47 protein-coding genes and 1 pseudogene (1 of these 48 running past the window's edge) are annotated in these 55998 nt (G+C 73.5%); 26 read left to right on the top strand and 22 right to left on the bottom strand.

Features of this window, described 5'->3' with window-relative positions; all coding sequences use genetic code 11:
• Nucleotides 1-757: FAD-dependent monooxygenase (locus ABZ862_RS29750; protein WP_360964570.1), on the bottom strand; the 757-nt coding region annotated here is incomplete at its 3' end.
• Nucleotides 758-1624: 867 nt separating this feature from the next.
• Between ABZ862_RS29750 and ABZ862_RS29745 the strand changes: the two genes are divergently transcribed.
• The gene (locus ABZ862_RS29745; RefSeq protein WP_360964567.1) at nucleotides 1625-2725 is read left to right on the top strand and encodes an amidase domain-containing protein; all 1101 of its coding nucleotides are present in this window, start codon (nucleotides 1625-1627) and stop codon (nucleotides 2723-2725) included.
• Nucleotides 2726-2824: 99 nt separating this feature from the next.
• Nucleotides 2825-3142: a hypothetical protein gene (locus tag ABZ862_RS29740; RefSeq protein WP_360964564.1), complete on the top strand. Its 318-nt coding sequence runs from the start codon at nucleotides 2825-2827 to the stop codon at nucleotides 3140-3142.
• 45 nt (nucleotides 3143-3187) lie between these two features.
• Here the strand turns inward: ABZ862_RS29740 and ABZ862_RS29735 are convergent, their stop codons facing one another.
• Nucleotides 3188-3712 carry a hypothetical protein gene (locus tag ABZ862_RS29735; RefSeq protein ID WP_360964561.1) on the bottom strand — a complete coding sequence of 175 codons (525 nt, stop codon included), beginning with the start codon at nucleotides 3710-3712 and terminating at the stop codon, nucleotides 3188-3190.
• Nucleotides 3713-3862: 150 nt separating this feature from the next.
• Between ABZ862_RS29735 and ABZ862_RS29730 the strand changes: the two genes are divergently transcribed.
• Both ABZ862_RS29730 and ABZ862_RS29725 read left to right on the top strand, forming a co-directional pair.
• Nucleotides 3863-4090 carry a DUF397 domain-containing protein gene (locus ABZ862_RS29730; RefSeq protein WP_360964558.1) on the top strand — a complete coding sequence of 76 codons (228 nt, stop codon included), beginning with the start codon at nucleotides 3863-3865 and terminating at the stop codon, nucleotides 4088-4090.
• A gap of 211 nt (nucleotides 4091-4301) precedes the next feature.
• Entirely contained in the window at nucleotides 4302-5222 is a 921-nt protein-coding gene (locus tag ABZ862_RS29725; RefSeq protein WP_360964555.1) for a helix-turn-helix transcriptional regulator, read from the top strand.
• Nucleotides 5223-5442: 220 nt separating this feature from the next.
• On the opposite strand, the gene ABZ862_RS29720 is transcribed toward ABZ862_RS29725, so the two are convergent.
• Nucleotides 5443-6261: an SAM-dependent methyltransferase gene (locus ABZ862_RS29720; RefSeq protein ID WP_360964614.1), complete on the bottom strand. Its 819-nt coding sequence runs from the start codon at nucleotides 6259-6261 to the stop codon at nucleotides 5443-5445.
• A 203-nt stretch (nucleotides 6262-6464) separates the two neighbouring features.
• Between ABZ862_RS29720 and ABZ862_RS29715 the strand changes: the two genes are divergently transcribed.
• Nucleotides 6465-7307, top strand: coding sequence for a SigB/SigF/SigG family RNA polymerase sigma factor (locus ABZ862_RS29715; RefSeq protein ID WP_360964552.1), 843 nt, complete (start codon nucleotides 6465-6467; stop codon nucleotides 7305-7307).
• Between the two features lie 166 nt (nucleotides 7308-7473).
• A complete protein-coding gene (locus ABZ862_RS29710; protein WP_360964549.1) occupies nucleotides 7474-8247 on the top strand; it encodes a beta-glucanase in 774 nt (257 codons plus the stop codon).
• A gap of 76 nt (nucleotides 8248-8323) precedes the next feature.
• Here ABZ862_RS29710 and ABZ862_RS29705 read toward each other — a convergent pair whose 3' ends face one another.
• Together ABZ862_RS29705 and ABZ862_RS29700 are read right to left on the bottom strand one after the other, a co-directional pair.
• The gene (locus ABZ862_RS29705; protein WP_360964546.1) at nucleotides 8324-9934 is read right to left on the bottom strand and encodes a cation acetate symporter; all 1611 of its coding nucleotides are present in this window, start codon (nucleotides 9932-9934) and stop codon (nucleotides 8324-8326) included.
• Nucleotides 9931-10452: a DUF485 domain-containing protein gene (locus ABZ862_RS29700; protein WP_360964543.1), complete on the bottom strand. Its 522-nt coding sequence runs from the start codon at nucleotides 10450-10452 to the stop codon at nucleotides 9931-9933. The genes ABZ862_RS29705 and ABZ862_RS29700 overlap by 4 nt, the downstream gene beginning before the upstream one ends.
• Nucleotides 10453-11003: 551 nt before the next feature.
• Between ABZ862_RS29700 and ABZ862_RS29695 the strand changes: the two genes are divergently transcribed.
• Entirely contained in the window at nucleotides 11004-12575 is a 1572-nt protein-coding gene (locus ABZ862_RS29695; protein WP_360964540.1) for a multicopper oxidase family protein, read from the top strand.
• Between the two features lie 23 nt (nucleotides 12576-12598).
• On the opposite strand, the gene ABZ862_RS29690 is transcribed toward ABZ862_RS29695, so the two are convergent.
• The 3 genes from ABZ862_RS29690 to ABZ862_RS29680 form a co-directional block, all read right to left on the bottom strand.
• Complete coding sequence (locus tag ABZ862_RS29690; protein WP_360964537.1) at nucleotides 12599-13708, bottom strand: CapA family protein; 1110 nt, start codon at nucleotides 13706-13708, stop codon at nucleotides 12599-12601.
• 180 nt (nucleotides 13709-13888) lie between these two features.
• Nucleotides 13889-14695 carry an alpha/beta hydrolase gene (locus ABZ862_RS29685; protein WP_360964534.1) on the bottom strand — a complete coding sequence of 269 codons (807 nt, stop codon included), beginning with the start codon at nucleotides 14693-14695 and terminating at the stop codon, nucleotides 13889-13891.
• A 48-nt stretch (nucleotides 14696-14743) separates the two neighbouring features.
• Complete coding sequence (locus tag ABZ862_RS29680; RefSeq protein WP_360964531.1) at nucleotides 14744-15202, bottom strand: cupin domain-containing protein; 459 nt, start codon at nucleotides 15200-15202, stop codon at nucleotides 14744-14746.
• Between the two features lie 127 nt (nucleotides 15203-15329).
• On the opposite strand from ABZ862_RS29680, the gene ABZ862_RS29675 reads away from it, so the two are divergent.
• A complete protein-coding gene (locus tag ABZ862_RS29675; RefSeq protein ID WP_360964528.1) occupies nucleotides 15330-15938 on the top strand; it encodes a TetR/AcrR family transcriptional regulator in 609 nt (202 codons plus the stop codon).
• Nucleotides 15939-15967: 29 nt separating this feature from the next.
• Here the strand turns inward: ABZ862_RS29675 and ABZ862_RS29670 are convergent, their stop codons facing one another.
• The 3 genes from ABZ862_RS29670 to ABZ862_RS29660 all read right to left on the bottom strand — a co-directional run bounded on the left by ABZ862_RS29670 (nucleotide 15968) and on the right by ABZ862_RS29660 (nucleotide 18817).
• Nucleotides 15968-16597, bottom strand: coding sequence for a CoA transferase subunit B (locus tag ABZ862_RS29670; protein WP_360964525.1), 630 nt, complete (start codon nucleotides 16595-16597; stop codon nucleotides 15968-15970).
• Entirely contained in the window at nucleotides 16597-17352 is a 756-nt protein-coding gene (locus tag ABZ862_RS29665; RefSeq protein ID WP_360964522.1) for a CoA transferase subunit A, read from the bottom strand. Before ABZ862_RS29665 ends, ABZ862_RS29670 begins: the two co-directional genes overlap by 1 nt.
• A gap of 97 nt (nucleotides 17353-17449) precedes the next feature.
• The gene (locus tag ABZ862_RS29660; RefSeq protein WP_360964519.1) at nucleotides 17450-18817 is read right to left on the bottom strand and encodes a hypothetical protein; all 1368 of its coding nucleotides are present in this window, start codon (nucleotides 18815-18817) and stop codon (nucleotides 17450-17452) included.
• 251 nt (nucleotides 18818-19068) lie between these two features.
• Between ABZ862_RS29660 and ABZ862_RS29655 the strand changes: the two genes are divergently transcribed.
• From ABZ862_RS29655 to ABZ862_RS29595, 13 genes are all read left to right on the top strand, one after another.
• Nucleotides 19069-19893 carry an SDR family NAD(P)-dependent oxidoreductase gene (locus tag ABZ862_RS29655; RefSeq protein WP_360964516.1) on the top strand — a complete coding sequence of 275 codons (825 nt, stop codon included), beginning with the start codon at nucleotides 19069-19071 and terminating at the stop codon, nucleotides 19891-19893.
• Complete coding sequence (locus ABZ862_RS29650; RefSeq protein WP_360964513.1) at nucleotides 19886-21019, top strand: amidohydrolase family protein; 1134 nt, start codon at nucleotides 19886-19888, stop codon at nucleotides 21017-21019. The genes ABZ862_RS29655 and ABZ862_RS29650 overlap by 8 nt, the downstream gene beginning before the upstream one ends.
• The gene (locus ABZ862_RS29645; RefSeq protein ID WP_360964510.1) at nucleotides 21016-22458 is read left to right on the top strand and encodes an FAD-binding oxidoreductase; all 1443 of its coding nucleotides are present in this window, start codon (nucleotides 21016-21018) and stop codon (nucleotides 22456-22458) included. Before ABZ862_RS29650 ends, ABZ862_RS29645 begins: the two co-directional genes overlap by 4 nt.
• A 99-nt stretch (nucleotides 22459-22557) precedes the next feature.
• Nucleotides 22558-23943, top strand: coding sequence for an FAD-binding oxidoreductase (locus ABZ862_RS29640; RefSeq protein ID WP_360964507.1), 1386 nt, complete (start codon nucleotides 22558-22560; stop codon nucleotides 23941-23943).
• 239 nt (nucleotides 23944-24182) lie between these two features.
• Nucleotides 24183-25223, top strand: coding sequence for an ABC transporter substrate-binding protein (locus ABZ862_RS29635; RefSeq protein WP_360964504.1), 1041 nt, complete (start codon nucleotides 24183-24185; stop codon nucleotides 25221-25223).
• Nucleotides 25224-25252: 29 nt separating this feature from the next.
• Complete coding sequence (locus ABZ862_RS29630; protein ID WP_360964501.1) at nucleotides 25253-26137, top strand: ABC transporter permease; 885 nt, start codon at nucleotides 25253-25255, stop codon at nucleotides 26135-26137.
• A 13-nt stretch (nucleotides 26138-26150) separates the two neighbouring features.
• The gene (locus tag ABZ862_RS29625; protein ID WP_360964498.1) at nucleotides 26151-26978 is read left to right on the top strand and encodes an ABC transporter permease; all 828 of its coding nucleotides are present in this window, start codon (nucleotides 26151-26153) and stop codon (nucleotides 26976-26978) included.
• Nucleotides 26975-27910, top strand: coding sequence for an ABC transporter ATP-binding protein (locus ABZ862_RS29620; RefSeq protein ID WP_360964495.1), 936 nt, complete (start codon nucleotides 26975-26977; stop codon nucleotides 27908-27910). The genes ABZ862_RS29625 and ABZ862_RS29620 overlap by 4 nt, the downstream gene beginning before the upstream one ends.
• A gap of 3 nt (nucleotides 27911-27913) precedes the next feature.
• Entirely contained in the window at nucleotides 27914-28321 is a 408-nt protein-coding gene (locus ABZ862_RS29615; RefSeq protein ID WP_360964492.1) for a VOC family protein, read from the top strand.
• 200 nt (nucleotides 28322-28521) lie between these two features.
• Nucleotides 28522-29793 (top strand): amidohydrolase family protein, encoded by a 1272-nt coding sequence (locus tag ABZ862_RS29610; protein WP_360964490.1) that lies wholly within the window; start codon nucleotides 28522-28524, stop codon nucleotides 29791-29793.
• Nucleotides 29790-31196: a carboxylesterase family protein gene (locus ABZ862_RS29605; protein WP_360964487.1), complete on the top strand. Its 1407-nt coding sequence runs from the start codon at nucleotides 29790-29792 to the stop codon at nucleotides 31194-31196. Before ABZ862_RS29610 ends, ABZ862_RS29605 begins: the two co-directional genes overlap by 4 nt.
• Nucleotides 31197-31213: 17 nt before the next feature.
• Nucleotides 31214-31741 carry a carboxymuconolactone decarboxylase family protein gene (locus ABZ862_RS29600; RefSeq protein ID WP_360964484.1) on the top strand — a complete coding sequence of 176 codons (528 nt, stop codon included), beginning with the start codon at nucleotides 31214-31216 and terminating at the stop codon, nucleotides 31739-31741.
• 46 nt (nucleotides 31742-31787) lie between these two features.
• Complete coding sequence (locus ABZ862_RS29595; RefSeq protein ID WP_360964481.1) at nucleotides 31788-32597, top strand: SDR family oxidoreductase; 810 nt, start codon at nucleotides 31788-31790, stop codon at nucleotides 32595-32597.
• A gap of 41 nt (nucleotides 32598-32638) precedes the next feature.
• Here ABZ862_RS29595 and ABZ862_RS29590 read toward each other — a convergent pair whose 3' ends face one another.
• Entirely contained in the window at nucleotides 32639-33391 is a 753-nt protein-coding gene (locus tag ABZ862_RS29590; RefSeq protein ID WP_360964478.1) for a GntR family transcriptional regulator, read from the bottom strand.
• A 264-nt stretch (nucleotides 33392-33655) separates the two neighbouring features.
• Between ABZ862_RS29590 and ABZ862_RS29585 the strand changes: the two genes are divergently transcribed.
• Complete coding sequence (locus tag ABZ862_RS29585; RefSeq protein ID WP_360964475.1) at nucleotides 33656-35104, top strand: SWIM zinc finger family protein; 1449 nt, start codon at nucleotides 33656-33658, stop codon at nucleotides 35102-35104.
• Nucleotides 35101-37761 carry a DUF6493 family protein gene (locus tag ABZ862_RS29580; RefSeq protein WP_360964472.1) on the top strand — a complete coding sequence of 887 codons (2661 nt, stop codon included), beginning with the start codon at nucleotides 35101-35103 and terminating at the stop codon, nucleotides 37759-37761. Before ABZ862_RS29585 ends, ABZ862_RS29580 begins: the two co-directional genes overlap by 4 nt.
• Nucleotides 37762-37866: 105 nt before the next feature.
• On the opposite strand, the gene ABZ862_RS29575 is transcribed toward ABZ862_RS29580, so the two are convergent.
• Complete coding sequence (locus tag ABZ862_RS29575; RefSeq protein ID WP_360964469.1) at nucleotides 37867-38661, bottom strand: DUF2249 domain-containing protein; 795 nt, start codon at nucleotides 38659-38661, stop codon at nucleotides 37867-37869.
• Between the two features lie 72 nt (nucleotides 38662-38733).
• Here ABZ862_RS29575 and ABZ862_RS29570 point away from each other — a divergent pair, with 72 nt between their 5' ends.
• The 3 genes and pseudogenes from ABZ862_RS29570 to ABZ862_RS29560 form a co-directional block, all read left to right on the top strand.
• Nucleotides 38734-39531 carry a helix-turn-helix domain-containing protein gene (locus tag ABZ862_RS29570; protein WP_360964466.1) on the top strand — a complete coding sequence of 266 codons (798 nt, stop codon included), beginning with the start codon at nucleotides 38734-38736 and terminating at the stop codon, nucleotides 39529-39531.
• Nucleotides 39528-40790 carry a hypothetical protein gene (locus tag ABZ862_RS29565; protein WP_360964463.1) on the top strand — a complete coding sequence of 421 codons (1263 nt, stop codon included), beginning with the start codon at nucleotides 39528-39530 and terminating at the stop codon, nucleotides 40788-40790. Before ABZ862_RS29570 ends, ABZ862_RS29565 begins: the two co-directional genes overlap by 4 nt.
• Before the next feature lie 350 nt (nucleotides 40791-41140).
• Nucleotides 41141-43159, top strand: a pseudogene (locus ABZ862_RS29560) (multicopper oxidase domain-containing protein); the annotation flags it as partial.
• Between the two features lie 318 nt (nucleotides 43160-43477).
• Here ABZ862_RS29560 and ABZ862_RS29555 read toward each other — a convergent pair.
• From ABZ862_RS29555 to ABZ862_RS29515, 9 genes are all read right to left on the bottom strand, one after another.
• Nucleotides 43478-44962, bottom strand: coding sequence for an amidohydrolase (locus tag ABZ862_RS29555; protein ID WP_360964461.1), 1485 nt, complete (start codon nucleotides 44960-44962; stop codon nucleotides 43478-43480).
• Nucleotides 44959-46878 carry a TOMM precursor leader peptide-binding protein gene (locus ABZ862_RS29550; protein WP_360964611.1) on the bottom strand — a complete coding sequence of 640 codons (1920 nt, stop codon included), beginning with the start codon at nucleotides 46876-46878 and terminating at the stop codon, nucleotides 44959-44961. The genes ABZ862_RS29555 and ABZ862_RS29550 overlap by 4 nt, the downstream gene beginning before the upstream one ends.
• A 74-nt stretch (nucleotides 46879-46952) precedes the next feature.
• Complete coding sequence (locus ABZ862_RS29545; RefSeq protein WP_360964458.1) at nucleotides 46953-47708, bottom strand: ABC transporter permease; 756 nt, start codon at nucleotides 47706-47708, stop codon at nucleotides 46953-46955.
• Complete coding sequence (locus ABZ862_RS29540) at nucleotides 47705-48703, bottom strand: ABC transporter ATP-binding protein (RefSeq protein ID WP_360964454.1); 999 nt, start codon at nucleotides 48701-48703, stop codon at nucleotides 47705-47707. The genes ABZ862_RS29545 and ABZ862_RS29540 overlap by 4 nt, the downstream gene beginning before the upstream one ends.
• Before the next feature lie 69 nt (nucleotides 48704-48772).
• The gene (locus tag ABZ862_RS29535; protein ID WP_360964451.1) at nucleotides 48773-50002 is read right to left on the bottom strand and encodes a M50 family metallopeptidase; all 1230 of its coding nucleotides are present in this window, start codon (nucleotides 50000-50002) and stop codon (nucleotides 48773-48775) included.
• Entirely contained in the window at nucleotides 49999-51138 is a 1140-nt protein-coding gene (locus ABZ862_RS29530; RefSeq protein ID WP_360964448.1) for a lantibiotic dehydratase C-terminal domain-containing protein, read from the bottom strand. Before ABZ862_RS29530 ends, ABZ862_RS29535 begins: the two co-directional genes overlap by 4 nt.
• On the bottom strand, nucleotides 51126-54167 hold the full coding sequence (locus ABZ862_RS29525; RefSeq protein ID WP_360964445.1) for a lantibiotic dehydratase: 3042 nt from the start codon (nucleotides 54165-54167) through the stop codon (nucleotides 51126-51128). Before ABZ862_RS29525 ends, ABZ862_RS29530 begins: the two co-directional genes overlap by 13 nt.
• 20 nt (nucleotides 54168-54187) lie before the next feature.
• Nucleotides 54188-55918: a nitroreductase family protein gene (locus ABZ862_RS29520; RefSeq protein WP_360964442.1), complete on the bottom strand. Its 1731-nt coding sequence runs from the start codon at nucleotides 55916-55918 to the stop codon at nucleotides 54188-54190.
• A gap of 63 nt (nucleotides 55919-55981) precedes the next feature.
• Nucleotides 55982-55998 carry the final stretch of a TOMM precursor leader peptide-binding protein gene (locus ABZ862_RS29515; RefSeq protein ID WP_360964439.1) on the bottom strand. It continues 1966 nt past the right edge of the window, so the window shows 17 of its 1983 coding nt (coding positions 1967-1983); its start codon lies off the right edge, out of view — the gene reads right to left on this strand; its stop codon occupies nucleotides 55982-55984.

Raw genomic sequence — 55998 nt, 5'->3', positions numbered from 1 at the left:
GGGCTTCCAACACCATTTTCCCGCGGTTGTCGCCGGCCCGCGGGGCGCCGGCGGGGGCGGGTGTCTTCTGGTACCCCCCGTCCCCCCCCCGCCCCCCCCCCCGGGCGGCCCCCCGGCGGGAGCGGAACGTCATGCTGACGTTGTGGAACAGGTCTCCGGGACCGCTCTGGCCGATGCCGAGCTGTTCCCGCACGGGGCTGCGCGGGCCGTCGGCGGCGACCAGGTAGTCCGCGCGGACGGTGGTGTGCTCGCCGGTCTCCCGGCTCTTGACCACCGCGGTGATCCCGTCCGGGCCGCTCTCGAAGGACATCAGCTCGGTGTTGAAGCGCAGCTCGCCGCCGAGCGACACGGCGTGGTCCAGCAGGACCGGCTCCAGGTCGTTCTGGCTGCACAGGCACCAGGTGGCCGGGCTGAACCGGGCCAGACCGCCGCCCGGGTCGATCTCCCGGAACAGCCATTCGTCGGCGCCGCCGACCAGTGACGGGGTCTGCAGGATGCCGTGGTTGTCGGCCAGGGTGGCCGCGGCCGCGCGGATCCCCGATTCCGCGCCGGCGACCCGGAGCACCTCCATCGTGCGGACGTTGTTGCCGCGGCCCCGGGGGTGGATGGAGGTGGCGGCGTGCCGTTCCACCAGGGTGTGCCGCACCCCCAGCCGTCCCAGGAACAGCGAGGTCGACAGCCCGACCAGGGAGCCGCCGACGATCAGGACCGGGACTCTGTGGACGGTGTCGCCGGTGCGCCCGGCATTTTCTTTCATCTTTCGCCTCCAGCACAGCATGCTGAGCACGCTGAGAACGTCGGTTCCGGCCGGTTCCGGCCGCGGCCCTCATCCATGCCCCGCGGTGCCGGAGGCGGCCCGGGCATTCACCCGGGCGCGGAGCGGGGCCGCGCGGATGTCACCGGGAAGGGTGACGCGTCGGGGTGACCGGGGCCGTGCCGCGGCCCGTGCCAGGCACCGTCACCGTCACCGGCGCCGGGTCCCGGTCCCGGGGCCGGGCCAGGACGGCCCCGGGACCGGGGCGGTGCCGGGCCAGCCGTCGCGGGCCGGGTGGCCGCCGGGATGTACCGTCACGTCGGGCAGAAGTGCCGACAGCTGCTACAACTTCGCTATTCTTTCGGTCAGTTCCCGCTGAAGTCGGCGGATTTCCTTCACATCCGACAGAGCTTGTTCCGGCTATCGCGTTCGGAGTGCTCCCGGCTGAATTGCCGGGAACGGCCGTTCACTCCCCGGACGCGTGCTGGAGCGGTGACCGTGGGGTGAAGTTCGTCCGGTGCGATACGTTGCGCGTGCTATCGTTTTCGGCCACACTCCCCACGCCCGTCCGGACTGCGGATCCGCGCGCGTGCGCAGCGGCAACGTACCGGAAGGCCCCGCCGACCACCGGTTCCCACGCGAAGTGGCGCCTTCGCCACTGTCCGCAACCGCCGCGCGGCGCAAGGGAGATGGCCGGGATGTCCTTTTCCGCATCCCCCTTCACATCAGTCGCACAGAGCGTGCGAAGATGCGGCTTCCCGGTATGCACTACCGGCGTAGAGGGGAACGTCATTGAAATCAAGAAAACTGAGCCATAAGCGGCGACGCACGGCCATAGTCACCGCGGCGGCGGCTTCGGTCGTCGCCGGTGTGGCACTGGTGCCCAACTGGAGCGCGGGCGCGGCGAGTGTCGCCGACGACCCCACGGTGGACTCCGCGACCAAGGCCACCTTCCAGCGCCTGGCGGACGCGGTCTTCACGGACCGTACGGACGCCCTGGTGGACAACGGGACGGCCGCTCGGAAGAAGTCGCTGGCGTCCCGTTTCGGCGGTGACGTCCGGCTGTCGTCCACGGCCACGCGCGCGGAGGACTCCACGCTGTCGCAGCTGCGCAGCCGCAAGTCCCGCCTCGCGTCGCTCGGCGAGCAGTACAGCAAGGCGAACACGGCCGTCACGCTGGACCGTACGAGTGTCAAGGGGCGGCACGCCACGGCCGCCGTCACCGAGACCACGACGCTGACCTACGCGGACGCCCAGGGCGGTGAGCCGAAGACCACCGGTTTCCAGGCCCACCACACCCTGACCTTCAAGGCCGACCGTGACGGCAACTGGCAGCTGACCGGCGTCCGTGACACGGACGACGGCGTCGCCGTCAACCAGGTCAACACGCCGCTGGTCGCCACCCCGTCCACGGCGGACGACAACCCGCCCGAGGCGACTCGCGCGGCCGTCACGTACCCCGCCCCGGCCAAGGCGAAGAACTTCTCCGCCAGTGGCTACGACTACAACGCCATGGCGGCGTACGCGAAGAAGTACTGGAACAACTACAACACCGACTACCCGAACTTCAACGGGCAGGGTGCCGGCGGCGACTGCACCAACTTCGTCAGCCAGACCCTGAAGGCCGGTGGCTGGAAGCACGTACCGGGCTACACGTACGACTTCCACAAGTGGTTCGGCAACTCCGAGATCCAGTCCGACTCCTTCGTCGGCGTCAACGAGTTCTCGTGGTTCGCCCTGTCCTCCCAGCGGGTCACCAGCCTGGCGAACGTCTATCAGGCGGACGTCGGTGACGTCGTCCAGGTGGACTTCAACAAGGACGGGTCCAAGGACCACACCATGATCGTCACGTATCGCAGCCCGCAGGGCGTGCCCTATGTGACGTACCACTCGACCAACACCTACAACAGGTCGCTGGCGAGCATCATCGCGTCGTACCCGAACGCGGCGTACTACGCGTACCGCACCTGAGCGGTGGGTTCCCGGGGCGGGCGGGACGGCATCGTGCCGTCCCGCCCGCCCTTGCGTGTCCGCGCGTTTGGCACCGCGCCGAGCGGCAACGCGGAGTCCATGACTGAACCGGACAGCACGACCGACGGCAGCATCACCAGTGACAGCACCGCGAACGGGGAGCGGCGTGGCGCGGTGCGGATGACCGCCTTCGCACCCCACGGAGCCGAGCGTGCCGTCGCGCTCGGGCCCGCCGGGCCCACGGCCGCGCGCCTGGCGCGTACGGTGCGGGCCGCGGTGGTCCCGCGCAAGGCCGCCGCCGCGGCCGGTGCGGGCGTGGGCCTGGCCGTACTGGGCATGGGCTCGTACGCCCTGGGGCGCCGTGCGGAGCGGCGGGCCCGCGGTCCGCTGACCCGGCTCACCCGCGGCCGGTTCTGAGGCGGCGGCCCGTCTTCCGGGGCGGCGGCCCGTCGCGTCCGTCCGTCAGCGGCCGAGCGCGGCGGCGAGGTCCGCGGCGGCCCGGGCGATGTCGGGGTCACGGTCGGCCAGCAGACCGGGCAGGGCGTCGCGCCCGGCGCGCACCGCCTGACGCGCCGTGCGCTCCCAGCGGACGTGGTGGTCGTGATGACGCAGCAGCTTGGGGTACGCGGCGGCCGTGGTCTGCCACTGGCGGGCGCCGGCGATGTTCTCCAGCAGCCGCAGGATCTGCGGGCGGCAGGTCACCTGCGGCTGCCGGGCGAGCAGCCACAGGAACGGCACGGTGGCGGCGGTCGCCTGGCCCACCACGAAACCGAACTCGCAGACCCGGTCGGCCAGTCGCTCCAGCGCGTGGCGGGCGACGCCCGGGTCGCCGGAGGCGATCGCGGCGATCAGGAAGGGAATCGCGGCGGCCGAGCCGCTGGAGTCGCTGAGCTCGTGCCAGGGGACCTGGGTGACGTCGAGCAGCGGGCTCTCCCCGTCGGCCACGGAGCGCGGGGCCGACGCGGTGCGGTGCGTGGACACGGACACGCGAGCCTCCCTGATGTGACGTCAGAATCGAGCACTCGTCCATGGGTTGACGATGCGGCTAGTATCACCCAGAAGATGGGTTCGTGCAATTGCACGGGAAATTGCGCGAGACGCAGCGGGCGTGCCGCCGGACGCGAGGGGAATGCCGTGATGTCGATACCGAACGGGGTGCGCGCGAGCGCACTGGACGTGAGCTGGACCAAGAGCGCGTACAGCAACGCCGAGGGCAACTGCGTGGAGGTCGCCGCGCTGGCCGGGGGAGGCGTCGCCGTGCGCAACTCCCGCGACCCGGAAGGCCCGGCGCTCGTCTACACGCCGGCCGAGGTGGCCGCCTTCCTGGCCGGGGTGAAGGACGGCGAGTTCGACCATCTGGTGTGAGCGGGTGACCGGTGGCCGGGCCGCCCGCGCGGTCCGGCCACCGGCCGTACCGCGACCGTGCGCCGCCGCGCCCCGTACCGTCCTGTTCCGCCCGTCCTGTTCCGTACCGCTCCGTACGCGTCGTGTGTCACTCCGTCCCCGTCGAGATGTGCCGCGCGGGGGCCTGGTGCGATAATGCGCAATGTCGTCCGCCGGTCCCTGGGGAGCCAGCATGTCCACCGAGTCCGCTCGCGTCTCCCACCTCGAACCGTATCTGCACCGCTCCGAGCCCGCGCCGACTTTGCTGAAGATGCTGATCGGCGTCCAGCTGGCCGGCATCCGCGAGGACAAGGGTCTTTCGCAGGAGCAGGCCGCGCGCAAGGTGGGTTTCAGCGCGGCGAAGCTGTCACGGATCGAGGCGGGCAAGAGCCGCCGTCCGCCGCAGGAGAGCGACGTCCGCGCGCTGCTCGAGCTGTACGGCTGCGACGGTCACGAGGCGTCCGTGCTCGTGCAGTTGCTTCAGCGGGCGGGTGAGCCGGGCTGGTGGCAGCGCTACGACAAACGGCTGATGCCGGAATGGTTCGACCGGCTGGTCGGACTCCAGGAGGCCGCCGCCACCATCCGTACCTTCGAGATCCAGTACGTCCCCGGACTGCTGCAGACCGCTGCCTACACCCGGGCCGTCGTCGAGCGCGGCCTGCCCACCGCGCCGTCCCGCGAGGTGCAGCGCCGGGTCGAACTGCGGATGCGGCGCCGCGATCTGCTGGACCGCTCCGACGCGCCCCAGCTCTGGGCGGTCATGGACGAGTCGGTCCTGCTGCGCGTCCTGGGAAGCCGTGAGGTGATGCGCGAACAGCTGCTTCATCTGGCGGAGATGGCCCGCCGTCCCCATGTGACGCTACAGATCGTGCCGTTGGACGTCACCAGGGCCTCCGCCCCGGCCATACCGGTGACCTATCTGCGCTTCAGCGGCGCCGAACTCCCGGACGTGGTCTACCTGGAGCACATCCGCAGCGCCACCTTCCTGGAGGACCGCGACGAGACCGAGGAGTACCGGCTGACGCTCGACCGGCTCGGCGACGAGGCGCTCAGCCCGCGGGAGTCCCTGGCCCGGCTGCGCGAGACACTCGACCGCCACTACCCGGCCTCCTGACCCGGCGGGACGCCTCCGGCCGCCCCGCCGCCGGAACCGTCGTCCGGGAACCGTCGCGCCGGAACCGTCACCGGGGAGAGCCGTCAGCCGGGAACCGTCGCGCCGGGTCCCGGGACCAGGACCCGGCCGGGAGACCGCAAGGGGACCACCGCGACTCGTCCGGCGCCCGGCCGGAACCCGGCCGGGGAGACCCGGTCAAGGCTGGGCTGGGGCCGCGGCCCTAGGGCTTGCGGGCCACTCCGCCGAACTCGATCCACTCCTGGGTGAGCTGGCGGGGCACCACTTCGTTGTCCGGCCGCCAGGTGGACACCTCCACCAGGCCCGGCTCCAGGATCTCCAGTCCCTCGAACCACTCCGCGACGTCCGCCTCCCGGCGCACCCGCCCCCAGTGGCCCTGGGTCGCCTGGTCCATGAAGTCGGTGACGAACTTCCGCACCTCGGGGTCCTCGCTGACCAGCTGGCACATCACCAGGCAGCTGCCCGGCGCGAGCCGCTCGGTCACCCGGCGCACCACCGCGAGCGGACCGTCGGTGTCACTGTCCGGTATGCAGTGGAACACCGAGTTGAACAGCACGCCGACCGGCTGCGAGAAGTCGATGAGCCGCCGGGTGTCCGGGTGCGCCCAGATGGGATCGGTGTCCCGGAGGTCGGCCTGGATCACCGCGGTGCGGTCGTTCTGGTCGAGGAGCGCCCGGCCGTGCACCAGCACCATGGGGTCGTTGTCGACGTACACCACGCGCGTCGAGGGGTCGATCTTCTGGGCGACCTGGTGGACGTTGTCCTGGGTGGGCAGTCCGGACCCGTGGTCCAGGAACTGCCGGATGCCGTGGTCCCGGGCGAGTACGCCCACGACCCGCTGCAGGAACCGGCGGTTGTTGAGGGCCAGCCGGCGGGTGCTGGGGACGACCTTGTCCAGCTCCTCGCAGGCCACCCGGTCCGCCGCGTAGTTGTCCTTGCCGCCTAAGTAGTGGTCGTACATCCGGGCGGCGGTGGGAACCGAGGCATCGATCGACGTCGTCAGGCCCCTGTCCGGCTGCATCATGGTCCCCCAACTGCGGGTAGCGGTAAGCCGAGTTGTCCGGCCGATCACCCATCCTAGGGATGCCGCCGCCGACGGTGCCACCCTTCGTGACACCGCCGCCACTTTCCGGGTTTCCCGAACAAGGGGGGAATGCCCCCGCCGAAGCGGGGTACCCGCCGCTCCAGGCGTTGGTCAGAAGCAGGCGAACAGGGGAGGATGCCATGGTGACGGCGACGAGGGCGGCCGAGGCGGGTGCGGCAGTGCTGCCGGAGGTGGCCGACCCGGCGAGTGTCGCTCCGAAGGACGCGCGGGAGCTGACCCGCCTGTTCCTGCAGGAGCTGGCCGTTCTGGAGGAAGGGACGCCGGAGCACCAGCACGCACGCAACACGCTCATCGAGATGAACATCTCGCTCGTGCGGTACGCGGCGGCGCGCTTCCGCAGCCGCAGCGCCGAGGAGATGGAGGACATCGTCCAGGTCGGTGTGATCGGACTGATCAAGGCGATCGACCGGTTCGAGATCTCCCGCGAGGTGGAGTTCACCTCCTTCTCCATCCCGTACATCGTGGGCGAGATCAAGCGCTTCTTCCGTGACACCTCGTGGGCCGTGCACGTCCCGCGCCGCCTCCAGGAGGCCCGGGTGCAGCTCGCCCGCGCCACCGAGGAGCTCTCCAGCCGGCTCGGCCGCACGCCGACGGTGAAGGAGCTGGCGCAGCTGATGAGCCTGACGGAGGAGGAGGTCATCGAGGCCCGGCTGGCCTCCAACGGCTACACCTCCGCCTCCCTCGACGTGCCGATCGGCTCCGGCGAGGACGACGTACGCGTCCTGGCCGATGTGATCGGCACCGAGGACGCCGCGCTGGACCTCGTGGAGAACTGCCACGCCCTCGCCCCGCTGATCGCCGAACTGGGCGAGCGCGACCGGCTCCTGCTGCACCTCCGGTTCGTGGAGGAGCGCACCCAGGCCGAGATCGGCGAACGCCTCGGCGTCTCCCAGATGCATGTGTCGCGGCTGCTCAGCAGGCTGCTGGCCCGGCTGCGCGCGGGACTGCTCACCACCGTGTGACCGACGGGCCCCGGTGGTCCCCGGCTCTCTCCCTCTCCTCCCCGGGGGTGCCGTCCGCAGCGGCGGACGACACCCCCACAGGTGTCTCTTTCACCCGGAAGGGTTGTTTGGGCACGGCATGTCCGCCTCTGCGTATGGGCGTCCCGGGCGCGGAGAGATATCGGGCATGGAGAATGCGCTTCCCGACGTGGTGTTCACCGCGGACTTCACCTCCACCCGGCAGTGGGTCGCCGGCCGGTCCTGGGCGTATCCCGACGGCGGCCCCGTCAACCCGGGCGACAACAAGCTCGACTACCTGGTCCCCGACGCCGCCTACAGCCGCAGCGGCGTGTTCCGGGCCGTCCGGCGCCCCGACGGCCTGTGGAACACCGGGCTGCTCACCACCGAGGGCAGCCAGGAGGGCTTTCAGGTCCGCACCGGGGACGTGCTGGAGGCCGCTGTGCGGCTGCCCCGGGAGACCGGGGCGTGGCCGGCGATCTGGACCTGGCGGGACGGCGACCAGGAGATCGACGTCTTCGAGTACCACCCGGACAACCCGGACCTGCTGGAGCTGACCAACCATGTGCGCGTCAGCAACCTCTACTACCGCGACAGCCGCATCGGCCCCGGGGCCTGGGTGGACCTCCGGGTCCAGTTCGGCGCCCGCTCCGTCGTCTGGTGGGTGAACGGCGCCCAGGTCTTCGCCGACCGGCGCGGCGTGGGCAGTTCCTGGCACGCGTATCTCATCGTCAACCTCTCCGTCTGCGCGGGGCGTTACCACCCACCGCCGTCGCCCCGGACCACCGAGATGTCGTACGAGGTGCGCGGACTGCTGGTCCGCCGCCCCCCGGCGGCGCGGAGGACGGCGGACGGCACGGCGGCGCCGGAGGCGGAGGCGGCGGCGGACGTTCCGGCACAGGCCGCCGCACCCGTCGAGGAAGGCGGCACACAGGACGCGTGAGGCGGACGGCAGAGACACCCGGGCGGCCGCGGTCCCCCTCCGTCTCCCTCCGCCCCCTCTCCGGGTACCGGCCGGGTCAGCGCAGTCTGCGCTGCGGACCGGCGAGGATCAGCCGCTCGACTGCCTCGTACCGGTCGCGGGCCTCCCGCTGCGCACGCCGCCCCCGCAGCACCGTGCCGAGCCAGCCGAAGACGAAACCGAGCGGAATGGACACCAGACCGGTGGTGGTGAACGGGAAAAAGTTGAAGTCGGCGTCGGGGAACGCCGAGACGGGAGAGCCGGAGACCAGATTGGTGCCCGGCATCAGCACGAGCACGGACACCGAGCCGCCGATCAGGGTGGCCAGCAGACCGGTACGGGTGAACCGCCGCCAGAACAGGCTGTAGATCAGCGCCGGCGCGATGGCGGACGCGGCGAGACAGAACGACAGGGTCGCCAGCGGCTGCAGACTGCGGTGCTGGATGAGCGCCGCGAGCACGATCACCGGGGCGCCCACCACGATCGCCGACACCCGGGCGACGGTCGACTCCCGCATCGGGGGCATCCCGGAACGCCGGGAGGCGAAGACGTCGTGGGCGAGGGAGTTGGCGCAGGCGAGCGTCATGCTGGCGACCGACGCCAGCAGGGTGAGGAAGATCGCGGTGGTGACCCCGGTGAACAGCAGGGTCTCCGGGCGGGACACATGGTCGCCCAGCACCGCGCGCGAGGCGATCAGATAGGCGGTGTTGCCGTGCGGGTCCGCGGCAGCGACGCCGCCGCGGCCCAGCAGCGCCGTGGCACCGACCCCGATCACCGTGATGACGAGCATGAACAGGGCCACGGACGACACCGCCCACGACATCGACCGGCGCACCTGGCGCGCGCTGTCCGCGGTGTACATGCGCATGGTGACGTGGGGCAGACACGCACCGCCGAGCACGATGGCGAACTGGGTGCTCACCATGTCCAGCCGCGGATGCTCCTCACCGGCGAACTGCAGCCCGCTGTGCAGGAACCGGCTCCCCGCCCCGCTGCGCCGCGCGGCGGTCCCGAACAGTTCCCCGGGGCTCCAGTCGAAGGTCCGCAGCACGAGGGCGGCGACGACGACCCCGGACCCCAGCAGCGCCACGATCTTCAGGATGTGCAGCACCGCGGTGCCCCGCATGCCGCCGATGGCCGCGTAGGCGATCATCAGGGTGCCCGCACCGACGATGCAGCCGGTCTTCAGCGGCGTGCCGGAGAACCCGAGGATGAACGCCAGCAACTGGCCGGTGCTGGCCAGCTGGACGAGCATCATCGGCACCAGCGCGGCGAAGGTGACGAGGCAGGCCGCGATCCGCACCGAACGCCCGGGGGTGCGCCGCGCCAGCGCGTCGCCCATGGTGAACCGCCCGGTGTTCCGCAGCGGTTCGGCCAGCAGGAACATCAGCAGGAGCAGCGACAGCAGGGTGCTGACGGCCAGGACGACGCCGTCGTAGCCGCACAGGGCGATCACCCCGCCGATCGTCAGCACGGTCGCCGCGGAGATGTAGTCCCCGGCGATCGCGAGGCCGTTGCGGAAGGGGGAGAGGGAGCGGTAGCCGGTGTAGTACTCGTCGAGGTCGTCGTGGTCCGGGCCGGTCAGCACGCACAGCAGCAGCGTCACGCTGACGGCGGCGCAGAAGGCGACCAGTGACCAGGTCTGCGCGGTCTTGCCGAAGTCGGTCACCGGCCCTGCTCCTGACCCGTCCCGCCCGCCCACGGCGTGTGCCGGGTGACGCGGAACGCCAGGGGATCGACGAAGCGCCGCGCGGTGCGCTCGTACAGCAGCACGGCGAGCCAGGTGACGGGGATGTGGGCGAGCGCCAGCACGAGTCCGGCCGGCAGCCCGCCGACGAGCGGACGGGTCATGAAGGCGGGGCGCAGCGCGGAGAGGACCAGGAAGGCGGTGAAATAGCCGAGCGCCAGGAAGGTGGTGGTGCGGCGCTGGACACGGTACGTGCGCCGCAGCCGCCGGAGATCGCCGTGATGCCCGGGCCGGGGGCGTGAGCCGGAGCCCCGCCGGCCGGGGACGGTGTCCTCGGCTAACGGCTCGGTGCCGTACAGGACCTGGAAGCCGGGGTGGCCGCCCCGGCCGCTGCCGTCGGTCGCGGTGCCGGTGCCGGTGCCGGTGCCGGTGTCGTCGGTGTCGGTCGTGGGGCCGGGGCTGTCGGGAAGCGACCAGGCAGGGGTGTCTCCGTGCGGCATGTCGGGAACTCCTGGAGCGGCTTGGGCCCGGCGGACGCGGGCCGATGGGCGTGGGGGTGAGGGAGGCGGCTCGGGCTCGGGTCCTCGCACGCTATTCGGCCACGCGTACGACGAGGAGGGTTTTTCCAGAAATGGCGGGCAGACACCGTGTGCGGTGGAAGTCCGGTTGTTTCCTCGGTGTCCGTTGGGGTGACAGAGGTGGACGGGTCGGGTGTCTTACCGGAGGCATATACCCAACGGGGGTATGGTGGACGCCTCTGGCGGACATGTGCGAGGGACGGGCCCATGAGGACGACGCGGACAGCCGGCGACGGCCGTACGGTCGTCGGCCGGGTGCCGGGCGCCTTCCCCGTCCCGGGCGCCGTGCCCGGCGCCGTCCCGCGGCTGCACATATAGCGCGCGTCGGGCGGCGCGCGAACCGCCGCCCGCAGCGATCCCCGGTCACACCGCGGTCACCGCGGCCGCGTTCCGTTCACAGCAGACACAGGAGTCGCACCGTCACGTCACCGGCATGGCGGGACGTGGCGTGACGTCACAGAGGACGACAGCACATGAACAGCATCGACCGCCGTTTTCTCCTGCGCACGGGCCTCGCCGCGGCGGGCGCCGCGGCGCTCGCCGCCTGCACCGGCAGGACCGGCGCCCCCGCCGGCAGCGCACCCCGGGGCCTGGTCGGCCCGTCGGGATCGGCCGTCACCGCCGCCGAGGCGAAACGCAGGAGCACGGGCCGCGAGCACCGGCTCGCCCTCGCCGCGGCGCCCGCCGTGCTCGACCTGGGCGGCGGTGTGACCCCGAAGACCTGGGCCTACACCGGGCTCACCCCGGGCCGGGAGGTCAGGGTCACGGCCGGCGACACCGTGGTCGCGGACCTGTCGAACCAGCTCCCCGGGAAGACGACGACGTCCGCCCACTGGCACGGCATCGCCCTGCGCAACGACATGGACGGCGCGCCCGGGGTGACCCAGAGCGCCGTGGGATCCGGTTCCTCGTTCACCTACCGGTTCGTCACCGACACACCCGGTACGTACTTCTTCCACTCGCACGTCGGCGTCCAGCTCGACCGCGCGCTCCACGTCCCGCTGATCGTCGAGGACCCGGCGGAGCCCCTCGGCTACGACGACGAGTGGGTCGTCGTCCTCGACGACTGGCTCGACGGCATCGACGGCACTCCCGACGACGCCCTCGCCGAACTCCGGCAGCGCATGGGCGGCCCGGGGGACATGCACGGGATGCGGGACATGCAGGGCACGGACGGTCCGGGCCGTGACGGCGGTTCGTCCGCCCAGCGCTTCACGCTGAGCGGTACGGACAGTCCTCTGCTGGGTGGCGAGACCGGCGATGTGAACTATCCGTACCATCTGATCAACGGCCGGATCGCGGCCGACCCGGCCGTCCGCACCGCGAAACCCGGCACGAAGCTGCGGCTGAGGATCATCAACGCGGGCGCCGACACCGCCTACCGGGTCGCGCTCGGCGGTCACCGGATGACGATCACCCACACCGACGGCTATCCGGTCCGCCACCGTGAGGTGGACGCGCTGCTGCTGGGCATGGGGGAGCGCTACGACGTCCTCGTCACCCTCGGCGACGGGGTGTTCCCGCTGGTGGCCGAGGCGGAGGGCAAGAGAGCGAGCGGACTCGCCGTGCTGCGCACGGGCAAGGGCACCGCGCCGGCGCCGGGCGTACGGCCCGCGGAACTGGGCGGCGAGATCGTGACCGCGTCCGAGCTGACCGCGGCCGACGAGGTGAGCCTGAAGCCGGCGGAGCCGGACGTCACGCACCGGATCAGGCTGACCGGCAGCATGGCCACGTACGACTGGGCCGTCAACGGCGTCCCGTACGACATGGACGATCCCCTGGCGAACCCGGTCGTCGTGGAGGAGGGGCAGCGGGTACGGCTCGACTTCGTCAACGCGAGCCGTATGTGGCATCCGATGCATCTGCACGGTCACACCTACCAGCTGGGCACCTCGGGACCGCGCAAGGACACCACGATCGTGCGGCCGGGCCGGACGGTCCCGGTGTACTTCGACGCCCGGAACCCCGGGGAGTGGATGCTGCACTGCCACAACCTGTACCACGGTGCCGTCGGCATGATGGCCGTCCTCGCCTACCGGACCTGACGCCGTCCGGATCCGGCGGGACGTCACCCGGGCCCGAGCACGAGCGAGCCGTCGGGCGCTGCGGAGACACGTGCCCCGTCGCTGATCCGGTCGAGAGCGGCACACAGCCAGTCGCGGTCGGCGGGCCCGGCCGGCTCGAGCCGCAGCCGCCGGGCCCGGTACGGCACCACGCGCAGGCCGGTGAGCCGCCCGGTGGCCGCCTCGACGGTCACGAGGTACGCCGGCCGGAGATCGCCGCGGTACTCCTCGTGGCCGCCGATGCCCTCGTAGTCGTTCACGAAGTCGCCGCAGCCGTAGAGGACCAGCCGGCCGCGGTAGGTCCCGACGGGGCGGGGGTGGTGGGAGGAGTGGCCGTGGACGACGTCGGCGCCGCCGTCGATCAGGGCACGGGCGAAGCGGATCTGCTCCCGGGGCACCCGGTACCCCCAGTTCGAGCCCCAGTGCACGGAGACGACGACGATGTCCCCCGGCCGCCGCGCCTCCCGGATCCGCCGCACCACTTCGGCGGCGGCACCGGCCGACAGCCCGGGAAGGCGGGCCACCCCGGGGGTCCCCGGCCCCGCCGCCCAGCAGTCCGGGATGCCGCTTGAGGGCGCCCCGAGGCCGAACACCAGCACACGGCCCCCGGACGGCAGCGGCACCGCGGCGGGCGCCCACGCCCCGGCGGCGTCGTGTCCGGCACCCGCGGTCCGCAGCCCGGCGCGGGCCAGCGTGCCGAGCGTCTCCGTCAGACCCGCGCGGCCGAAGTCCAGCACATGATTGTTCGCGAGGACGCAGACGTCGGGGCGGACCGCCGTGAGGGCGGGCAGGTTGTCCGGGTGCATCCGGTAGTGGACGCCCTTGCCGGGCGCGAAGTCCGAGCCGCGCGTCACCGCGGTCTCCAGATTCACGATCCGCGCGGCGGGCCGGGCGGTGTCCAGCATCCCGAGCGCCGCGCCCCAGGGCCAGTCCGGCGGTACGGGAGCCGGTACGGGACCGCTGACCGCCTCCGCCATGCGGACGTAGTCCCGCGCGTCGCGGACGTACCCCTCGCGCAGCCCGGGATCGCCCGGATGCGCGAGGACCTGGTCGATGCCGCGTCCGAGCATCACATCGCCGCACAGGAACAGCGTCACCGTGCTTGCGCCGCCCACGTCTCCACCGTAGCCCCCGACCGGCGGTCCGTCAGGACGTGACGCCGGGCATCGGCGTGCCGCGGGTGCGGCCGGCCGCGCCGTACCGCCGCGGGCGCTGCGGACCTGGGCCGAGGAGGACCTGGACGCGACCGACGCCGTCAGCCGGATCACGGTCAGGTCCGCCTGCCGGCTCCGCTGTCACGGCCGTCCGGTGGCGTGGGCGTCGGCGAAGTCCCAGACCACCGGCAGGAATTCCCCGGGCGTCTCCGACTGCGGCATGTGGCCGGTGCCCTCCAGCAGCCGGAACTCCGCACCGGGAACGGCCTTCGCGTACGCCCGCCCGTACTCGGCGTCGACCACCCGGTCGCTCGCTCCCCAGGCGACGAGCGTCGGGTGCGCGACCTTCGCCAGCCGCTCGGCCAGCGTGGGGTCCGCCATGGCGTACGGCCCCGCGTACACCTCCAGCGCCGCCCGGTTGGCGGCCGCCACCGCGCGCTGCTCCTCCGTCAGCGCGCTCGGGTCGAAGCGGAACTTCGACGGGTCGTGGAAGGACAGCCGGGACAGCTCGACGGGCGTCAGCGAGAACGTGTCGGCGACCGGATGACCCGGGACCTCGATGCCGACCGCGTTGACGAGGACGACACCGCTGATCCGGTCGGACCCCAGGGCCGCCAGCTCGGCGGCGATCCAGCCGCCTATGGAGTTGCCGACCACGGTCACGTCGTGCAGGTCCAGGGCGTCGAGCAGGTCCTTGTAGAGCGCGGCCAGCGTGCCGACGTCGGTCAGCCGGGCGGGGCGGGCGGTGCCGCCGAAACCGGGGTGCAGGGGCACGTACACCCGGGCCGGCCGCCGCTCGGCGAGGAGCGCGGCGAACGGGGTGACGGTCTGCGGGCCGCCGCCCCCGTGCAGCAGCAGGAAGGGGTGTCCCTGTTCGCCGTGGACCTCGACGGTCAGGTCGGCGCTCTCCGCGCCGGCGGCCAGGGTACGGGTGATGGTCTTCGTCATACGAGTGGCTCCTGGAGCAAGCTGGTCGCGGAGGGACATGAGGGGATGTCAGGCATGCTCGGTCGCCGGGACCGTGGCGTAGCGGCTCATCACTTCGACGGTCGATTCCGGGGTCATCTCGCGGCCGCCGGCGATCATGTCCCGCAGATCGCGGAAGTAGTTCACATACAGGTCGGGCGTAAAGGTGTTGATCATCACCGCGGGGATGTCGCCGAGGTTGGCGAAGGTGTGCGGGGCGCCGGGCGGGATCATCGCGAGGGTGCCGGCCGGCGCGGCGTGCGTGGTCTCGCCGACCGTGAAGTGCACGGTGCCCGAGACGACGTAGAACCCCTCGTCGTGCTCGGCGTGCCGGTGCTGGGGCGGGCCCTGGGTGTGCGGGGCGATGGTGATCTCGCCGATGCCGAGGCGGTGCCCGGTGGTGCTGCCGTCCTCGAGGATGCGCATCCGGACGGGGCCCAGCCGGATCGACTCGCCGCCGTCCGGGCCGACCAGGGAGACGTCGGTCATGGCTGCCTCCTTCGTGAGAGCTGACTCTCAGGAGACTAGGCGACCCGCGGGCTTCGTGCAAGTGCACTCTCATGAAGAGAGTCGAGTGTTAGGATGTGAGGGCGCAGGCAGGAAGAGAGGGCCGGGAATGACGACGCAGGCGGCGGGCAGCGGCCGTACCCAGCAGAAGCGGCGCACGCGCACGGCGATCGTGGCGGCCGCCCGTGACCTCGTGGACTCCGGCGCCGAGGTCACGATGCCGGCGGTCGCCCGGGCCGCACTGGTCTCCGAGGCCACCGCCTACCGCTACTTCCCCGACCTCCCGTCGCTGATCGGTGAGGCGCTGACGGGTGCCTGGCCGCCGCCCGCCGAGGCGCTCGCGCCGGTCGCGGACTCGGCCGACCCGGTCGAACGGGTCGCCTTCGCCTGCGCGTTCCTGCTGCGTGGCATCCTCGCCCGGGAAGGGGCGGTCCGCGCGATGATCGCGGCCACCGTCACCCGGCCCGGCGGCGAGAACGTGCGCCCCGGTATCCGCTTCGGGCTGATCGACCATGCGCTGCTGCCGCTGGAGGGCACCCTGGGGGCGACGGACCCGGAGGCGTTCGCGCAGCTCAAGCGGGATCTCGCCGTGGTGGTGAGCGCGGAGGCGCTGTTCACGCTCACCGATCTGTGCGGCCTCGCCCCCGACGAGGCCGTCGCCAGCGCCGTACGGACCGCGCGCACCCTGACCGAGGCGGCGGTCCGCGCGGTCCCGTGAGGCGCCGCCGGCGCGTCAGGCGCCGCGGGTCAGCCGCGCAGGGGCGCTCCGGTACGGGCCCGGAGGTCCTCGGGTGTGACGCCCGGCGCCCGCTCGGCCACCGTGAGCCCGTCCTCGTCGACGTCGAAGACGCCGAGGTCGGTGATCACGCGGTGCACGCACGCCCGGCCCGTGAGGGGCAGGGTGCAGAGGTCGACCAGCTTGGGGCTGCCGTCCTTCGCGGTGTGCTCCATCAGCACGATCACCCGGCGGGCACCGTGCACCAGGTCCATGGCCCCGCCCATCCCCTTGATCATCTTGCCGGGGACGCTCCAGTTGGCCAGGTCGCCGCGCGCCGACACCTGCATGGCGCCCAGCACGGCCGTGTCGATGTGGCCGCCCCTGATCATCCCGAAGGACAGCGCCGAGTCGAAGAACGCGGCGCCCGGCAGCACGGTCACCGTCTCCTTGCCCGCGTTGATCAGGTCGGCGTCGACCTCGCTCTCGCCGGGGTAGGGGCCGGTGCCGAGGATGCCGTTCTCGGAGTGCAGGACCACCCGCACCCCGGGCGGCAGATGGCCCGGGACGGTGGTGGGCAGCCCTATGCCCAGGTTGACGTACGAGCCGTCGGTCAGTTCCGCGGCCGCCCTGGCGGCCATCTGCTCCCGTGTCCAGCCCATCAGCCGCGCACCGTCCTCTTCTCGATCCGCTTCGCCGCGGCCTGCTCCCGGGTCAGGGGGACGACCCGCTGGACGAACACCCCGGGCAGATGCACCTCGTCGGGGTCGAGGTCACCCGGTCCGACGAGTTCCTCGACCTCCGCGACGGTGACCCGGCCGGCCATGGCGGCCGGCGGGTTGAAGTTCGCCGCGGCCTTGCGGAACACCAGGTTTCCGTACGGATCGCCCCGCCAGGCGCGCACCAGCGCGAAGTCGGTGGTGATGCCGTGCTCCAGGACGTAGGTCCGGTCCTCGAAGGTGCGGACCTCCTTGCGCGGTGAGGCCGCCGCCACGGTGCCGTCGGCCGCGTACCGCCAGGGCAGCCCGCCGTCCGCGACCTGGGTGCCCACCCCGGCCGGGGTGTAGAAGGCCGGGATGCCGCAGCCGCCGGCCCGCAGCCGCTCGGCGAGCGTGCCCTGCGGCACCAGTTCGACCTCCAGCTCGCCGGACAGGTACTGCCGGGCGAACTCCTTGTTCTCACCCACGTACGAGCCGGTCACCCGGGCGATCCGGCCCGCGGCGAGCAGGACGCCGAGTCCGGCGCCGTCCACCCCGCAGTTGTTGGAGACCACGCAGAGCCGTGCGGCGCCCTGGTCGTACAGCGCCCCGATCAGGGTCTCCGGGACTCCGCTGAGGCCGAACCCGCCGACGGCGAGGGACGACCCGTCGGCGATGTCGTGGACCGCGTCGGCGGCGGACGTGCGGACCTTGTTCACGGGCTGGACTCCTCGTTCACGGGCGGGACTCCTCGGAGGGGTGGGGGCGGCGGAGGGGTGTTCCGGCCGGCGGAGCGGACGCCGGGGAGCGGCACGGTCACCGGCCGTCCACGGAGGCGGGCGTACCGGCCCGCGGTGTGCCGGTGACCTGGTGGGCCAGCGACGCGAGATCGGCGTCGCCGAGCAGCCGGCCTTCGCCCGCCATCACCTCACGTGCCCTGCGCAGCACCTCGTCGACCTGCCCGGGGGTGATGTCCACGCCCAGCTCGGCCAGCTTGTCGGCGAGGGTGTAGGGGCCGCTGTCCGGGGTGAAGGGCACCTTGCGGGCGTTGCCGACGAGGGCGGGCTCCAGGCAGTTGTGGAGCAGCGGATCGACCGCCGTCTCCTGGGTGATGAGGTCCATGCCGCCCCAGGAGAAGGCGCCGGTGCCGGTCACCGGGTGGTTCCAGGCGACGTGATAACCCGTCAGTTCCTCACCGGCGCGGGCGAGTTCCGTCAGCCGCTCGGTCCTGATCCCGGTGCGCACCCCGTACAGCGCCTCGAACGCCATCGCCGTGGCGGCCAGATCGGCGTTGCCGGGGCCCCCGCAGTAGCCGTTGACCGACAGTTCCACGACATCCGCCCCGGCCCGTACCGCCGCCACGGCGCAACCCACCGCGAGCCCGAACGTGTTGTGCGGATGCAGACCGATCCCGACGTCCGGTGCCAGCTCCTTCGTGCGGCCGACCAGGTGGGCGTAGGACTCGGGACTCATGGCGCCGGGGCCGTCGAACAGGGTGAGTTCGGTGGCGCCCGCGCCGGCCAGCACGGCGACCGACTCCTCCAGGGACTCCTCGGTGAGGAAGGAGACCATCAGCATGGGGACGACCGCGTCCAGACCGCGTGAGCGGGCGTGCCGGATCAGCGCCGCCGCGCGGGTCAGTACGTCGGCCCTGTCGCGCGGGGTGTCCGCGCCGCGCCATTCCTCGCCCCGCCAGGCCCGTTGGTAGACCGCGGGGTTGTAGAGGGCGGACGCCTCGCCGAGGCCCTGCACCCAGATCTGCACGGCGTCGTAGCCCGCGTCGGCGGCCCGGTCGATGTCCCGTGTGGTGCGCAGCAGGGGCAGCAGCACCCGGCAGCCGGGGTTCTCGCCCTTGACCAGTGCGACCTCGCGGCGCAGTGCCGTGTCGTCACGGCCGCCGAGCCCCGCGGTGACGACCTCGCGCACCCCGGCGCCGACGAGCCGGCGCAGATACGCCTCCTTCGCCCCGGTGGAGGCGACCACACCGGGCAGCGTCTCCACCGACCGCAGGGTCGCGTCGCGCAGCCGGACCGACTCCGGCAGGTCCCCGCGCACCTCGGGGCGGCGGGTGAAGGGGCTCACCGACCAGCGGCCCGGTTCGTAGGCGCCCGGCGCACGTCGGGAGGCCAGCTCCGCGCGGAACCGCGCGATCTCCTCGTCGGTGAACACGGGCGGCTTGTCCATGGGGTGTTCCTCTCTGCCGGGCGGGTCGGCTCATTGAAACACCACCCCTCCATCGCTGTCGACACTAAGAAGCTGACTGTGTCGATGAACTGCGATTACTGACGATTCGATCCGTCGAGTGTTTACTTTCTGTCGACACTAACTGATACTCGAGCCACTCGCCGCCCGCTCCCCGGGCCGTATGCCCGCAGGTGCCCCTCGCGCACCGCGCACGCGCGGCGAGCCCCGACCACCGACCGAGGGAGTAACCCGTGACCCAGGACGTGCCCCCCGCACGCTCCGGCCGTCTGGCCGGGCGGATCGCCGTCATCAGCGGCGCAGGAAGCGTCGGCCCCGGCTGGGGCAACGGACGTGCCACCGCCGTGATCTTCGCCCGCGAGGGCGCCACCGTGTACCTCACCGACCGGGACAAGGACGCCCTGGAGGTCACCGCCGAGCAGGTCCGCGGCGAGGGCGGCACCGCCCGCACCCACCTGCTCGACGTGACCGAACCCGACGCCGTCCAGGCCTACTTCGAGGAGACGGAGCGGCAGGCGGGCCGGATCGACATCCTGGTCAACAACGTCGGCGGCTCGCGGGCCGGCGGAGCGGCCGAGCTGTCCCTGGAGGACTGGGACAGCCAGCTGCGCACCAACCTCACCAGCGCCTTCCTCGCCTGCAAGCACGTCGTGCCGGTCATGCGGCGGCACGGCGGCGGCGCGATCGTCAACACCGCGTCCGCCTCCGGACTGCGCTGGACCGGCGCCGCGCAGGTCGGCTACGCGGCGGCCAAGGCCGCGGTGATCCAGATGTCCCGGGTGACGGCCGTGCAGTACGCGCCCGACGGCATCCGGGTGAACACCGTCGTACCCGGGCAGCTCCACACGCCCATGGTCGAGGCGCGGCTCGCCCACCAGCGCGCGGGCGGCGACGTGGCGAAACTGCTCACCGAACGCCAGGCCCGTATCCCGCTCGGCTTCATGGGCGACGGCCGTGACACGGCGTACGCGGCGCTGTTCCTGGCGTCCGACGAGGCCCGCTTCGTCACCGGCACGGAGATCGTCGTCGACGGCGGAATGACGGCCCGCTGTGACTGAGCCCGCCGTCCGCCCGGCCCGCACGCCGCCCGCGGCCCCGCTCCGCCCGGCGGCCGCACGGGACCCGCAGGCCCCGACACCGCACCAACCCCCGGAGTCCCCGCGGGCCCCGCGCGCCGCGCAGGCCCCCGCGCCCTCCCCGGGCTGCCCGCCCCCGCACCCCGCTCCCCGCAGACCCGCCCTCGTCCTGCCCCCCGGCAGTTGCGACGCGCACTGCCACATCCTCGGCCCGGCCGCCGTCTTCCCCTACGCCCCCGAGCGCACCTTCACCCCCGTCGACGCGCCCAAGGAGCAGCTCGCCGCCCTCCATGCGCACCTCGGTCTGTCCCGCGCCGTGGTCGTGCAGTCGTCCTGCAACGGCTCGGACCACCGCACCCTCCTCGACGCACTCGCCGCCGGACAGGGTCGGCTGCGCGGAGTCGCCCTCATCGGGGAGCACACCACGCGGGCCGACATCGAGGAACTGCACCGCGCCGGAGTCCGCGGCTTCCGCCTGAACTTCCTGCCGCACCTGCGCACCGCGCCCACCCGTGCGGAGATCGACTCGGTGCTGGAGCGTGTCGACGGCCTGGGCTGGGTCGCCGAGCTGCATCTCACCAGGCGCGAGGCCGCCGACCACGAGGCCCTGATCCGCTCGCTGCCCGGGCCCGTCGTCATCGACCATCTCGCCCGTGTCGATCTCTCCGCAGGGCCCGGCGACCCCGCCCTGCGCAGTCTGCGCTCCCTCCTCGACACCGGCGACGTCTGGCTCAAGGTGAGCGGAGTGGACCGGGTCTCCCGGCAGGGGCCGCCGTACGCCGACGCCGTGGCGCTGGCCGCGTCGTTCGTGGCGCACGCGCCCGGACGGGTGGTGTGGGGTACCGACTATCCGCATGTCAACATCGAGGGCGACGCCCCCGACGACGGGCTGCTGGTCGACCTGCTGGCCCGCATCGCGCCCGATCCGGACCTGCTGCGCCGCCTCCTCGTCGACAACCCGGCCGAACTCTTCGACTTCCCGCCCGTGCCGCCCGCGACGCCTGAGCTGCTCGCGACGCCCGCGACGCCCGTGCCGCCCCCGCCGTCCGCGCCGCCCGGTGCGGCGGACCCGGCGGCCGTCCCCGACCCGCCCCTGAAGCAGCCATGACCGCCCCCGCCCCCGTCACCGCCCCCGCCGTCGACGGCGTCTTCCTCGTCCGGGGCGCCCCCGGCTACGAGGAGGCCCGGCTCGGCGCCGTCTGGAACCTGCGCAAACCCGACCGCTTCCCCGACGCCGTCCTCGTCGCCGCCGGTGACCGGGACGTCCAGGCGGGCGTGCGCTGGGCCGCCGAGCACGGCCTCAAGGTGTCCGTCCGCTCCGGCGGCCACAGCTGGATCGGCAACGGGGTCCGCGACGGCGGGCTGCTCATCGACCTCTCCGCCCTGGACGAGGTCGAGATCGACGCCCCGAACCGCCGCGCGAGCGTCCGCCCGGCCGTCCAGGGAACCCGCTTCAACGCCCTGCTCGCCGCCGAGGGGCTGGTCTTCCCCAGCGGCCACTGCCCCTCCGTCGGCGTCGGCGGCTTCCTCATCGGCGGCGGCTACGGCTGGAACTCCCGCGCCCTCGGCCCGGCCTGCTTCAGCGTCGAGGCGGTCGACGCCGTCCTCGCCGACGGCACCCTCGTGCACGCCACCGACCAGACCCACCCGGACCTGATGTGGGCCGTGCGCGGCAGCGGGCCGGGCTTCTTCGCCGTCGTCACCCGCTTCCACCTGCGGGTGTATCCCGCCTACGAGCGCATCCTGCGCAGCGCCTACGTCTTCCCGTACGAGCTGCGCGACGAGGTGCTGGCCTGGACCCACGAGACCGTGCCCGGCGTCTCCGACTGGCTGGAGCTGTCCGCCAAGGTCGCCTTCACCCCGGGGGTGGAACGCCAGACCACGATGATCACCGCGGCGGCGTTCTGCGCCCCCGGACACGGCCCGGACCTGCTGGCACCCCTGGAGAAGGCACCCTTCCTGCACCACGCCCTGCGCCGGGTGGAACGCGTGCCCTCGACCCTCGACGACCTGTACGCCCTCTCCGACGGTCTCACCCCGGCGGGCCGGCGCTACGCCGTGGACGGCGTCTGGACCGACGCGCCCGCCGACCGCGTCCTGGAGGCGGGCCGCCCCGTGCTGGACGGGCTGCCGAACCGCGACAGTTTCCTGCTCTGGATGCTGTGGGGCGGGCAGCCCACCAGGGAGAACGCCTGCTGGTCCACCCAGGCCCGGCTGTACTTCTCCCCGAACGCCGTCTGGGACGACCCCGCCGACGACCTCGCCCACGAGACCTGGGCGCACGAGACGCTGCGCGCCCTGGACCCCCTCGCGCACGGCACCCAGTTCGCCGACGCCAACCCCGCCGACCGCCCCGACCACGGCCTCGAACCGGCCCAGGCCGCCCGCCTGGAGGAACTGCGCCGGCGCTACGACCCCGAGGGCCTGCTGCGCGCCTATCTGACCCCCGCGGAGTCCACCACCGCCCTGGCCGCGCACCGGCGCCGTGCGGCGGCGGGCGGACACGACGCCGAGCGGCCCGGAGAGACCGCCATGACCGTCGATTAGTGTCGACAGAAAGCCGAAATTGGCGACGCGCACACCCTTGACCGGCAATTTGTGTCGACAGTACCGTCGGAATGTCTGCACCACCCAAGGAGCCATACTTTGTCCAGGACGCCCGATCCCCATCCTGCCTCATCGCCGCGCGGAGCCGTCGTCCGGCGCGGCGACGCGCGGTACGAGCAGGCCCGCCTCGGCGCCGTGTGGAACGAGCGCAAGCCGGACCGGTTCCCCGAGGTCATCGTCGTCGCGGAGGACGAGCAGGACGTCGTCGCCGCCGTACGGCTCGCCCGGGCCGAGGGACTGAAGGTGTCCGTCCGCTCCGGCGGCCACAGCTGGGTCGGCAACGGGGTGCGCGACGGCGGACTCCTCGTCGACCTCTCCCGCCTCCAGGAGATCACCGTCGACCCGGAGCGGCGTACCGCGGCCGTCCAGCCGTCGGCCAAGGGACCCGCGATCCAGCAGGCCCTCGCCCCGCACGGGCTGTTCTTCCCGACCGGGCACGCGCCCACCGTCGGCATCGGCGGCTTCGTCCTCGGCGGCGGCTACGGCTGGAACTCCCGTCACCTCGGCCCCGCCTGCCTGAGCATCCGCGCCGTCGACGTGGTCCTCGCGGACGGCACCCTGGTGCACGCCACCGACGCGACCCACCCCGACCTGCTGTGGGCGGCGCGCGGCAGCGGACCCGGCTTCTTCGGCGTCGTCACCCGCTTCCACCTGGACCTGTACGACCGCCCCACCGAGATCCGGCGGACGGTGCACAGCTATCCGATCGAGCTGCGCGACGAGGTGCTCGCCTGGTCCTACGACCTCCTGGAGCAGCTCCCCACGAACGTGGAGTTCTCCGCCAAGGCGGGCTTCACCCCCGGCCTCGGCACCCCCTCCGTGTCCCTCACCGCCACCGTGTTCTGCACCCCCGAGCACGGCCCCGAGGCACTCGCCCCGCTGGAGGACGCCCCGTTCCGCGACCGGGCCCTGCGCTCCGTCACCGCGGCGCCGACCACCGTCGAGGAGCTCTACGACATCGCCGACCGGCTCAACCCGGAAGGCCTGCGCTGGGCCGTCGACGGCATCTGGGCCGACGGGCCGGCCGAGGAGATCCTGGGCGCCGCCCGGCCCGTCCTCGACGGCATCCCGGACGGCACCAGCTTCGTGCTGTGGATGCTCTGGGGCCACTACCCGACGCGCCCCGACGCCTGCTGGTCCGCCCAGGCCAAGGCCTACCTCTCGCCCAACGCGGGCTGGAGCGACCCGGCGGAGGACCTGCGGCACGAGAACTGGGTGCACGGCTCCCTGGCCGCCGTCCAGCACCTCTCCAAGGGGCTTCAGTTCTCCGACAACAACGTCGCCGACCGCCCCGACCTCGGCCTCAGCGCCGAGAACGCCGAACGGCTGGAGAAGATCCGCGCCGCCTACGACCCCGACGGGTTCTTCCGCACCTACATGACCCCGGACGAGTCGACCACGGCGTACGCGCTCGCGTCCCGCTGACGTCACCGAGGCGCCGGCACCCCGGCGCAGGTGTACCGGCCGTACCGCGACCCCGTACCCCCGCACCACCACCGCAGACCCGCACCACCCCCACATCCGTACGCACCACCACCGCGGACCCGCACCCGCATCACCCCGTACCGGCCGCAGCCACCCGGCCGGGAGAGCCGCAACCGCCCCCGGCGGCGTCCCCGGGCAGCACCCCAGGGCCCCGCCACTGTGCAAAGGAGCACACCCTCATGCCGAAGAGCACGAGAAGCACGGTCAGCACCCGCACCGCCAGAAGCCCGTTCCGCAGCCTGGCGATCGGCGTGGTGACGCTCGCCGTCGCCGCCCCGCTGGCCGCCTGCGGCGGTTCCGGCGCCTCCGCCTCCGCCGGCAGCGGCGGGGACGGACCGGCGAAGGTCACCGTGCTCCGCTCCAACGGCGCGCTGTTCGAGCCGCTCTACATCGCCCAGCAGCAGGGGTACTTCAAGGCCGCCGGTCTCGACGTCACCATCAAGCCCGGCGCCCAGGACACCTCGCAGAACGCCCCCTCGCTGCTCAACGGCGAGGCCCAGTTCGCGATGACCGACTCCTCCGGCTTCCTCAAGGGCGCCGCGAAGAACATGCCGATCCGCATCGTCACCGCCCTGGTGTCCACCAACACCAAGAACGCCCCCACCGACGGCCTGCTCGTCAAGAAGTCCAGCCCCGTCGAGCGCTTCTCCGACCTGGAGGGCAAGACCGTCGGCCTGGCCGCCCTCGGCGGCAACATCCAGTTCATGGTCGAGTACCTCGTCGAGAAGGACGGCGGCGACCCGGGCAAGGTCAAGTTCGTCGCCCTGCCCACCACCTCCCTCACCGACGCCGCGAAGACCGGCAAGACCGACGCCGTGTTCTCCTTCGGCGCCTTCTACGGCGCGGGCAAGGAGGCCGGGCTGCGCTCGGTCGGCAACGGCACCAACGACCTGCCCGGCCTCACCCAGGGCCTGCTCTTCTCCACCCAGAAGTACCTGTCCGGCAACAGCGCGACCGCGAAGAAGTTCGCCGACGCCGTCGCCCGGGCCATGACGTACGCCAACGCGCACCCCGACGCCGTCAAGGCGGTCGACAAGAAGTACACCCAGCTGCCCGCCGCCTACATCGACAAGGCGCAGAACGCCTACTACGACAAGAGCCTCGACACCACCGTGATGCGCACCGTCATCACCAAGATGCACGCCTACGGCCTGCTCAGCAGCACGCCGAAGGACGACGCCATCTACTGGGACAAGGCCCCGACGACCACCGGCGGCTGACAGCCGAGAACGGCAGAGGTACACCCACCATGGCCACTTCCACCCCGGCATCCGCCGCACCCACCGGGTCCACCGGACCCGGTACGGGCCGCCGTCCGGCCCCGGCCCCCCAGCGCCCCGCGCGGCGCCCCGGGGCCGGGCGGGCCGCGTGGCACCCCACCCTCACCCTGCTCCAGCTGTCCGCCGTCCTCGCCGTCCTGCTCCTCTGGGCGGCGATCGCGGCGGCCGGCCTGGTCAGCACCACCGCACTGCCCGGACCCCTCACGGTGTTCGGGCAGTTCCCGGGCCTGTTCGGCGACGGCGCCTACCGGCAGGCGGTGACGGACACCCTCGACGGTGCCCTCACCGGCTTCGCCGCCGCCGCGGTCGTCGGCATCCCGCTGGGCCTGGTCACCGGCACCTACGCGGCGGCCGAGCTGTCGTCCCGCCTCCTGGTGGACGTCCTGCGGTCCTTCCCCGTCATCGCCCTGCTGCCGGTGTTCCTGCTGGTCCTCGGGTCCACGCCGACGACGAAGACCACCGTCGTCTTCATCGCCTGCGTCTTCCCCGTCTTCCTCCAGGCCCAGTACGGCGCCCGCTCCGTCACCCCGATGATCAACGAGACCATGGACGCCTACCGCGTCCCCCGCATGCTGCGCTTCCGCAAGGTGATCCTGCCCAGCGCCACCCCGTCCGTCATGACGGGACTGCGGCTCGCGGCGACCACCTCCGTACTCGTGGCCATCGGCGTCGAGGTCCTCACCACCCTGCCCGGCATCGGCCACGAGGTCGTCCAGGCTCAGCAGGGCGGCGCCTCGGCACGCGCCTACGCGTACATCGTCACCGCGGGCTGGATCGGCTGGGTGATCACCCTGCTGTCCCAGTTCGCCGAACGGCGCCTGCTGCGCTGGCGCCCGCCCGCGCACACCGACTGAGAGGGGGCACCCCATGTCCGAGCGTCCCTCCGGCGCCCTGCGGAAGTCCCTGCTCACCCAGCTGTGGCTGCCGGTCCTGTGCGTCGCCGTGCTGTTCCTCGCCACCGCGGGCAGCACCAGCTTCTACTTCCCGCCCGCCGCCGACGTCGTCGCCACCCTGTGGCGCGAGCTGCTGCACGGCGGCCTGACCGGCGACCTGCTCTTCTCGCTGCGCAACATCGTGGCCGGCCTCGCCGTCGCCACCGCCTGCGGCATCGGCGCCGGTCTGGTCATCGGCGAGATCGAGCCGCTGCGCCGCGCGACGGGACCGCTGCTCGACTTCGCGCGGGCCACCCCGACCGTGGCGTTCGTCCCGGTCATCATCCTGACCCTGGGCATCGGCTCGGGCCCCAAGATCTTCCTGATCGCCCTCGGCTCGTTCTGGCCGGTCCTCCTCAACACCGTCAGCGGCGTCCACGGCATCAACCCCGCCGTGCACGAGACGGCCCGCAGCTACCGGATCCCGCGCAGACTCAGGCTGCTGAAGGTGGTGCTGCCCGGCGCCCTGCCGCAGATCTTCGCCGGCATCCGCGTCGCCCTGTCGATCGCCGTGGTCCTCATGGTCGTCAGCGAGATCTACGGCTCTCCGGTCGGCCTCGGCAACTTCATCCTGCAGAGCGGCTCCAGCTTCGCCGTCCCGGAGACCTGGGCCGGAACCGTGCTGATCGGCATGCTCGGCTACGCGCTGAGCCTGCTCCTGCTCGCCGCCGAGCACCTGCTGCTCGGCTGGTACCACCAGCGTCCGCCCCGGGCCCGGCGGCCCCGGCGGACCATGTCCCGGAACGAGGTGAAGGCATCATGAAACGCGGATCCAGCCTGATCGTGGAGGACGTCCGCAAGACGTTCGGCCACGGCGCGGACGAGCACACGGTGATGGACGGACTCTCGCTGCGGGTCGACCCCGGCGAGCTCGTCTGCATCGTCGGCCCGTCCGGCGCGGGCAAGACCACCCTGCTGCGCTGTCTCTCGGGCCTCATCCGGCCCACCTCCGGCACGATCCGCTACGGCGACGAGCCGCTGACCAGGCCGCACGCCGACATCGCCGTCGTCTTCCAGGACTACCGCGGCTCCCTGCTGCCGTGGCTCAGGGTCCGCGAGAACGTGGCCTTCCCGCTGGAGGGCATGGGCGTCAAACGCGCCGCGCGCAGCCGCCGCGCCGAGGAGTGCCTGGAGGCCGTGGGCCTGCCGGGCGTCGGCGACAAGTACCCCTGGCAGCTGTCCGGCGGTATGCAGCAGCGCGTCGCCATCGCCCGCGGCCTCGCCTACGACGCGCCGGTCCTGCTGATGGACGAGCCGTTCGGCTCGGTGGACGCCCAGTCCCGCTTCGACCTGGAGGACCTCACCCTGCGGCTGCGCGCCGAGCTGGGCATCACCGTCATCGTCGTCACCCACGACATCGACGAGGCCGTCTACCTCGGCGACCGCGTCGTCGTCCTCGGCGGCCGTCCCACCACCGTCGTCGACAACCTCACCGTCGGCCTCGGCACCGACCGGGACCAGCTCACCACCCGCGCCGACCACCGCTTCACCGAGCTGCGCACCCGGGTCCTGAGCCGGATCCGCGAGGCCCAGACCGCGGCGCCCGCCGGACAGCCGGCCGCCGGGAACCCCGTACGGCGGACACCGGAACCGGAGGGACACGACCGGCACGACCGGCCGCAGGACGGCCCCGAGGGCCCGGCGCCGGACGCCCTCGGCGCGGCCCGGGAGACCAGCGGGCGGGCGGTGCGCTGAGCCGTGACGACCCGATTCGACCACGTCGGCCTCTCGGTCCCGGACCTGGAGGCCGCCACGGCCTGGTACTGCGCCGCCCTGGACCTCACCGCGGCGCCCGTGTTCGCCGTCGCGGAGACCGATCTGCGCGGGGTGATGCTGCTGCACGGCAGCGGCTACCGCATCGAACTCCTGCACCGCCCCTCCGCCCGCCCCGGCCTCACCCCGGGCAGTCCCGTCGAGGCGGCGGGCACCCACGGCTTCGGCCACATCTGCCTGTGCGTGAGTGACGTGGCGGCGGAGTTCGCCCGGCTCGTCGCGGCGGGCGCCGGGGTCAGCATGACCCCGCGGCCCGCCCCGCGCCCGGGGGCCACCATGGCCTTCGTGACGGACCCCTACGGCAACCTCATCGAACTGCTCGACCGCGACTGAGGCCGGCCGCTCCCCGGCGGCCCCGGGCCGCAACCGGATGCGGGTCCGGACCCGGGTCCGGACCCGGGCAAAGAGTCACCCTCAGCTTTAGCTTTACACCTGCCCTCGGACGAGGGTCCGGCCACCGCCGGCGCACAGACCTCCGCACGCCGGGACCGGCAGCCCCACGAAGTGTCCCCACGCAATGTCAGGAGCGCACCATGAGCGAGCACCCGACCGACGGCCCGAGCGGGACGGGCGGGACGGGCGGGACGCCGACCCTGTTCACCGGCGTCCAGGTCTTCGACGGCACCGGGCGCGACCCGTTCCCCGCGGAGGTCCTGGTCGAGGGCAACCGCATCACCGCCGTGGCGCCCTCCGTACCGGCCGCGCGCAGGTCCGGCGCCCGCGTGGTGGACGGCGGGGGAGCCGCCACGCTGATCCCCGGGCTGGTCGACTCCCACACCCACCTCGGTTTCGGCTCCACCACCGAACACGTCTCCCGCCGCCGCGACGAACCCGACGAGGAGAAGGCCCTGCTGGTCGCCCACGCCGGCCGGGTGCTGCTCGACCACGGCTTCACCAGTGCCTACTCCGGCGGCAACCGGCTGCCCCGCACCGAGACCGCCGCCCGCAAGGCGTTCGCGGAGGGCTGGATGCCCGGCCCCCGCTTCAAGGCGGCCTCCTGGGAGGGCACCGCCGGCATGGTGGAACCGGGCGTCTACGACTTCCCCGGCACCGACGGCCGCGCCTCCGACCCGCGGTCCGTGGGCCGCTTCGTCGGCGAGATGGCCGACCTCGGTGTCGACATCGTCAAACTGTCGCTGTCCGGCGAGAGCGCCGTCGTCCAGGGCACCTCGCGGATCGTGCAGTTCACCGACGAGGAGGTCGCGGCCGCCGCCGCCGTCGCCCGCGAACGCGGGGTGGCCCTGACCGCCCACGCCCACGCGGCCGAATCGATCAAGATGGCGGTACGGCACGGCATCCGCGCCGTCTACCACTGCACCTTCGCCGACGAGGAGGCCCTCGACCTTCTCCAGGCCGCCCGCGACCGGCTGTTCGTCGCCCCCACCCCCGGCATCATCCACGCCAACCTCCACGAGGCCGGCAGCGAACCCGAGCCCGGCATGGAGGTCGAGGCCACCGAGAAGGCCGTGCGCCAGGTCGTGCCCGAACTCGTCCGGCGCGGCATCCGGGTCGTCCCGGGCGGCGACTACGGCTTCCCGTGGAACCCGGTCGGCCGCAACGCCCGCGACCTGGAGCTGTTCGTCGACTGGTTCGGCTTCACCCCGGCCGAGACCCTGCGCGCCGCCACCGAGCACGGCGGCCAGGTGATGGGCCTGGGCGGCGAGCTCGGCCTGGTCCGCGAGGGATACCTCGCCGACCTGGTCCTGGTCGACGGCGACCCGCTGGACGACATCCGCATCCTCCAGGACCGCGACCGTCTCACCGCGGTCATGAAGGACGGCAAGCTTCACAAGGCACCGGCGTGAGCCCCCTCGGCGCGGGCACGGCACGGCTGCCCCGGGCGGGCGGCGCCGCCGCGCCCCGGGCCCGTACCGGCGCCGGCCGCCTGGTGGGGGAGTGGGACGGCGGAACCGCCGTGTTCCGCGGCGTCCCCTTCGCCGCGCCCCCGGTCGGCGACCTGCGCTGGCGCCCGCCCCGGCCCGCCGCCCGCTGGGACGGCGAACGCCGCGCCACGGACTTCGGCCCGGCCCCGCTCCAGCCGCAGCCGCCGTCCGACTCGGTCATGTACCGCACCAACTTCGCCGACCGGCGGCCCCTGGTGATGAGCGAGGACTGCCTCTACCTCAACGTCTGGACCCCCGACCCGGCGCCCGGCGCGGAACTGCCGGTGACGGTCTGGATCCACGGCGGCGGCAACCGCTACGGCCACGGCTCCCAGGACATCCACGAAGGCCGCGCCCTGGCCGCCCGGGGCCTGGTCGTCGTCACCCTCAACCACCGGCTCGGCGCCCTCGGCTTCCTCGCCCACCCGGACCTCGCCGCCGAGGACGACCTGGGCGCGTCCGGCGGCTACGGGCTGCTCGACATCGTCGCCGCCCTGACCTGGGTCCGCGAGAACATCGCGGCCTTCGGCGGCGACCCCGACCGCGTCACCCTCGCGGGCAACTCCGCGGGCGCCGCCCACATCTGCCACCTGATGGCCGTACCGGCCGCCCGCCCGCTGTTCCACGCCGCGCTCGGCCAGAGCGCGAGCGGCGTGGGCCGCGCGGAGGGCCCGCTGCCGTCCCAGGAGGAGGCCCGGCGCCGCGGTCTGGCGTACGCGGACGGGTTCGGCGGCGCGGGCATCGACCGGCTGCGCCGGGTGTCGGGCGTCGAACTGATCGTGCGGGGACACTTCGGCCCGGTCGTCGACGGCAGGCTGCTCACCGAGCCCACCGACGACGTGTTCGCCGAGGGCCGCCAGCACCGGGTCCCGCTGCTGCTGGGCACCAACCTCGACGAGGGCACGGTCTACGCCGCCGAGGGCGAGGACGCCGGTGCCGTCGGCGACGCCCGGTTCGTCGGCCCGGTCTGGCGCTGGGCCCGCGCCCACCGCGCCACGGCGGCACCGACCTGGCTCTACCGCTTCACCCGCCGCCCGCCCCTGCCCCCCGGCCTGCCCGACCCCGGCGTCTATCACACCGCCGAACTCCCCTACGTACTCGACAACTTGTCCCAGCGTCCCGACTGGCCCTGGGAGCCCGCCGACCACCGCCTCGCCGGCCTCATGGCCGACACCTGGGCCCGTTTCGTCACCACCGGCGACCCGAACGGCACCGGCCTGCCGCACTGGCCGCGGTTCACGGGACCGGACAGCTCACCGGTGATGGCGTTCGGCGACACGGTCCGCGAGGACGTCCAACGGGCCCCCGGGCCCGCCCGCAGCTGAGAAGGGAAACACCCCCTGTGACACGACTCCCGGGCACCGAGGGAAGCGGCGACATCGCGGACCGCATCCGGGCCCGCCGGGGCGGCGCACTGCGCCCGCTCGACCGGATGCTGCTGCACAGCCCACCCGTGGCGGACGGCTGGAACGCCCTGCTGGGCGCCGTACGGCAGCGCATGACACTGCCCGCCGACATCCGCGAACTGGTCGTCCTGCGCATCGCCGTCCTCAACCGGGCCCCCTACGAATGGACCGCCCACGAACCGGAGGCGCGGGCAGCCGGTCTGACCGACCGTCATCTCGCCGCACTCCGTGCGGAGGACGCCGCCACGCACCCGGACCTGGACGCCCGGCAGCGCCGGGTGATCGCCTACACCGACGCCATGACCAGGGACGTCCAGGTCCCCTCGGCCGTGTTCGACGCCCTGCGCGACGACTTCACCCCGGCCGGGCTGGTCGAACTCACGGTGACCGCGGCCGCGTACGGCATGGTCTCCCGCTTCCTGGAGGCGCTGGAGGTCGACTCCCCGTCCCCGCACCGCAGTTGACACCCCTTTCCGCTGACTCCCGCAAGCCGCACCAGAGGAGAACGACGTGACCGCTCCCCACCCCGCCGCCCCCGCCCCGACCACCGCCGGACGGCTGCACGGCAAGGTGGCCCTCGTCACCGGCGCGGGCGCCGGCATCGGACAGGGCTGCGCGCTGCTCTTCGCCGAGCAGGGCGCCACGGTCGTGGGCTGCGACCTCGATCCGGCCGCCGCGGAACGCACCCGCGAGCTGGCCGCCGACCGGGGTCTGCGCATCGACGTGACGGCGCCCCTGGACATGACCGTCCCGGCCGACGCCCGGCGGTTCGCCGACGAGGCGTTCGCCCGGCACGGCAGGATCGACGCGCTGGTGACGGCCGGAGCGATCGCGCCCCGCATGGCCACGGCCGAGGAGATGGACTTCGAGAGCCAGTGGGGACCGACGATGCGCGGCGAGACCGATGTCGTCTTCCTCCCCGTGCAGGCGGCGTGGCCGCATCTGAAGGCGTCCGGGGGCGGCTCGATCGTCAACTTCGCCTCGGTGAACGCGTTCCGCGGCAGCAGCACGTTCGGCATGGTGGCGCACTGCGCGGGCAAGGCGGCCGTACTCGGCCTGACCCGTCAGCTCGCCGTGGAGGGCGGCCCGTCGGGCATCCGGGCCAACACCATCTCGCCCGGCATGGTGCGCACCCCGGCCACGGAGTCGGCGGGCGCCCACGAGGGCGCGGCCCGGGACGCGGTGCTCGCCCGCATCCCGCTGGGCCGGGTCGGCCGCCCCGAGGACATCGCCTGGTGCGCGGTGTACCTGATCTCCGACGAGTCGGCCTGGGTGACCGGCGGCAACTTCCCGGTGGACGGCGGCGTCCTCGCCAAGTAGCGCTGCGGGAGAAGAGGACCGGGGGCGGCCCGAACGGGGATTCACGCCACCGCGGAACCCCGCTTGCGCGCCCCCGTCCCCTTGCGCCCGCCGCCCGTGCCGTCCTGCTCCATCTGGTCCTCCACGGCGCGCAGGGCCCGCACGGTGGCCCCGGCGATGAGGGCGGACGCCAGCTCCCCGTCCCGCTCCACGCACGCCTGGATCAGCCGCTCCTGGTCGTCCACGCTGTAGGCGAGCCGCCCGGGACGGGTGAGGCTGAGGTGGCGCAGCATGAGGGTGCGCAGGGCGAGCGAGTCCAGGATCTGCTTGAGTGTGGCGTTGCCGACGATCTCGGTCATCCGCTCCTGCAGCAGGACGTGGCTCCAGAAGTACGTGTCGACGTCACCGGCGTCGGCGAGTTCCCGCATCTTCTCCACCCGGCTGCGCAGCTCGGTGAGCTCGGCGTCGGTGGCCCGCCGGACGAGCAGCCCGGCGAGCATGGCCAGCAGCTGCCGGCGCACCTGGTAGATGTCGCGGATGTCGGTGAGGGAGGGCGCCGCGACCCGGGGCCGGCGGCGTGCCTTCATCTCGACCAGCCCCTCCTGCTCGAGCAGCATCAGCGCCTCGCGCACCGGGGTACGGCTGGTGTCGAAGCGCCGTGACAGTTCGACGCTGTTGAGGTCCTGCCCCGGTTCGAGCCGTCCCTCGATGATCCCGGAGCCGACCCATTCGGCGATCTGCGCGACGAGCGGCTCCCGCCGGTCCCTGAGGCGCAGCAGCCGTTCCAGCACCATGTGCGTGTCCTGATCCGACATGCGGGGGCTCTCCCTGTCCACTCCGGGTACCATCACGTCAGCCACACCTGCGTCCACCGCACCACCAACCGTGAAACCTCGAACGGTGTCGACAGTACCGCATCATTGCCGCGCTCTGGATCGTAGAATTCGACTTTCTGTCGACACCGGGCCCCCGCGGTGCGGTCACCCTTCAGGGGTCTGATTCGTGTAGGGCTCACGTATCCGGCGCACCGGAACCCGGGTGCCGACGGCGATGTCAGTGGTCGTCCCTACGGTTCTTCCATGACGCGATCTCTGCAGGCCGTGGCCTATCGACGACCCTCCGTGCTGGAGTCCGCCGGGAGCGGACGGCACCTGGGGCTGGAGACCTCCCGGGGTGCGACCCCCTCGGGCCCCGCGGACCACCCGCGCTTCTTCAGCGGGTTCCTGACGGACCCGCAGCCGGCGTCCGCCGCGCTCCTGGCGGTCGCGGACGTGGCCGCCGCGCGCTACCACCAGCCCCTGCTGCGCGCCTCCCTCGACCCGGTGGTGACGGGCAACGGCGACCGGCTGCGCTTCGAGTCCTTCTCCGGCTGCGGAGGGGTCTACGCGCGGCTGGACGTCCTGGCCCCCGGCCTCGACGGCGGCGAGGTGGGACAGGGCACGACCAACGTCGACGTGAACAACCCGCTGCGCGAGGCGCTCTCCCGGATCGGCTCGGACGATCCCCTCCACCTGCGGGTCGGCCCCGAGGAACTGGCCGTGACGACCCTCGACGGACCGGTGGTGGAGAAGAAGGTCCCGCTTCCCGACCGCTGGCTGCGCGGTTTCGCGGAGGCGCAGGTGATCGCCGCGGGCTTCGACCTGAGGGCCGAACTGCCGGCCGCCGAGGCGGTGCGCTTCCTGCGCACGCTGCCGCGCACCGCCGGGCGCGGGGCCGCCGCCGGGCCGCACTGGGTCGTCCCGGCGGGGCGGACCCTCCGCCCCGCCACCCGGCCCCTGCCGGGCGCCGTGTGCCTGCCCGGCCCCGCGCGCCTGGAGGCGTTCCGCCGGGTGCTGCGGCACGCCACGGCCCTGCGCGTCTACGGCCCCGCCGTCACCGGCGCCGCCGCCACGGCGAGCGCCTGGGAGGCGGTGCTGCCCGGAATGCGGCTCACCCTCACCCTGTCGCCGGACACCTCACGCGGCTTCTCGGGCGAGGGCGGTGTGCTCCACGCGCTCGCCACCCCCGAGGCCGCCGAGGACGCGGAACTGATCGCGGTGCTGCTCGCCTGGGAGCCCCGCGTCGACATCGCGGACCTCGCCGCCGCGTCCGGCCTGACCGCCGAGCGGGTACGGGTCGCCCTGGTCCGCCTCGGCACCTCCGGCCGGGTGGGCTACGACACGGCGGAGGCGGCGTACTTCCACCGCGAACTGCCCTACGACGCCGCCCGCGTGGAGCGGCACAACCCGAGGCTCCGCTCGGCGCGGGACCTGGTGGCCGCGGGAGCGGTCCGGGTGGACGGCGCGATCGGCACGGTCACCGCCGGGGACGGCCATGTGCACCGGGTGCGGGACCAGGCGGGCGTTCTCAGCTGCAGCTGCCTGTGGTGGGCGCGCCACCGGGGCGGACGCGGGCCGTGCAAGCACGCGCTCGCGGTGCGGATCGTACGGCGCGGCGGGGCCGGCGAGCACGCCCGGATCCCGGACGGGGCGGCACACGCCGGCGGCGACGGCTCCGGTGCGGCGCGGACGGACGGGGGTGCGCGATGAGCGCGCTGATGACAGCGGTACGGGCGGGGCGGACGGGCGAGACGGTGGACCTCCTGGCCCGGATGACGGACGCCGAACGGCGCGCCCACGTGCCGGAACTCCTGGAACTCCGCAAGGAACTGCGGAAGGCGCCCTGGAACGCGTACTCCCGCCGGGCCTACTCGGCGCTGCACGTGGCGGGCACGGCGTGCCGGACGGGCGCGGCCGCCGTCGCCACCTGGATCGCCGCCAACGACATGCGCTGGTCGTCCGCGCCGCCCGCCGCGATCCTCCGGCTCCTGGCCGACCGCCCCGCGGACTGGCTCGCCGACGTCACGGACCGCCTCGCCCGGCGCCCGCCCGCCACCGAGGTGCCCTACGAGCTGATGGCCGGCCTCGTACGGCTGTCGGGCTGCCCCGTCCCGACCACGGAGGCCTACGTCACCGGCTGGGTGGAGCACACCGGCCGCACCTGGCAGCGCGGCAGCCTGGACGAACGGCTGCGGACCGACGCGTACCGGGCGCCGCTGGTGGCCGCGCTGTTCGAGACGGACGACATCGGCAGCCGGCTCGAACGGTCCGCGGGCGGCGAGCAGGACACCTGGCCCGGCGCGCTGGCCCGGCTCACCGCCGAGGGCGCCCTGGACCGCAAGGCGATGGTCGACGGCTGCCTGGCCCGGCTGCTGCGCGGCGGCACACCGGCCGACGCACGTGTCTTCCTGCTCCTGCTGCGGCTGCTCGATCCCACCCCGGAGGAACGGCGGGAGCACACGGCCGACTGGCTGGCCCTGGCCGCCGACGCGGTCTCCCCGGTGGCGGGCCACGCCCAGTCGGTGCTGGCGGCCCTAACCCTGGACGGCGGCCTGTCGGCCCGGCAGCTCGCGGAGATGTCCGGCGCGGTGCTGTTCCGCCCCGAGAAGAAACTCGTCCGGGCCCAGCTGGTGCTGCTCGGCAAGGCCCTGGCCCGGGACCGGACCGCGGCGGACGAACTGCTGCCCGGCGTCGCCCAGGCCTTCGGCCACACCGACCCGGACATCCAGGAACGGGCCCTCACACTGGTGGAACGCCATCTGACGAGCGCCGGTGACGCCGGAACCAGGGACGAACTGTCGGCCATGGCCGAGCAGCTGATACCGGAACTGCGGGCGCGCGCGGCCGGACTGCTCGGCACACGTGCGGCCGGGGCCGGGGCGGAGCCGGAGCCGTACGAGGAGAACCTGCCGCCGTTCACCGGCCCGGTCCGGCTCGCGGCGGCTCCGGCCACGCCGGAGGAGACGGCCGAGGAGGTGAGCGCGGCGCTGGCCTCCGCTCCCTCCGTGGCGGAGTTCGAGCGGACCCTGGACGGGCTGGTGCGTCACGCCTACCACGACCGGGACGCCCTGGTACGGGCCCTGCGGCCGGTGCTCGCACGCTGCTGGTGGAACGACGACGGCGCGCGCGCCCAGGATTCCGTCGAGCGCGTGTTCGATCCGACCCGTGGGTGGCTGTTCACCGCGTCCAGCGGTCTGGAACTCCTCCTCGTCACCCTGTACGACAGGATCCGCACCCGTACCCTGCACGCGGCCGTCCACCACGGCACGGCCTGCCGTGACTGCGGGCACGCCGCGCTGACCAGGGCCTTCGACGCCCGGCTCTGGGAGGTGGCGTACCTGCTCAGGACCCGGCCGGTGCCGTTCCTGCTGTCGGTGCCGACCTGGAGCACGGGCCTGCTGGAGCCGGACGAACTGGTGGACCGCCTCGACACCTACCGGCGGCTCGGCGCCCGGGCCGGAGAGGCCGACTTCGCGCAGGCGCTGCTGCGGGTACGGCGCGGCGACCGCGCCTCGGCCCAGGCCGCCGCCGGACGGGCCGCGGCCCTCGGCACCCCGGAGGGCGCCCGGCTGGCCCGCTGGCTCACCGCCGGGGTGCGGGCCCTCAGGACGACCCGGCGCACCCACCCACCGCGGATCCTGGTCGAGTTCGGCGAACTCACCGAGTTGCAGGAGGACTTCCCCGCCGCGTTCCGCCCGCTGGGCAGGCCCACCGGCGTCCTGGGGAATTTCCGGTACTGCTTCCACGGCGGCCCCGGCGCGCAGCGGCACTGGCCGGCGCTGCTGCCGGAGCGGCGTGAGCTGGTGGCCGGACGGCTGCTGCCCGGCCTGTCCGAACTGGCGGTGGGCAACGGCCGGGGCGACGGCGCGTACCTCCCGCTGCTCGCCGAGTCGGACGGCGAGGCGGGGGAGGCGATGCACCTGGGACTGGCGTACGGACTGTGCGCCCGGCACCCGGAGGACCGGCTCGCCGCGGTGGACGCGCTGCTGACGCTGGCGGCGCGCGGTCAGCTGGACCCGGTCCGGCTGGGCACCGACCTGCGCCAGCTCGTACAGGCGGGGGCGGCCAAGCCGCTGAGGCTGGCGGAGTCGGCGCGCACCGCGGCGGCCACCGGGGCGTGCGCCACCGTCTGGGAGGTGCTGCGGCACGTGCTGCCCGCGCTGCTGGCCGGACCGTCGGCAGCCGGGGCGGCACCCGCACGGGGGCTGGGCGACCTGCTGGGCGTGGCCGCGGAGTGCGTGGAGCGTTCCGGAGCGGGCGGTGAGGTGCGGTATCTCACGGAGACGGCGGACCGGCGCGGGTCGTCGCAACTGCTCACGCAGGCACGCCGGTTGCGAGCGGCACTGGCCTTCGCGGCGGCTGCCTGACCGGCGCCGGCGGCCCGGAGGCCGACGAGGGGGTGGGGAACCCGGGGGCGCCGGGTTCCCCTTCGGGGACCGGTTGAGGAGACGTCCCCGAGTCATCGGGACCGCTCAGTGGCGGTTGAACAGCAGACGCCAGGCCTCCGGGCCGCGCTCGAGGTACTCGAAGGTGAAGGCGCCCGGGTCGCGGGCCTCGATCTGGGCCAGCAGCGGCAGCGGGTCGTGCGGCGCGACCAGGATCATCGCGCGGCCCGCCGGTACGGCGTCCAGGGCGCCGAAGATCGTCGCGTGGCGCAGGGCGTGCGGGACCGCGCGGGCGTCCAGCTCGGGCACATCGGCGTCGTCCGAGCCGCCGCAGCCGCAACTGCCGCCGCAGCCGCCGGACTGCTGCGCGGCCTCGCCCTCGGCGTGGCCGTGCGCATGACCGCCCAGCAGCTCGTGCATCCCGTCCAGCAGCTTCGCCAGCGACAGCTCGGGCGACGCCGCGATCAGCGGGAGCACCAGGTCGTTCTCCTTGTCCAGGTGCGCCTCGAACAGCACCTGCAGGGCACGGGCGTCGCTCGCCGCGCGGGCCGCGGAGGGCGCGGTGCGCAGCGCCTCCACCAGGTCGGTGATCCTGCGGTGCTCGGCCAGCATGCCGTCGACCAGCAGCCGCGCCTCCGTGGTGGCGTGCGCCGCCGGGTACAGCGCCTTCTCCTCGGCCAGGGCGTGCGGGACGAGCTCGTGCTCGCAGAAGGCGACCAGCCCGGCCCGGATCTCCCCGGCCGATTCCGAGCCGCGCTCCACGGCGTCGATCAGCATCGTGACCCGGCCACCCAGCTCACCCGCCAGCTGGGCGTGGTGCGCCTCCACGGCTTCGACGGCCTGGGCGTCCTGGGGGTCCGACGCGAGGGTGACAGTGCTCATGCTGGTCTCCAGCTGTTGGTGGCGGCCGGGGGCGGCCGGGTGGGGGACTGCGGTTTCGAATATACTACGGACATGTCCGTGGAAAATAAGGCCCCCTTCCCGGGAGGCGACCGGCCGCTCGTCTCCCGGCAGCGCCACGCCGTCCTCCAGCACCTGCGCGGTCAGCCCCGGCCCGCCACCGCCGCCGAGCTCGCCCAGGAGTGCGGACTGCACGTCAACACCGTCCGGGAGCACCTGGACGCCCTGGTGGAAGGCGGTCTCGCGGTCCGCCGGCGCGGCGAGGCCGCCGGACGCGGCCGGCCCGCCTGGCGGTATCTGTCCCGGCCGCCGCAGCAGTCCGCCGTACGGGAGTACGCCGGTCTCGCCGCCGTGCTCGCCGGGCAGATCGCCCGCTCCAGCGCCGACCCCAGGGCCGACGCCCTCGCGGCGGGAGAGGAATGGGGGCACGCCCTGCTCACCGGACAGGAGCCGTCCGGCGACGCGCGGGAGGCCCGCGGACGCGTGCTCGCGCTGCTTGGGGAGATCGGGTTCGCCCCCGAACCCGAACCCGGACCTGGACCCGATTCCGGTGAAGGCGTGGACGGGCGGGGCGAGTTCCGGGTCCGGCTGCCGCGCTGCCCGTTCATCGAGGTCGCCCGCGAGCACCCCGGCGTGATCTGCAACGTCCACGCCGGACTGGTCGGCTCCGGCTACACCGCGCTGGGCGGGACCCCGGGCGCCGTCTCCCTGCACCCCTTCGCCGAACCCGGCGCCTGCCTGCTGCTCTTCCGGGACAGCGGCACCGGCGGAGACGGCCGGGCGGTCACCGGGACGGAGACGGCCGGCCAGGACCAGGACCAGGACCGCGACCCGGCCCGGAGGCCCCAGTGACCCCCACCGGCACACCTGGCACCACCGGCTCCAGCGACTCCGGCCTCACCGGCCCGGACGCAGCCCCCGCCCGCATCCCCACCTCCGCCCGCACCCCCACCCCCACCCCCACCCCCACCCCCGCCTCAGCCGCCGACGCCGCCCGCCGCGCCGGCGCCCGCCGTGCCGTCCTGCTGCTCCCCGCCGGGCTCGCCCTGCTCGCCGGGATCGACGCCGCCCTCATGCTCCTCGGCCTCCCCACCGCCGTACGCACCGACCGGCTGCCCCAGGTGCACGGCGTCCTGATGGTCCTCGGCTTCGTCGGCACCCTGGTCGCCCTGGAACGCGCCGTCGCCCTCGGCCGGGGCTGGGGCTATCTGTCCCCCGGCTTCCTCGGCGCGGGCGGCCTGCTGCTGATCAGCCCCGCACCGCTGCGCGCCGGCAAGCTGTCCATGGTCCTCGGCACCGCCGTCCTGCTCGCCCTCTACGTCCGCTTCTGGCGCCGCCAGCCCGGCCCCGCCCTGCTGGCCCAGGCCGCCGGCGCGCTGACCGGACTCGGCGCCGCACTGCTGTGGCTGGGCGGCCTCGACGTACCCCGGCTGCTGCCCTGGCTCGCGTCCTTCCTGATCCTGACCATCGCCGGCGAACGCCTCGAACTGGCCCGGGTCGCCCTCCTCGCCCCCCGCACCGAACACACCTTCCTCGCCTGCGCGGGCGCCGTGACCGCCGCCACCGTCGCCACCCTGCTGTGGCCCGCCGCAGGCACCCTGCTGCTGGCCGCCGCGCTGCTCGCGCTGGTCGCCTGGCTGGTCACGTACGACATCGCCCGCCGGATGCTCCGCGCCAAGGGCCTGCCCCGCTTCTCGGCCGCCTGCCTGCTCGCCGGGTACGCCTGGCTGGGCCTCGCGGCCGCGCTCTGGCTGATCGACGGCCCGATCACCGACGGCAGCCGCTACGACGCCGTCGTGCACTGCGTCTTCCTCGGCTTCGTCATCTCGATGATCATGGCCCACGCCCCGGTGATCCTCCCCGCCGTACTGCGCCGCCCGCTCCCGTACCACCCCGCCTTCGCCGCGCCCGCCTGGCTGCTGCACCTCTCGCTCGCGCTGCGCGTCCTCGTCGGCGACCTGCGGGACTCCACCGTCGCCTGGCAGACCGGCGGAGTGCTCAACATCGTCGCCGTCCTGCTGTTCGTCGGGACGGCGGCCACCCTGTCCGTGACCGGGCGCGGCACCGCACCCCGCCGCCCCCGGCCGCAGCCCTCGGAGACCCCCCGGTGACCACGCAACCGCCTTCCAGGAACACCCTCCTCTCCCAGGGGCCCGGCACCCCGGACCGGCCGGGTGCCGGTCCGCGCCGCCCGCGCGCCGGCTGGCACCTGCGGGTCAACGCCGTCGTCGTGGCCTGGCTCGCCGCCTTCGCCGCCGTCTCCCTGGTGCACCGCTCCGTGCCCGAGTCCCGCTGGCTGCTCGTCCATCTGCTGCTGCTCGGCGCCGTCAGCAACGCCGTGGTCATCTGGTCCGGCCACTTCGCCGCCTCCGTCCTGCGCCTGCCCGAGTCCGACCGGGGCGCCCCGGCCGCGCTCCGGCTCGCCGGCCTCAACGCCGGAGCCGTCGCCGTGATCGCCGGGATGCTCGCCGGGTCCTGGCCCGTCGTCCTCGCGGGCGCCGTCGCCGTCGCCGCCGCCGTCACCGTGCACGCCGTCTGGCTGGTACGGCTGCTGCGCCGTGCCCTGCCCGGCCGGTTCGCCATGACCGTGCGCTACTACGTCGCCGCCTCCGCCCTGCTGCCCCTCGGCGCGGCCCTCGGCGTGATCATGGCGCGCGGCCACCTCTCCGACGACCTCGCCGCCCGCGTCCTCACGGCGCACAAGGTGATCAACCTGCTCGGCTGGCTCGGCCTCACCGTCGCCGGGACCCTGGTCACCCTCTGGCCGACGATGCTGCGCACCCGCGTCGTGGACGGCGCCGAACGCGCGGCCCGCCGGGCCCTGCCGGTGCTGCTCGCCGGGCTCGCGGTGACCGTCGCCGCCGTCCTGCTGCTGCCGCCGCCCGTGGCCGCCGCCGGCATCGCGCTCTTCGGCGCCGGACTCGTCGTCGCGGGCGTCCCGTGGGCCGGTGAGGCCCGGGTGAAACGGCCGTCGTCCTTCGCCACCTGGTCGGTCGCGGCGGGCAGCGCCTGGCTGCTCGGCTCGCTGGCGGCGCTCACGGTGATGCTGGTGACGACGTCGTCCTGGCCCACGGCGGCCGAACACACCTCGGCGCTCACCCCGCCGCTGGCCGCCGGATGGATGGCGCAGGTGCTGCTGGGCGCGCTGAGCTTCCTGGTGCCCGTGGTCCTGGGCGGCGGCCCCACCGCCGTACGGGCCACCACCGCCTCGCTGGAACGCGGCGGCCCGGCCCGGCTCACCGCCGCCAACGCGGCACTGCTGCTGTGCGTGCTGCCGGGCGTGCCGGGCACCGTACGGGTGACCTGCTCGGTGGTGCTGCTGGGCGTACTGGTCGCCTTCCTGGTCCTCCTCGTCCGCACGGTCGTCGCCCACCGCGCCCGCGCCAGGACCGCCGCCCCCGGGACGCCCCCCGCCCCCGGGACGCCCCCCGCCCCCGGGACGCCCCCCGCCCCCGGGACGCCCCCCGCCCCCGGGACGCCCCCCGCCACAGCCCCTGCCCCTGCCCCTGCCCCGGAGCGTCCGCACCGGGTGCTCGGCGGGGTGGCCGCCGGAGTGGCGGTCGTGGTGCTGGCCGTCGTCGCGGGCGCCGCCGTGGACGTACGCTCCCTGCCCGTCACCGCCTCCTCGTCCGCCGCCTCGTCCGTGACCGGCGACGGCACGACGGTGACCCCCACCGGCCGCACCACCACCGTCTCCGTCATGATCCACGGGATGCGCTTCTCCCCGAGCAGCGTGACCGTCCCGCGCGGCAACCGCTTGGTGATCAAGGTGCACAACATGGGCACCGACCGCCACGACCTGGTCCTGGAGACCGGCGCCCGCACCGGCCGGATCGCACCGGGCGAGCAGGCCGTGCTCCACGCCGGAGTGATCGGACGGAACCTGGACGGCTGGTGCTCGGTGGTCGGACACCGCCAGATGGGCATGGTCTTCACGGTCAAGGCAACCGGCACGGCCCCCGCCGCCACCCCCGGTCCGTCCATGACCATGGGCGACGGCAGCACCATGAACTCCGGCGGCGGCACGGCCGGCAAGGACACCGCCGCCGACGCCTACGACCCGATGGCCGAACCCCCCGCCGGTTTCACCGGCCGCGACGCGCGCCTGCCCGCCGCCTCCGGCACCGCCGGCCGCACCACCGTCCACCGCACCACCCTCACCGTCCGTGACGTCGTACGGGAGGTCGCCCCCGGCGTGAAGCAGACGCTGTGGACCTTCGACGGCACCGCGCCCGGCCCGGTGCTGCGCGGCCGGGTCGGCGACACCTTCGTCATCACCCTCGTCAACCACGGCACCACCGGCCACTCGATCGACTTCCACGCCGGGGCCCTGGCCCCCGACCGCCCGATGCGCACCATCCAGCCCGGCCAGTCCCTCACCTACCGCTTCACCGCCACCCACAGCGGGGTGTGGATGTACCACTGCTCGACGATGCCGATGTCCCTGCACCTCGCCAACGGCATGTACGGTGCCGTCGTCATCGACCCGCCGGACCTGCCGAAGGCGGACCGCGAGTACGTCGTCGTCCAGTCCGAGCTGTACCTCGGCGCGCAGGGCGGCACCGCCGACGCGGCCAAGCTGAAGGCCCAGCAGCCCGACGCCGTCGTCTTCAACGGCTACGCGAACCAGTACCTCCGCGACCGGCTCACCGCACGGGTCGGCGAACGGGTCCGGGTGTGGGTGCTGGACGCTGGCCCGAACCGCTCCAGCGCGTTCCACGTCGTGGGCGGCCAGTTCGACACCGTCTACAAGGAGGGCGCCTACCTGCTCCGCCCGAGCGACGGCACGGACGGCGGCTCACAGATCCTCGACCTCGCCCCCGGCCAGGGCGGATTCGTCGAACTGTCCTTCCCCCAGGCCGGCAACTACCCCTTCGTCACCCACATCATGAGCGACGCCGAGCGCGGTGCCCGGGGGATGTTCCAGGTCACCGCCCGGTGAGGGGACCGCGCCCGGACCGCTGCCGCCCTCGCTGCCGGCACCGCTCCCGCCACCGTCATCAGCCTTGCCCGTGACGGTGAACCCGTCGAGTGCCGCGGCCGCCAGCGCGGCGACCGCGGGGCGCAGGGCGCTTCCCACATGGGGGGCGAAGCGGGGGGAGTGGTTCGGCTCGGGTGCCAGGCCGGCCGTGGTGGCCCGGCGCCAGTCGTCGGCGCCCACCACGCCCGCCATCCAGTAGACCAGCGGGATGCCGTGCTGTCCGTGGACGTCCGCCCCGGCGTCCCCGAAGAGGGGGAAGTCCTCGGTGGCCAGCGAGCCCGGCCAGGCCAGGACCCGTCCCCGGCCCAGGAGCGCGGTGTGGGCGTGCCGCACCGCGGCGGTGGCGCGCGGGTCGCCCCACAGGGCGGGCGAGCGTGAGACGACTCTCACCTCGGGGTCCCGGGGGGCGTTTGCCGCCGCGCTCTCGGCGAGGACGATACGGCGCACCGCGGTCAGGGCCCGGTCGAGGGACGCCTCGCTCGACGCGCGGACGCCGATGCCGAGTTCGGCGTGTTCCGGTATGACGTTGGCGGCCGTCCCGGCCCGCAGGGTGCCCACGGTCAGGGTCACCTGGTCGGCGGGCGCGGTCTCGCGGGCGACGACGTTCTGGAGACGGGTGACGACGGCGGCGGCGGTGACGACCGGATCCACCGTCAGATGCGGGGTCGCGGCGTGCCCGCCCCGCCCGTGCAGCACCACGTCGAGCACGGCACCGGCCGCCGTCATCGGTGCCAGGCCCGTCGCGTGCGCGACCGTGCCGGCGGGCAGCGGAGCGGCATGCTGGGCGAGTACGACGCCGGGTCTGCCGAACCGTTCGTAGAGTCCGTCGCGCAGCATGGCTTCGGCGCCGTCGAGGGTCTCCTCGGCCGGCTGTCCCACCACCACCAGGGTGCCCCGCCATCGGTCGGACAGCCGGACGAGCAGGTCGGCCGCTCCGGCCGCGGCGGCCAGATGCAGATCGTGGCCGCAGGCGTGCATGGCTCCGGTGCGGCTGGCGTAGGGCAGCCCGGACCGCTCGCGCACCGGGAGCGCGTCGAGCTCCGCCCGCAGCCAGACGCGGGGCCCGTCCCCGTTGCGCAGCACACCGACCACGCCGTGGCCGCCCACTTCGCGGGTGACGGTGCAGCCCGCCGCCGCCAGGCGCCCGGCGAAGCGGTCCGCGGTGCGGGCCTCCTGCCCGGAGGGTTCCGGATGGGCGTGCAGATCCAGGTAGAGGGCGAGGGCGGGCCGCAGCACGACTCCGGCGCTGGTGAGGAGGTGCTCCGTGCCGGACGGCGGTGAGCGGTGTCCGGCCGTCCTCATGGAAAGGGGTGCGGGGCCAGGCGGAGGTCCGCGTCGGTGAGATCGTGGTCCCGGTGCCCGCCGCGCCGTAGCGCGGTGCGCAGCCGTGGCATCAGCAGGGCCCGCTGCCGGTTCCAGCCGAAGTCGATCGGCAGCAGCCCCGGCACCAGGGTGCAGACCGTCCGCAGCCCCATCCGTGCCTGTTCGGGGGAGGTCTGGTCCACGACGACGACGTCATGGCCCGCCCGGACCAGTTCGTCCCTGACCGCGGTGACATCGTCGAGCAGATCGCCGGTGCGGGGACGGCCGTGGCTCTCCCAGTCCCGGTACGTCTCATTGAAGGACCGGACCCCGGACGGCTCCAGATAAGTGCGGGCGTACTCGGCCATGCGGGGCAGCCCGTAGAGCTGGGGGTGGTCCTTGAGATGCCGCACCAGGGAGAAGTCGTCGGCCATGGCCTCCAGTTCGGCGCTGCGTTCGGCGGTCTGCCGGGCCAGGTGCGGGAGGTAGCTCAGCACTTCCGACAGCGCCCCCTCGACCGCCGACCGCGGATCCAGCGAGGCCGCGGACGCGAAGGACAGGGTGCCCGGCCCCCCGTCCCGGCGGACGCCCACCACGGTGACGGCCGGGATCGTCAGGTCGATCCGGTTGTCGAGGACGTGGATGTCGTAGCCCTGCAGCGCGGCCCGCTCGACCATGGCGGCGGCTGCCGGACCGCCGACCGAGGCCGGATCGATGCGGGGGAGCCGGGCCGCGCCGTACCAGCCGTTCAGGAAGGCGTCGCGCTCGACGAGTTCGAGCAGGCCGCCCAGCACCGCCTCCTCCAGACAGCCGCCGATGGCGCAGCCGTTGGAGCACTCGAAGACGAAGGCGTCGTCGGCCGCAGGGATGCTGTAGTAGACCAGCCGCGACGGCACCAGTACGGGACGCTCGTCCCGCAGGGACCAGCCCCGCTCCCAGGGGATGGGCCGGCCGGGATCGAAGGGCTGGACCAGGGGGTCGTCCCGGTAGGTCTCCGGGCTGTAGAGGCCGCACGTCCGGGGGTCGACCGCGTCGGTCCTGAGATCGTCGTAGGAGCCGACGACCGGTGCAGAGCCGCCGCGCCGGTGGGTGCCCGCGTACCGTTCCAGGCCCTCCAGGAACGCGAGCCGGCGGCTGGTGGCGAAGGAGTTCTCCTGCCCGCTCCAGGTGACGTCGTGCAGTCCGGCGTAGCCCCGGACGAACACGGTGCCGGCCACCGGGGCGGTGGTGGACGACGTGACATCGCTCCAGGTGCCCGCTCCCAGCGCGCCGCAGACCGGATTGGCCAGGGCGTCGGTGGGGAGCGGATGGTCGAAGGCCGAGCGCAGCCGGTAGGTGCCGGGATCCGGTTTGGGGCGCGGGGAGAGGGCGAGACCCCGGGCGTCGTCCGGTGCGTGTGCCTGGGGGCCGCAGGCCGGGCAGAGCGGGTCGGTGAGTAGCGGATACGTCCTGACCAGCAGGTTCGTCAGGTCCAGCCGGGTCACCTGGGGCAGGGCACGGTCCGCCGGGTGCTCGGCGGGCGGTACCGGGCGGGGCCCGTGCAGCAGGGCCTCGTACAGCGCGGCCACGGTGTCGTGGACGGGACGGGGGAGCAGCGGCCAGGCTCCTGCCGGGCGGGGGCCGTCGGGACCGCCGGTCTCCAGGGCGTTGCGCTCGCTGCGACTGCGCAGCCGCTGCCACCGTACGGCCAGGCAGTGGCCGCAGACGGGAGCGGTGCCGTCGCCTCCCCAGGGGCCGAGCAGGATCGCCGAGGCGGTGACGTGGACCAATGCCGCGGAGCGGTCCGCCGCCCAGGGGTCCGGGGCCCCGGAGTCCCCGTCGCCCGCGCCGACGGCACCGACCGGCACCACCCGGGGGGCGTCGTCGCCGAACCGGCCGTCGAGGAAAGTCTGCAGAGCGATGCACGCGTCCGCCATCGGATGCGGCAGCGGCCTGGTCGCGGCGGTCGTGGCGGTTGCGCCGGTCGCCGTGGTCGCAGTTCTCGTGGCCGTCATGAGGACTTCGTCCAGCGGAAGGTACGGACCGCGACGGCGCCCAGGACGACGGCGAACGCGACGAGCCCGGCGCACCCCGTACCGATGTCGGAGAGGTCGCCGCGGCCGGTCAGGGCTGCCGCCACGGCGTCGTTGAGATGGCGGAGCGGCAGGATCAGCGAGACCGTCCGCAGCCAGCCCGGCATGGAGTCCAGCGGGAAGAACGACCCGGAGAGGAACGCCATCGGCAGCATCAGGAAGTTGGCGATGCCGGCGACCGACTCCGGGGTGTCGGCGACATTGCCGATGATCACTCCGATCAGCAGGAACGTGGTGGTGCCGAGGACCATGACGGGAATCAGCAGCGGCCACCGGGAGGCGGGGACCAGTCCGAATCCGGGAAGCATCGCCACCCCGACGAACAGCACCGACTGGACGAGCCCCACGCCCAGGGCCAGCACGTAACGGGACCCGATGACGGCGGACAGCGGAGCGGGCGACATACGGATCATCCGGAGGATGTCGTCGGCGCGCCACTGCATCAGCGTGAACCCGATGCTGAACACGGCGGCGTTGGCGACACCCCAGGAGAGCACGCCGGAAGCGGTGTAGGAGAGGTAGGAGAAGCCGCTCTGCTTGACGTCCTGGCCCCGGAAGAGCAGTCCGAAGACGACGAGGAAGATCAGAGGGAAGGCGAAGGTGAAGAAGACGGTGGTCTTGTCCCGGACCTGGGCGCGGTAGCCCGCCGCGGTCAGCGCGGTGTAGGCGCTCATGCCTGCTGCTCCTGGTTGTCGGGGGCCGGACCGGCCGGACCGGCTGAATCGGCCGGACGGGCTTGCCTGGCTTGCCGGGCGGTGAGGTCGAGGTAGACGTCCTCGAGGCTGGGGGTGCGGGTCTGTACCCCGTCCAGACCGGTGAGGGCGTCGAGCGCGGCGAGTACCCGGCCGGTGGCCCGGGTCTCCAGGACGAGGTGTCCGCCCTGCACGGTGACACCCTCCACGCCGGGCAGGGCGGCGGCCTGGTGTTCGTCGATCCGGCCGAGCGGAACCAGCAGCCGGGCGGTGGCGCCGAACGTCGCGATCAGCCGCTGCGGTTCGTCGGTCACGACGAGCCGGCCGGCCACCAGGATGCCGACGCGGTCGCAGAGCGCCTCCGCCTCGTCCAGATGGTGCGTGGTGTAGACGATGGTCCGGCCCTGCGCCTTGAGACCCCGCAGGACCTGCCACAGATCACGGCGGCCCTCGGGGTCGAGCGCGGCGGTCGGCTCGTCGAGGAAGATCAGCTCGGGTCCGTGTACCAGTGCTGAGGCGATGGCGAGCCGCTGCCGCTGGCCGCCGGAGAGGTCGTCGACCCGCACGTCGTGCCGCTCTCCGAGGCCCACCGCGTCGAGCGCGGCGTCGACGGCCCCGCGGTCCGCGCCGAACAGCGCGGCGACGGTGCGCAGATGCTCGTGGACGGTCTGCCGCACGAAGAACGCCGAGGACTGGGTCTGCACCCCCATCCGGGGCAGCAGGCCGGTGTTGCGCGGCCAGGGCGGCTCACCGAACACCGTGACCGATCCGGAGTCGGCCCGGCGGAGCCCTTCCATGATCTCCACCAGGGTGGACTTCCCGGCTCCGTTGGGACCGAGCAGCCCGAAGAACTCGCCGCGCCGGATGTCCAGGCAGACCCCGTCGACGGCCCGCCGTCCGCCGTAGCTCTTGGTCACATCGGTGACCGAGACCGCGGGTCGGGCTCCGTGGTCCTCGGCGGCGGAGGCGGGGCTCATGCGGATACCTCGTTCATGGGGTGCGTGATCCTTCGTTCATGGGTGGCGTGATCCTTCGGGGCCGGGAGGTCAGCGGAGCAGCAGGAGGACGACGGCGGCGCACGTACCGGCCGCCGCGAGCAGCACCAGGGCGGCCGCGGCGACGGCGTACGACGTATAGAGACGACGGGCGCGCCGCGGGTAGGCGGCGACGGCGTCCCGGCCGCGCCCGCGCAGGGCCAGGTAGGCGCGGGTCTCCGGAGCGAGGTTGGCGGTCCCCAGGGCGTGGCCGAGCATGCGGTACCCGTCGAGCGGCGGCAGCGGGACCAGATTGCTCAGGGCCTGCGCGATGCCGACGAACAGCATCCCGGTCAGCGGCCCACGGTCCGGATCGGCCGGGCCGAGGAGCGCCCACCAGAGCCCGAACGGCAGCAGGAGCACCAGGTTGACGTACGCGCCCGCCGCGGCGATCACCAGCTTCGCCCGCAGGCCGGGCAGGAACAGGTAGTTGTCGACCGCGCAGTACATCGTCAGCGCCGGGAACCGCCAGCGCACCCCGATCTCGGTGACCACGCCGCCGTAGTGCCGGGCGGCCACACCATGGGCGAGTTCGTGGAGGCAGATGCTGCACCAGAGGAACAGACAGAACGGGACGAGGAGGAGGGGACGGCTCAGCAGGGCGACCGTCCCGTGGAGCGGCGCGGCCGGATGTGCGGACACCGCGACGGTCATCAGGAGTACGGCCGCCGCCAACGGCGCCTGCACCCAGGGGCGCAGCAGCGGACGCAGGAGCCGGTGGAGGCGGCCGGTGGTCGCGTGCGCGTCGGTGACGGTCCGCAGGGTGCCCTTCCAGAAGGTGCCGGTGCGGGCCGGGGACGGTTCGGGCGGGGCGGGGTCCGGGGACCCGGCGAGCAGACCCCGGGCGCCGAGCAGACCGAGCAGCCGTGTCCACTGTTCCCCGGGCAGTCTGCGGTGGAACCCCACGGCGTACTCGGACACGACATCGTCGAAGTCGCGGGTTCCGTCGAGCCGGCTGATGACGAAGTGCTCCCGGGGGCCGATCTCGAACGCGGCACCGCTCACCGGATGCTTGACCAGATGCACGGTGCGCGGGCCGCGCAGCAGCGGCGGACCGATCAGCACACCGGCGCGCAGGGCGGGCCGGTAGGCGCGGGCGGCGACGGAAAGACCGGTGGCGGAGGGGGCGGTGGCGGAGGGAACGGCGGTGGGACGGGCGTCGGGCGGGCCGGTGACGGTGGGACGGGCGGTGGACGGGCCGACGGCGGACGGGGCGGCGGCAGCGGGGTCGGTGGGGCTCATGAGGCGTCCTGGCCGCGCTGTCCCCCGGTCTGCTCGCGCAGGACCCGGCCCAGCACGAAGGCCAGATACGCCTCGTCCCGGATCGTCACATGCAGCCGATTGTTGGTCATGTGCATGTACGGAGAGAGCAGGCGGGGCAGCACTGCGGGCACCCGCGTGACGGTCACCAGGGGAGCCGCGCCCGGATCCTCGGCGCGCTCCTGGCCGGTGTCCTCACGGGCCGGGCCGTCCCAGGCCGGGAAGGCGAGTTCGCCCCGCCGGGTGAGGTCCGCGACCCGGTCGCGCAGTTCCAGACAGTGCTCGGCCCAGCGGCGCAGGAACGCCGGCAGCCGGCTCAGGTCGCCGCTTGCCACGGCCTGCCTGAGCTGTGTGAACCGGGCGCCGAGCGCGGGCGCCATACGCTCGTATCCGCGCTCGTACTCGGCGGAACCGATGAAACCGGTGCCGGGGAACAGCCGGTGCCAGAAGGCGTAGTAGGAGTCGAGGTACTCCGCGAGCCGCTCCTCCTCCGGGAGGAAGCAGCTCGCCATCACCATCATCAACTGGGCGGAGGTTCCCAGCAGTACCGTCCGCAGATGCAGGTTCATGCTCCGGTACGCCTCCAGGACCAGGTCGCTGGAGTGCCGGAAGTGCCATTCGGCGAGGGCGACTCCGGCCGGTCCGCCGTACTTGGCGTACTCGGGGGCGTAGACCTCGCAGGAGAAGGAGTTGTTCGGCCTGAGGTTCATCCGGCCGTCCGTGCCCGTGTACCGGGCCCGGTCCTCGCCCGGGAACTCGATGTCGAAGAGGGCGTCGTAGAAGTCCTTGAGGAAGCCCGAGTCGACCGCGTAGAGGGCGGGGCGGGTCCGCAGGAAACCGCCGATCGCCTCCTCGGCGCGGCGGCGTACCTCGGCCTCGGCGTCGCGGCTGCTCGGGCGCAGCCGCAGCCTCACATGGGGCCCTTCCAGCCAGTAGTTGATGAAGAAATACCCGGACAGCAGGCCGTCAGCGGTGAGCCGGCCGACCAGCGGGCGGACGCAGTCGACCAGCAGCGGCTGCGGGTTGGCGGCGTAGAAGACGTGCAGCGCCAGCCAGGGCGAGGGCCCGGTGTCCCCGGGCGCCGGGCGGAAGGCCGCCGGTTCGGTCAGTTCGGGCATGACGGTGCGACCTCCGGGGCGGGCTGCGGGACACGGCGGGGGATGCGGGTGGCGAAGGTCTCCACGGCGAGTTCGGCCACGTGCCGCCCGCGCCGCGAGGTCAGATGGAGGCCGTCCTCGGCGGGCAGCATCTCCCGGAAGGTCACACGGGTGCCCGGCCGCCGTTCGATCGAGGCGTCGAGCGCGGTCAGGGACAGCGGGCTGTCGAAGTCGACGTACAGCGGCTTGGCGCCCATCGGCCCCTGGCCGGGGTGGGAGACCGTGGCGAAGCAGCGGTCGGGCAGGGCGTGGGCGCGGCGCCGGCGCTGCCATTCCAGGTAGTGGCGCGCCTCCTGCTCCGCCTCCTCGGTACCGGGACCGGTGGGGCGGACGGGGAGGACCTGTGCGTCCGCGGTCCAGGCGCGCCGGGCGACCACCACGTCGTTGTGCCGGACCCGGGGCCTGCGGGTGACGCCGTCCGCGGCCGGGCCCTCGGGCACCCCCGCCCACACGTCCAACGGGGTCATGGTGCTGGGCGAGAGCAGCAGCAGGGTGCGCGGGATCTCGGGAAGGGCGATCGGTACGAGATAGCCGAGGTAGACCGGCACGACCTCGCAGCCGAGACGCCGGGAACGCAGCACCAGGCGTCCGGCGGCGTCGCCATGGGCGTCGTGCTCGACATAGAGGTCGTCGAGGTGGATCCGGGCCTCCTCGGGCACGGTGCTGGTCTCGCCGGGGCAGACGATCTGATGGTCGGTCAGCCGTCCGTGCAGATTCAGGTTGCTGCTGACCGGCCCTCCGGTGACCTCCGCGAACACCGCGCCGTCCGGCCTGCGGGCCGCCAGTTCCGTGCGCAGGGCGTGGGAGAGGCCGGTGGCCGCCGAATCCGCGGCCGGGCCCGTGCCGTCGGTGACGGCGTCGGTGTCGAAGAGGTGGGTGAACCGGCTGAAGGGGAACGCCACTCCGCCGTAGGACTTGTTGAGGACGACCAGGTTCCGGCCGCCGGGGGGACGGGACAGCTGGATGTGGTGGCTCTGCGGGGTGAAGCGGCCCAGGAGCGGCGCGAGTTCCGCGGCGGTCCCGGAGAGCAGCGCACCCGGCAGCTCGATCTCGTCGGTCTCCTCGGCGCCCTCGGCCCCACTGCGCTGCCACAGGGCGCACATGCCCTCGTGGAAACGGCGGCGGGCCCGGTCGAGGGCTTTCATCTCGCTCTGCCCGAGCCAGTTCTCCTCGGGCGTGTACGCGCCGTTCTCGTCGAAGGGGACCCGCTTCGCGGTGAAGGACACGTACTGGTCGAAGAAGTCCTCGTGGAAGTCGTGGACCAGGCCGAGCAGGTCGTCGCAGCGCCCGCCGCGGCCGTAGCGGGCGACGAAGAAGCCGAGCAGGGTGATCCGCTGAGGGAGCGTCAGATCGAAGAGCGGCAGAACACCCTCGACGGCCCGCAGGGCGCGGCCGGTCTCCCCGCTCAGCACGGCGGGCCCGCAGGCCAGATCGTCTCCCGCGCCGGCGTCCTCGTACATCAGGGTCTGCGGGAGGGAGGGCTCCGCTGCCCCCAGTTCCCGCTGCGCTCCGAGGAGTTGACCGCGCAGGGTGCTCAGCAGCGCACGCCGCTCGGTGACGCCTGCCGCCGGGTAGCGGGCCAGGCAGCCGGCCGGTCCGTCCAGCCGCTCGGCCAGCCGCTCGGCCCACGGCACGCCGAGGGAGCGCAGGGAGTCCTGGTAGGAGCGCAACGGGTCGCGGCTGTGCACGTCGGTGCGGAGCACCGGCACCTGCACCATGCCGAGGTCCAGGAGGGCCGACGCGTACCGTTCGCACTCGTCGCGTCCGGTGTCGTGCCCGGCCTCCAGCCAGTCCACCAGATCCCGGTGGCGTACCGGTGTGGCGTGGCCGCCGAGCCAGTCCAGGAGCTGTTCCAGGGTGCCGCTGCTGCGCAGGAAGAACAGCCGGTCACGGACCGCGTCGAAGGTGACGGCGGCGCTGTCGTCGCCCGTGGCCGTCACGTGGCGTACGTAGCGGATGCGGTCGGCGTCGCGCGCCCAGCCCGGGGACGGGACCACCGGAAGGTCCTGCCGGCGGGCGGGGTCGGCCGTGATCAGTTCGGTGAGCCGGGCCAGCACCACCACATTGAGCCGTACGCGGCTCACCCAGTCGCCGCCGGTGCGCAGCGCGGCCCCGTCGTCCGCCGGATCACCCGCGAAGGTGCCGAGTCCGATGCCGGTGAAGGTGCTGAAGGGGCTGGTCTTGCAGGCCGTGCGGTACAGATAGGTGAGCGCGGAACGCTCGATCTTGCGCAGTCGGTTGCCGGGCCGTGGGCCGGTGTCCCGCAGGTAGCCGTCCAGACGGCTGTCCAGGGCGGGCGAGGCGAGCAACAGGCCGCGGCGTAGCCGGTCCTCGGCCAGGACATCACGCAACGCGCTTCGGCTCTGCTGGAGTTCACCGGCGAGCAGCTCCGCGCCACGAGCCCGTAGTTTCTCCAGCCGGGCACGGTCCCGCAGCCACCGGTCGACGCGCTCGCCGGTCGCCGGGTCGAGTCGCGCCACCAGCCGGACGGCGGTCTCGGGGTCGGCGGGCAGCCGGTTGTTGAAGACCTGCCGCCGCAGCCGGAGCAGCCCGCGGCGGGCGGTGGCGTCGCCGTCGGCCTCGTCAGCCGTGTTGCTCCCGTCGGTCCCGTCGGGACCGGTGGTCGACTTGACCAGAGCGTGCAGCAGATCGCTGAGAACCGCACCGGCGGCGGTCAGACGTTCCTCCTCGGCGAGCACATCGTCGGCCCAGCGGCGGGTGCCGGGACAGCGCAGCCCCCGCACGGCCTCGACGGGGAGCCCGGCTGCGCGGAGCACGAAGCGCCTGCCCGGCTCCCAACTGGTCCCGGGCTCGTGACTGTTCACGGGCTCGCGGTGGGCCCCGGGCGCTGCTGCGGTGTCCGCGCCGGGGGCCGTGGCCGTGGCTGTGTCCGTGGTGGTGTTCGTGGCGGGGGCCGTTCCGGTGTCCGTGCCGGCACCCGTGGCGGCGGCCGTCCCGGTGTCCGTGGCGGCGGATTCTGTCGGTGTCATGAGGATTCCTCCGGCGGCCGTCAGGCGATCTCGTGGCGGAAGTCGGCGGGTCCGGGCCGTTCATGGCCGAGGGCCATGATGAGCAGCGGGGCCTCGTCGCCGTCCGCCAGCCCGAGGCGCTCGACGAACGAGACGTTGTCGAAGCCGAGTGCCACACCGGCGCCCAGCTCCAGGGCGGCGGCTGCCAGGTAGAAACTCTGGGAGACCGCTCCGGCGGTGCCGACGGCGAGCCGGTAGCCGCGGTCGCCGACCGCGTCCAGGACAGCGGTGGTCCGTACGGTGGGCACCAGGACCGCACCGGCCTGTTCGAGGTTGTAGTTGGACAGGAAGTAGTTCTCCTGCAGGAAAGTGCCCTGCGGGCCGGGGGCGACCAGGCGCAGGTCGCCGCGGTCCGGATCGTAGGCGTACGCACCCTGCGCCACGTCCTCCACGTGGTTGGCGAAGACGTAGAGCCTGGCGAGCCGGATCTCACCGGACGGATCGGTGTCACCGGCCAGCCGGGTTCCCGCGCAGGCGGCCAGCACCGCCGACAGCTGCCCCTGGCCGGTCTCGTTCCGGGCGTCGAACCTGCCGAAGCTGCTGCGGCGCGCGCGCAGGGTGCGGCGCAGGCCGGTGTCCGGCAGGGTCGGCGCGGGCAGGGCGACACGGGTGCCGTCCGGCTCGGTGCGGAGGGCCGCCGCGGCGGCCAGTGCGCCCGGGGCGGGCCGGACGGCGGCGCCTTCCCGGGTCGCCGCGTGCATGCCGCGCAGCGCGGCGAAGTCCAGCAGGGTACGCGAACGTTCGCTGTCACGATGCCGGACGGCGGGCCGGTGGTGAGGGTCCGTGCGTTCGGCGGGCCGCTCGCGGGGGTCCGTACGCGCGGCGTCCCGGTGCGGGCCGTCGTGGCGGGCGGTGTCCGGGAGAGGTGCCTGCCGGTCCCAGTGCAGCGGTACGACGGCGAACACGGCCTCCTCCTCTCCGGGCACACCGAGGAGTCCGTTCAGCCGGGCTTCGTCGAACCACAGCACGGGCGCGAGCCGCAGTCCCCGGGCGGCAGCCCAGATCCGCCAGGTCTGCAGCAGGGTTCCGAGGTCGGTGCAGACCACGTGGAACGAGAAGCTGTTGTACTTGAACGAGTTCTGCCAGTACTTCACGCCGAGGACCAGATACTGGTCGGTTTCCAGAGCCTCCGCGGGTGCGTCCGGGCCCAGGGCGTCGCGGACCCGGTCCGTGACATCGCCGGCCAGCAGCCGCTGCAGGGCGTGCCGTTGGACGTCGTAGTAGTGGAGACCCGGCAGGAGCGGGCCGGAGGGGCCGGACGCCCAGTGGATGCCGACCGGGTAGAGCCCGCCGCCGCCCGCGGTGCCGCGCGACCAGTTCGGGTGGGTGTGGAACGGCAGCCCGGCGAGGTCGGTGTTTGCCTGGATGCCGAGGCGACGCCCGGTCAGCCCGTAGGAGTCCTGGAGCATGGCCGACAGCAGCGGGAGGCTGAATCCGGTCGTGCCGCCGGTGCTTCGGGTCGCGCCGGTGCCGGGTGGCATGTCGGTCCCGGGTGGCAGATCGGCCCCGATCGGCGGCACGTCGGGCAGCAGGCCGGGCGCGATCGGCACGTCGGGCAGGTTCTCGGTTCCGGGCAGGGCGAACGCCTCGGCGTGCGGGTAGTACTTGCCTTTGCGCGGGCCGTCGGCCCAGTTCACGACGTGGTCGGTGGGCTCCATCGGGACGCGGCCCCGGTGCAGGACGGCGTGCGCGTACTCATGGGCGTAGCCCACGGGTTCCCCCTCTCCTGGGTCTTTCATGGTCTTGCTCGGTCTTGTGTCTTGTGTCTTGTCCGGTCAAGGGAACGGGTGCG

Origin of the sequence: Streptomyces sp. NPDC047000, from assembly GCF_040644295.1 — a bacterium.
Lineage (GTDB): Bacteria > Actinomycetota > Actinomycetes > Streptomycetales > Streptomycetaceae > Streptomyces.
This window is presented reverse-complemented; position numbering and strand designations above follow the sequence as displayed.

Bases quoted from the DNA above. Each gene is read 5' to 3' on its own strand.
- ABZ862_RS29740 (WP_360964564.1), top strand. From the start codon at position 2,825: ATGACTGAACCGGACAGCACGACCGACGGCAGCATCACCAGTGACAGC.
- ABZ862_RS29730 (WP_360964558.1), top strand. From the start codon at position 3,863: ATGTCGATACCGAACGGGGTGCGCGCGAGCGCACTGGACGTGAGCTGG.
- ABZ862_RS29725 (WP_360964555.1), top strand. From the start codon at position 4,302: ATGTCCACCGAGTCCGCTCGCGTCTCCCACCTCGAACCGTATCTGCAC.
- ABZ862_RS29720 (WP_360964614.1), bottom strand. From the start codon at position 6,261: ATGCAGCCGGACAGGGGCCTGACGACGTCGATCGATGCCTCGGTTCCC.
- ABZ862_RS29715 (WP_360964552.1), top strand. From the start codon at position 6,465: ATGGTGACGGCGACGAGGGCGGCCGAGGCGGGTGCGGCAGTGCTGCCG.
- ABZ862_RS29710 (WP_360964549.1), top strand. From the start codon at position 7,474: ATGGAGAATGCGCTTCCCGACGTGGTGTTCACCGCGGACTTCACCTCC.
- ABZ862_RS29700 (WP_360964543.1), bottom strand. From the start codon at position 10,452: ATGCCGCACGGAGACACCCCTGCCTGGTCGCTTCCCGACAGCCCCGGC.
- ABZ862_RS29695 (WP_360964540.1), top strand. From the start codon at position 11,004: ATGAACAGCATCGACCGCCGTTTTCTCCTGCGCACGGGCCTCGCCGCG.
- ABZ862_RS29685 (WP_360964534.1), bottom strand. From the start codon at position 14,695: ATGACGAAGACCATCACCCGTACCCTGGCCGCCGGCGCGGAGAGCGCC.
- ABZ862_RS29680 (WP_360964531.1), bottom strand. From the start codon at position 15,202: ATGACCGACGTCTCCCTGGTCGGCCCGGACGGCGGCGAGTCGATCCGG.
- ABZ862_RS29675 (WP_360964528.1), top strand. From the start codon at position 15,330: ATGACGACGCAGGCGGCGGGCAGCGGCCGTACCCAGCAGAAGCGGCGC.
- ABZ862_RS29670 (WP_360964525.1), bottom strand. From the start codon at position 16,597: ATGGGCTGGACACGGGAGCAGATGGCCGCCAGGGCGGCCGCGGAACTG.
- ABZ862_RS29660 (WP_360964519.1), bottom strand. From the start codon at position 18,817: ATGGACAAGCCGCCCGTGTTCACCGACGAGGAGATCGCGCGGTTCCGC.
- ABZ862_RS29645 (WP_360964510.1), top strand. From the start codon at position 21,016: ATGACCGCCCCCGCCCCCGTCACCGCCCCCGCCGTCGACGGCGTCTTC.
- ABZ862_RS29635 (WP_360964504.1), top strand. From the start codon at position 24,183: ATGCCGAAGAGCACGAGAAGCACGGTCAGCACCCGCACCGCCAGAAGC.
- ABZ862_RS29630 (WP_360964501.1), top strand. From the start codon at position 25,253: ATGGCCACTTCCACCCCGGCATCCGCCGCACCCACCGGGTCCACCGGA.
- ABZ862_RS29625 (WP_360964498.1), top strand. From the start codon at position 26,151: ATGTCCGAGCGTCCCTCCGGCGCCCTGCGGAAGTCCCTGCTCACCCAG.
- ABZ862_RS29620 (WP_360964495.1), top strand. From the start codon at position 26,975: ATGAAACGCGGATCCAGCCTGATCGTGGAGGACGTCCGCAAGACGTTC.
- ABZ862_RS29610 (WP_360964490.1), top strand. From the start codon at position 28,522: ATGAGCGAGCACCCGACCGACGGCCCGAGCGGGACGGGCGGGACGGGC.
- ABZ862_RS29590 (WP_360964478.1), bottom strand. From the start codon at position 33,391: ATGTCGGATCAGGACACGCACATGGTGCTGGAACGGCTGCTGCGCCTC.
- ABZ862_RS29585 (WP_360964475.1), top strand. From the start codon at position 33,656: ATGACGCGATCTCTGCAGGCCGTGGCCTATCGACGACCCTCCGTGCTG.
- ABZ862_RS29580 (WP_360964472.1), top strand. From the start codon at position 35,101: ATGAGCGCGCTGATGACAGCGGTACGGGCGGGGCGGACGGGCGAGACG.
- ABZ862_RS29575 (WP_360964469.1), bottom strand. From the start codon at position 38,661: ATGAGCACTGTCACCCTCGCGTCGGACCCCCAGGACGCCCAGGCCGTC.
- ABZ862_RS29570 (WP_360964466.1), top strand. From the start codon at position 38,734: ATGTCCGTGGAAAATAAGGCCCCCTTCCCGGGAGGCGACCGGCCGCTC.
- ABZ862_RS29555 (WP_360964461.1), bottom strand. From the start codon at position 44,962: ATGAGGACGGCCGGACACCGCTCACCGCCGTCCGGCACGGAGCACCTC.
- ABZ862_RS29550 (WP_360964611.1), bottom strand. From the start codon at position 46,878: ATGGCGGACGCGTGCATCGCTCTGCAGACTTTCCTCGACGGCCGGTTC.
- ABZ862_RS29545 (WP_360964458.1), bottom strand. From the start codon at position 47,708: ATGAGCGCCTACACCGCGCTGACCGCGGCGGGCTACCGCGCCCAGGTC.
- ABZ862_RS29540 (WP_360964454.1), bottom strand. From the start codon at position 48,703: ATGAGCCCCGCCTCCGCCGCCGAGGACCACGGAGCCCGACCCGCGGTC.
- ABZ862_RS29535 (WP_360964451.1), bottom strand. From the start codon at position 50,002: ATGAGCCCCACCGACCCCGCTGCCGCCGCCCCGTCCGCCGTCGGCCCG.
- ABZ862_RS29530 (WP_360964448.1), bottom strand. From the start codon at position 51,138: ATGCCCGAACTGACCGAACCGGCGGCCTTCCGCCCGGCGCCCGGGGAC.
- ABZ862_RS29525 (WP_360964445.1), bottom strand. From the start codon at position 54,167: ATGACACCGACAGAATCCGCCGCCACGGACACCGGGACGGCCGCCGCC.